This is a genomic window from Paenibacillus sinopodophylli, assembly GCF_005930355.1.
In the GTDB taxonomy this organism is placed as follows: Bacteria; Bacillota; Bacilli; order Paenibacillales; family Paenibacillaceae; genus Pristimantibacillus; species Pristimantibacillus sinopodophylli.
The window spans coordinates 1,267,453-1,324,031 of sequence record NZ_VDBO01000001.1 but is presented as its reverse complement, the minus strand read 5'-3'; the positions used below and the strand labels follow the sequence as shown (position 1 = coordinate 1,324,031).

Annotated in this window: 72 protein-coding genes (1 of these 72 running past the window's edge); 61 read left to right on the top strand and 11 right to left on the bottom strand. The window is 44.2% G+C overall.

All coding sequences use genetic code 11. The features are described 5' to 3' along the window. Positions 1–364 precede the first annotated feature (364 nt). From FGT79_RS06075 to FGT79_RS06015, 13 genes are all read left to right on the top strand, one after another. A complete protein-coding gene (locus tag FGT79_RS06075; RefSeq protein ID WP_138751841.1) occupies positions 365–790 on the top strand; it encodes a macro domain-containing protein in 426 nt (141 codons plus the stop codon). Between the two features lie 364 nt (positions 791–1,154). Further along, positions 1,155–1,541 carry a hypothetical protein gene (locus tag FGT79_RS06070; RefSeq protein WP_246096171.1) on the top strand — a complete coding sequence of 129 codons (387 nt, stop codon included), beginning with the start codon at positions 1,155–1,157 and terminating at the stop codon, positions 1,539–1,541. A 73-nt stretch (positions 1,542–1,614) separates the two neighbouring features. Next, positions 1,615–1,890 carry a hypothetical protein gene (locus tag FGT79_RS06065; protein WP_138751840.1) on the top strand — a complete coding sequence of 92 codons (276 nt, stop codon included), beginning with the start codon at positions 1,615–1,617 and terminating at the stop codon, positions 1,888–1,890. Between the two features lie 229 nt (positions 1,891–2,119). After that, positions 2,120–2,515: an RDD family protein gene (locus FGT79_RS06060; RefSeq protein WP_138751839.1), complete on the top strand. Its 396-nt coding sequence runs from the start codon at positions 2,120–2,122 to the stop codon at positions 2,513–2,515. A gap of 109 nt (positions 2,516–2,624) precedes the next feature. Then, positions 2,625–3,140: a hypothetical protein gene (locus FGT79_RS06055; RefSeq protein ID WP_138751838.1), complete on the top strand. Its 516-nt coding sequence runs from the start codon at positions 2,625–2,627 to the stop codon at positions 3,138–3,140. Positions 3,141–3,362: 222 nt separating this feature from the next. Next, a complete protein-coding gene (locus tag FGT79_RS06050) occupies positions 3,363–5,618 on the top strand; it encodes a helix-turn-helix transcriptional regulator (protein WP_138751837.1) in 2,256 nt (751 codons plus the stop codon). A 215-nt stretch (positions 5,619–5,833) separates the two neighbouring features. Continuing rightward, entirely contained in the window at positions 5,834–7,459 is a 1,626-nt protein-coding gene (locus FGT79_RS06045) for an extracellular solute-binding protein (protein WP_138751836.1), read from the top strand. An 83-nt stretch (positions 7,460–7,542) separates the two neighbouring features. Further along, positions 7,543–8,445 (top strand): ABC transporter permease, encoded by a 903-nt coding sequence (locus FGT79_RS06040; protein ID WP_138751835.1) that lies wholly within the window; start codon positions 7,543–7,545, stop codon positions 8,443–8,445. A 56-nt stretch (positions 8,446–8,501) separates the two neighbouring features. Continuing rightward, positions 8,502–9,374: a carbohydrate ABC transporter permease gene (locus FGT79_RS06035; RefSeq protein WP_138751834.1), complete on the top strand. Its 873-nt coding sequence runs from the start codon at positions 8,502–8,504 to the stop codon at positions 9,372–9,374. A gap of 46 nt (positions 9,375–9,420) precedes the next feature. Beyond that, the gene (locus FGT79_RS06030) at positions 9,421–11,211 is read left to right on the top strand and encodes a hypothetical protein (RefSeq protein WP_138751833.1); all 1,791 of its coding nucleotides are present in this window, start codon (positions 9,421–9,423) and stop codon (positions 11,209–11,211) included. After that, entirely contained in the window at positions 11,208–13,442 is a 2,235-nt protein-coding gene (locus FGT79_RS06025) for a glycoside hydrolase family 88/105 protein (protein WP_138751832.1), read from the top strand. The genes FGT79_RS06030 and FGT79_RS06025 overlap by 4 nt, the downstream gene beginning before the upstream one ends. Positions 13,443–13,531: 89 nt before the next feature. Next, the gene (locus FGT79_RS06020) at positions 13,532–14,548 is read left to right on the top strand and encodes a LacI family DNA-binding transcriptional regulator (RefSeq protein ID WP_138751831.1); all 1,017 of its coding nucleotides are present in this window, start codon (positions 13,532–13,534) and stop codon (positions 14,546–14,548) included. A gap of 146 nt (positions 14,549–14,694) precedes the next feature. Next, the gene (locus FGT79_RS06015) at positions 14,695–15,390 is read left to right on the top strand and encodes a uracil-DNA glycosylase (RefSeq protein ID WP_138751830.1); all 696 of its coding nucleotides are present in this window, start codon (positions 14,695–14,697) and stop codon (positions 15,388–15,390) included. Between the two features lie 66 nt (positions 15,391–15,456). Here the strand turns inward: FGT79_RS06015 and FGT79_RS06010 are convergent, their stop codons facing one another. Both FGT79_RS06010 and FGT79_RS06005 read right to left on the bottom strand, forming a co-directional pair. Beyond that, positions 15,457–16,419 (bottom strand): S-layer homology domain-containing protein, encoded by a 963-nt coding sequence (locus tag FGT79_RS06010; protein WP_138751829.1) that lies wholly within the window; start codon positions 16,417–16,419, stop codon positions 15,457–15,459. A gap of 153 nt (positions 16,420–16,572) precedes the next feature. Then, complete coding sequence (locus tag FGT79_RS06005; RefSeq protein ID WP_171056095.1) at positions 16,573–17,481, bottom strand: LysR family transcriptional regulator; 909 nt, start codon at positions 17,479–17,481, stop codon at positions 16,573–16,575. A 119-nt stretch (positions 17,482–17,600) separates the two neighbouring features. Between FGT79_RS06005 and FGT79_RS06000 the strand changes: the two genes are divergently transcribed. The 5 genes from FGT79_RS06000 to FGT79_RS05975 all read left to right on the top strand — a co-directional run bounded on the left by FGT79_RS06000 (position 17,601) and on the right by FGT79_RS05975 (position 21,822). Continuing rightward, positions 17,601–18,641: a 2,3-butanediol dehydrogenase gene (locus FGT79_RS06000; protein ID WP_138751827.1), complete on the top strand. Its 1,041-nt coding sequence runs from the start codon at positions 17,601–17,603 to the stop codon at positions 18,639–18,641. 381 nt (positions 18,642–19,022) lie between these two features. Then, on the top strand, positions 19,023–19,217 hold the full coding sequence (locus FGT79_RS05995; RefSeq protein ID WP_246096168.1) for a DNA-binding protein: 195 nt from the start codon (positions 19,023–19,025) through the stop codon (positions 19,215–19,217). A gap of 48 nt (positions 19,218–19,265) precedes the next feature. After that, positions 19,266–19,448: a hypothetical protein gene (locus FGT79_RS05990; RefSeq protein WP_138751825.1), complete on the top strand. Its 183-nt coding sequence runs from the start codon at positions 19,266–19,268 to the stop codon at positions 19,446–19,448. Between the two features lie 676 nt (positions 19,449–20,124). After that, the gene (locus FGT79_RS05980) at positions 20,125–21,126 is read left to right on the top strand and encodes a fibronectin type III domain-containing protein (protein WP_138751823.1); all 1,002 of its coding nucleotides are present in this window, start codon (positions 20,125–20,127) and stop codon (positions 21,124–21,126) included. A gap of 357 nt (positions 21,127–21,483) precedes the next feature. Next, positions 21,484–21,822 carry a tyrosine-type recombinase/integrase gene (locus FGT79_RS05975; protein WP_138751822.1) on the top strand — a complete coding sequence of 113 codons (339 nt, stop codon included), beginning with the start codon at positions 21,484–21,486 and terminating at the stop codon, positions 21,820–21,822. A gap of 282 nt (positions 21,823–22,104) precedes the next feature. Here the strand turns inward: FGT79_RS05975 and FGT79_RS05970 are convergent, their stop codons facing one another. Beyond that, positions 22,105–23,265, bottom strand: a complete 1,161-nt coding sequence (locus FGT79_RS05970; protein WP_138751821.1) for a site-specific integrase — start codon at positions 23,263–23,265, stop codon at positions 22,105–22,107. Positions 23,266–23,267: 2 nt separating this feature from the next. Further along, complete coding sequence (locus FGT79_RS05965) at positions 23,268–23,477, bottom strand: helix-turn-helix domain-containing protein (RefSeq protein ID WP_138751820.1); 210 nt, start codon at positions 23,475–23,477, stop codon at positions 23,268–23,270. Positions 23,478–23,608: 131 nt separating this feature from the next. Between FGT79_RS05965 and FGT79_RS32215 the strand changes: the two genes are divergently transcribed. The 4 genes from FGT79_RS32215 to FGT79_RS05950 all read left to right on the top strand — a co-directional run bounded on the left by FGT79_RS32215 (position 23,609) and on the right by FGT79_RS05950 (position 25,951). Next, complete coding sequence (locus FGT79_RS32215; RefSeq protein ID WP_281285900.1) at positions 23,609–23,731, top strand: hypothetical protein; 123 nt, start codon at positions 23,609–23,611, stop codon at positions 23,729–23,731. Positions 23,732–24,101: 370 nt separating this feature from the next. Beyond that, positions 24,102–24,347, top strand: a complete 246-nt coding sequence (locus FGT79_RS05960; protein ID WP_138751819.1) for a hypothetical protein — start codon at positions 24,102–24,104, stop codon at positions 24,345–24,347. A gap of 1,069 nt (positions 24,348–25,416) precedes the next feature. Next, positions 25,417–25,755 carry a YolD-like family protein gene (locus FGT79_RS05955; RefSeq protein ID WP_138751818.1) on the top strand — a complete coding sequence of 113 codons (339 nt, stop codon included), beginning with the start codon at positions 25,417–25,419 and terminating at the stop codon, positions 25,753–25,755. After that, positions 25,745–25,951 (top strand): hypothetical protein, encoded by a 207-nt coding sequence (locus FGT79_RS05950; RefSeq protein WP_138751817.1) that lies wholly within the window; start codon positions 25,745–25,747, stop codon positions 25,949–25,951. Before FGT79_RS05955 ends, FGT79_RS05950 begins: the two co-directional genes overlap by 11 nt. Positions 25,952–25,994: 43 nt before the next feature. Here the strand turns inward: FGT79_RS05950 and FGT79_RS05945 are convergent, their stop codons facing one another. After that, complete coding sequence (locus FGT79_RS05945) at positions 25,995–26,228, bottom strand: DUF2188 domain-containing protein (protein ID WP_138751816.1); 234 nt, start codon at positions 26,226–26,228, stop codon at positions 25,995–25,997. Positions 26,229–26,676: 448 nt separating this feature from the next. Here FGT79_RS05945 and FGT79_RS30980 point away from each other — a divergent pair, with 448 nt between their 5' ends. The 32 genes from FGT79_RS30980 (at position 26,677) to FGT79_RS05790 (ending at position 49,370) form a co-directional block, all read left to right on the top strand. Beyond that, complete coding sequence (locus FGT79_RS30980) at positions 26,677–26,826, top strand: hypothetical protein (RefSeq protein WP_171056093.1); 150 nt, start codon at positions 26,677–26,679, stop codon at positions 26,824–26,826. A gap of 171 nt (positions 26,827–26,997) precedes the next feature. Next, positions 26,998–27,189 carry a hypothetical protein gene (locus tag FGT79_RS05940; RefSeq protein ID WP_138751815.1) on the top strand — a complete coding sequence of 64 codons (192 nt, stop codon included), beginning with the start codon at positions 26,998–27,000 and terminating at the stop codon, positions 27,187–27,189. 140 nt (positions 27,190–27,329) lie between these two features. Next, positions 27,330–28,157 (top strand): terminase small subunit, encoded by an 828-nt coding sequence (locus FGT79_RS05935; protein ID WP_138751814.1) that lies wholly within the window; start codon positions 27,330–27,332, stop codon positions 28,155–28,157. Beyond that, complete coding sequence (locus tag FGT79_RS05930; RefSeq protein WP_138751813.1) at positions 28,147–29,415, top strand: PBSX family phage terminase large subunit; 1,269 nt, start codon at positions 28,147–28,149, stop codon at positions 29,413–29,415. Before FGT79_RS05935 ends, FGT79_RS05930 begins: the two co-directional genes overlap by 11 nt. Before the next feature lie 13 nt (positions 29,416–29,428). Beyond that, positions 29,429–30,889, top strand: coding sequence for a phage portal protein (locus tag FGT79_RS05925; protein ID WP_138751812.1), 1,461 nt, complete (start codon positions 29,429–29,431; stop codon positions 30,887–30,889). Continuing rightward, positions 30,889–31,917 carry a minor capsid protein gene (locus FGT79_RS05920; RefSeq protein ID WP_138751811.1) on the top strand — a complete coding sequence of 343 codons (1,029 nt, stop codon included), beginning with the start codon at positions 30,889–30,891 and terminating at the stop codon, positions 31,915–31,917. The genes FGT79_RS05925 and FGT79_RS05920 overlap by 1 nt, the downstream gene beginning before the upstream one ends. 76 nt (positions 31,918–31,993) lie before the next feature. Continuing rightward, positions 31,994–32,617: a phage scaffolding protein gene (locus FGT79_RS05915; protein WP_138751810.1), complete on the top strand. Its 624-nt coding sequence runs from the start codon at positions 31,994–31,996 to the stop codon at positions 32,615–32,617. A gap of 13 nt (positions 32,618–32,630) precedes the next feature. Further along, complete coding sequence (locus FGT79_RS05910) at positions 32,631–32,999, top strand: hypothetical protein (protein ID WP_246096167.1); 369 nt, start codon at positions 32,631–32,633, stop codon at positions 32,997–32,999. Between the two features lie 15 nt (positions 33,000–33,014). Continuing rightward, positions 33,015–34,058: a major capsid protein gene (locus tag FGT79_RS05905; RefSeq protein WP_138751809.1), complete on the top strand. Its 1,044-nt coding sequence runs from the start codon at positions 33,015–33,017 to the stop codon at positions 34,056–34,058. Positions 34,059–34,102: 44 nt separating this feature from the next. Further along, entirely contained in the window at positions 34,103–34,336 is a 234-nt protein-coding gene (locus FGT79_RS05900) for a hypothetical protein (RefSeq protein WP_138751808.1), read from the top strand. Beyond that, positions 34,336–34,716: a phage head-tail connector protein gene (locus tag FGT79_RS05895; protein WP_138751807.1), complete on the top strand. Its 381-nt coding sequence runs from the start codon at positions 34,336–34,338 to the stop codon at positions 34,714–34,716. The genes FGT79_RS05900 and FGT79_RS05895 overlap by 1 nt, the downstream gene beginning before the upstream one ends. Before the next feature lie 2 nt (positions 34,717–34,718). Further along, a complete protein-coding gene (locus FGT79_RS05890; RefSeq protein ID WP_138751806.1) occupies positions 34,719–35,081 on the top strand; it encodes an ABC transporter ATP-binding protein in 363 nt (120 codons plus the stop codon). Further along, a complete protein-coding gene (locus FGT79_RS05885) occupies positions 35,078–35,563 on the top strand; it encodes an HK97 gp10 family phage protein (protein ID WP_138751805.1) in 486 nt (161 codons plus the stop codon). Before FGT79_RS05890 ends, FGT79_RS05885 begins: the two co-directional genes overlap by 4 nt. A 4-nt stretch (positions 35,564–35,567) precedes the next feature. After that, positions 35,568–36,020 carry a phage tail terminator family protein gene (locus tag FGT79_RS05880; protein ID WP_138751804.1) on the top strand — a complete coding sequence of 151 codons (453 nt, stop codon included), beginning with the start codon at positions 35,568–35,570 and terminating at the stop codon, positions 36,018–36,020. Continuing rightward, positions 36,010–36,213, top strand: a complete 204-nt coding sequence (locus tag FGT79_RS05875; RefSeq protein ID WP_138751803.1) for a hypothetical protein — start codon at positions 36,010–36,012, stop codon at positions 36,211–36,213. The genes FGT79_RS05880 and FGT79_RS05875 overlap by 11 nt, the downstream gene beginning before the upstream one ends. Then, on the top strand, positions 36,214–37,545 hold the full coding sequence (locus FGT79_RS05870; RefSeq protein ID WP_138751802.1) for a phage tail sheath family protein: 1,332 nt from the start codon (positions 36,214–36,216) through the stop codon (positions 37,543–37,545). Then, positions 37,545–38,009 (top strand): phage tail tube protein, encoded by a 465-nt coding sequence (locus FGT79_RS05865; protein WP_138751801.1) that lies wholly within the window; start codon positions 37,545–37,547, stop codon positions 38,007–38,009. The genes FGT79_RS05870 and FGT79_RS05865 overlap by 1 nt, the downstream gene beginning before the upstream one ends. A gap of 17 nt (positions 38,010–38,026) precedes the next feature. Continuing rightward, the gene (locus tag FGT79_RS05860) at positions 38,027–38,434 is read left to right on the top strand and encodes a phage tail assembly chaperone (RefSeq protein WP_138751800.1); all 408 of its coding nucleotides are present in this window, start codon (positions 38,027–38,029) and stop codon (positions 38,432–38,434) included. Between the two features lie 217 nt (positions 38,435–38,651). Then, on the top strand, positions 38,652–39,179 hold the full coding sequence (locus FGT79_RS05855) for a hypothetical protein (RefSeq protein ID WP_138751799.1): 528 nt from the start codon (positions 38,652–38,654) through the stop codon (positions 39,177–39,179). Between the two features lie 125 nt (positions 39,180–39,304). Then, positions 39,305–41,713 (top strand): hypothetical protein, encoded by a 2,409-nt coding sequence (locus FGT79_RS05850; protein ID WP_138751798.1) that lies wholly within the window; start codon positions 39,305–39,307, stop codon positions 41,711–41,713. Further along, complete coding sequence (locus tag FGT79_RS05845) at positions 41,710–42,438, top strand: LysM peptidoglycan-binding domain-containing protein (protein WP_212758517.1); 729 nt, start codon at positions 41,710–41,712, stop codon at positions 42,436–42,438. The genes FGT79_RS05850 and FGT79_RS05845 overlap by 4 nt, the downstream gene beginning before the upstream one ends. After that, positions 42,431–43,393, top strand: coding sequence for an XkdQ/YqbQ family protein (locus FGT79_RS05840; protein ID WP_138751797.1), 963 nt, complete (start codon positions 42,431–42,433; stop codon positions 43,391–43,393). The genes FGT79_RS05845 and FGT79_RS05840 overlap by 8 nt, the downstream gene beginning before the upstream one ends. Beyond that, on the top strand, positions 43,394–43,693 hold the full coding sequence (locus FGT79_RS05835; RefSeq protein WP_138751796.1) for a DUF2577 domain-containing protein: 300 nt from the start codon (positions 43,394–43,396) through the stop codon (positions 43,691–43,693). It abuts the gene before it with no gap. After that, on the top strand, positions 43,690–44,088 hold the full coding sequence (locus FGT79_RS05830; protein WP_138751795.1) for a DUF2634 domain-containing protein: 399 nt from the start codon (positions 43,690–43,692) through the stop codon (positions 44,086–44,088). Before FGT79_RS05835 ends, FGT79_RS05830 begins: the two co-directional genes overlap by 4 nt. Further along, complete coding sequence (locus FGT79_RS05825) at positions 44,089–45,153, top strand: baseplate J/gp47 family protein (RefSeq protein ID WP_138751794.1); 1,065 nt, start codon at positions 44,089–44,091, stop codon at positions 45,151–45,153. Next, the gene (locus tag FGT79_RS05820; protein ID WP_138751793.1) at positions 45,146–46,114 is read left to right on the top strand and encodes a putative phage tail protein; all 969 of its coding nucleotides are present in this window, start codon (positions 45,146–45,148) and stop codon (positions 46,112–46,114) included. The genes FGT79_RS05825 and FGT79_RS05820 overlap by 8 nt, the downstream gene beginning before the upstream one ends. Further along, positions 46,115–47,425, top strand: a complete 1,311-nt coding sequence (locus FGT79_RS05815; protein ID WP_138751792.1) for a pyocin knob domain-containing protein — start codon at positions 46,115–46,117, stop codon at positions 47,423–47,425. A 14-nt stretch (positions 47,426–47,439) separates the two neighbouring features. Further along, positions 47,440–47,823 carry a hypothetical protein gene (locus FGT79_RS05810; protein ID WP_138751791.1) on the top strand — a complete coding sequence of 128 codons (384 nt, stop codon included), beginning with the start codon at positions 47,440–47,442 and terminating at the stop codon, positions 47,821–47,823. Continuing rightward, on the top strand, positions 47,820–47,963 hold the full coding sequence (locus tag FGT79_RS05805; protein ID WP_212758515.1) for a CD1375 family protein: 144 nt from the start codon (positions 47,820–47,822) through the stop codon (positions 47,961–47,963). The genes FGT79_RS05810 and FGT79_RS05805 overlap by 4 nt, the downstream gene beginning before the upstream one ends. 56 nt (positions 47,964–48,019) lie before the next feature. Next, the gene (locus FGT79_RS05800; protein ID WP_212758513.1) at positions 48,020–48,163 is read left to right on the top strand and encodes a CD1375 family protein; all 144 of its coding nucleotides are present in this window, start codon (positions 48,020–48,022) and stop codon (positions 48,161–48,163) included. A gap of 63 nt (positions 48,164–48,226) precedes the next feature. After that, positions 48,227–48,691 (top strand): phage holin family protein, encoded by a 465-nt coding sequence (locus tag FGT79_RS05795; RefSeq protein WP_138751790.1) that lies wholly within the window; start codon positions 48,227–48,229, stop codon positions 48,689–48,691. After that, on the top strand, positions 48,684–49,370 hold the full coding sequence (locus FGT79_RS05790; protein WP_246096165.1) for a peptidoglycan recognition protein family protein: 687 nt from the start codon (positions 48,684–48,686) through the stop codon (positions 49,368–49,370). The genes FGT79_RS05795 and FGT79_RS05790 overlap by 8 nt, the downstream gene beginning before the upstream one ends. A 44-nt stretch (positions 49,371–49,414) precedes the next feature. Here the strand turns inward: FGT79_RS05790 and FGT79_RS05785 are convergent, their stop codons facing one another. The 5 genes from FGT79_RS05785 to ku all read right to left on the bottom strand — a co-directional run bounded on the left by FGT79_RS05785 (position 49,415) and on the right by ku (position 52,610). Continuing rightward, the gene (locus FGT79_RS05785) at positions 49,415–49,933 is read right to left on the bottom strand and encodes a DUF3231 family protein (protein ID WP_138751789.1); all 519 of its coding nucleotides are present in this window, start codon (positions 49,931–49,933) and stop codon (positions 49,415–49,417) included. Positions 49,934–50,067: 134 nt separating this feature from the next. Next, positions 50,068–50,310, bottom strand: a complete 243-nt coding sequence (locus FGT79_RS05780) for a WGxxGxxG family protein (RefSeq protein ID WP_138751788.1) — start codon at positions 50,308–50,310, stop codon at positions 50,068–50,070. A gap of 68 nt (positions 50,311–50,378) precedes the next feature. Further along, on the bottom strand, positions 50,379–50,708 hold the full coding sequence (locus FGT79_RS05775) for a hypothetical protein (RefSeq protein WP_138751787.1): 330 nt from the start codon (positions 50,706–50,708) through the stop codon (positions 50,379–50,381). A 169-nt stretch (positions 50,709–50,877) separates the two neighbouring features. Continuing rightward, positions 50,878–51,768 (bottom strand): ATP-dependent DNA ligase, encoded by an 891-nt coding sequence (locus tag FGT79_RS05770; RefSeq protein ID WP_138751786.1) that lies wholly within the window; start codon positions 51,766–51,768, stop codon positions 50,878–50,880. Further along, positions 51,765–52,610, bottom strand: a complete 846-nt coding sequence (gene ku / locus FGT79_RS05765; protein ID WP_138751785.1) for a non-homologous end joining protein Ku — start codon at positions 52,608–52,610, stop codon at positions 51,765–51,767. Before ku ends, FGT79_RS05770 begins: the two co-directional genes overlap by 4 nt. Before the next feature lie 195 nt (positions 52,611–52,805). On the opposite strand from ku, the gene FGT79_RS05760 reads away from it, so the two are divergent. From FGT79_RS05760 to FGT79_RS05735, 6 genes are all read left to right on the top strand, one after another. Continuing rightward, positions 52,806–53,573 (top strand): collagen-like protein, encoded by a 768-nt coding sequence (locus FGT79_RS05760; RefSeq protein ID WP_138751784.1) that lies wholly within the window; start codon positions 52,806–52,808, stop codon positions 53,571–53,573. 384 nt (positions 53,574–53,957) lie between these two features. After that, on the top strand, positions 53,958–54,173 hold the full coding sequence (locus FGT79_RS05755) for a helix-turn-helix domain-containing protein (protein ID WP_138751783.1): 216 nt from the start codon (positions 53,958–53,960) through the stop codon (positions 54,171–54,173). 5 nt (positions 54,174–54,178) lie between these two features. Then, positions 54,179–54,790 (top strand): hypothetical protein, encoded by a 612-nt coding sequence (locus FGT79_RS05750; RefSeq protein WP_138751782.1) that lies wholly within the window; start codon positions 54,179–54,181, stop codon positions 54,788–54,790. Next, positions 54,787–55,302: an accessory gene regulator ArgB-like protein gene (locus FGT79_RS05745; protein ID WP_138751781.1), complete on the top strand. Its 516-nt coding sequence runs from the start codon at positions 54,787–54,789 to the stop codon at positions 55,300–55,302. The genes FGT79_RS05750 and FGT79_RS05745 overlap by 4 nt, the downstream gene beginning before the upstream one ends. A gap of 4 nt (positions 55,303–55,306) precedes the next feature. Continuing rightward, positions 55,307–55,438, top strand: coding sequence for a cyclic lactone autoinducer peptide (locus tag FGT79_RS05740; RefSeq protein WP_138751780.1), 132 nt, complete (start codon positions 55,307–55,309; stop codon positions 55,436–55,438). 13 nt (positions 55,439–55,451) lie between these two features. Next, positions 55,452–55,832, top strand: a complete 381-nt coding sequence (locus FGT79_RS05735; RefSeq protein WP_138751779.1) for a LytTR family transcriptional regulator DNA-binding domain-containing protein — start codon at positions 55,452–55,454, stop codon at positions 55,830–55,832. 252 nt (positions 55,833–56,084) lie between these two features. Here the strand turns inward: FGT79_RS05735 and FGT79_RS32510 are convergent, their stop codons facing one another. After that, a complete protein-coding gene (locus tag FGT79_RS32510; RefSeq protein ID WP_138751778.1) occupies positions 56,085–56,315 on the bottom strand; it encodes a helix-turn-helix domain-containing protein in 231 nt (76 codons plus the stop codon). 60 nt (positions 56,316–56,375) lie between these two features. Here FGT79_RS32510 and FGT79_RS05725 point away from each other — a divergent pair, with 60 nt between their 5' ends. Further along, on the top strand, positions 56,376–56,579 hold the 5' portion of the coding sequence (locus FGT79_RS05725; protein ID WP_138751777.1) for a LexA family transcriptional regulator. Its footprint extends 30 nt past the window's final position; 204 of the gene's 234 nt are visible here — the first part of the coding sequence; it begins with the start codon at positions 56,376–56,378; its stop codon lies off the right edge, out of view.

The window sequence follows — 56,579 nt, the reverse complement described above, 5'->3', positions numbered from 1 at the left end:
GTGTAACTGGATAAGAGGAAAAACCCTTATGTATCAAGGGTTTTCACATATTTACTTCTATTGATAAGTGGTCAAAACCATGTCTTAAAATCCTGCGGTGGGTGACCACCGTACGGGTTCGATTCCCGTCCTCGGCATACCTCGAAAGCCTTGAGCTTTCACGAAGTACATAATGCCTCAATAAGTTTTTATTGAACGGTATTACGAGAAATACTTAATCCTGTGAGGTCTTAATTGATTAACAGGAGGAATTAGCACCTCATAAGCGCGCTTATCTCGTTGAAAAACGAATAAAACGTGAAGGGGTGCTTTTTTCTATGTTCGGAAAATTAAAGATATCCCATAGAAAAGGATGACATGTGAAATGATGTATACTGAAATTATAAAAGACCTTTTTTCAGCTGATCCTTCCTATTATCTCGCTCACTGTATTTCTTCTGATGCGAAGATGGGAGCAGGAATTGCTGTTGATTTTAAAAAGAGATTCAAACTCGGACATATGACCGAAAATGCAAAGAAACAGCCATATCCAGTTGGTTCTTGTATTCAAGTTGGAAGAGTTTTAAATCTCATAACTAAAAAGTTTTTTTACGGAAAGCCTACCTATGATTCGCTTGAATTGACTTTAAATAGCATGAAGAAAGTTGCGCTTCAGGGAGGCATCTTAAAGATTGCAATGCCGCAAATTGGTGCAGGATTAGATAGACTCAGCTGGGCAAAAAACAGAGAGATTATTAATAGGTTTTTTGAAGATACAAACATTGAAATTCTGGTGTGCATTAAAGTATAGAAAAGAGGAGATTCATCCTTGCTATCGTGGCTGTTTGGAACAAAATGTGCGGTGTGTGGCAAGAAAGCTAAAGATGCAAGGAACTATGTTGATGATATGGGGAAAGCGATAAAAGTATGTGAAAAGTGCGTCCCGTATGCAGAGAGAAGAGCGTTTAGAAAGCGATGAACTCTGTCAAATACTACATCAACGGTAATATCGTAATGAAAACGTTCATGTGTCAAACATCAAACTATAGTTAGAAGGAAATTTAATGAAGTACATACATCTATACTGGGATGGTCCTTATAGGCTAGAGTAATTACCGGAGTTAGAGGATCTATCAAGAGACTATGGCATTTACCAAATATACGGGGGCCATCCTGTGTATGGGTTGAACGTGCTTCTGTATATAGGGAAGGCGGATCGGCAAACGTTCGGGACAAGAATTGCTCAAGAGAGTTGGTATTCCAACCGGAATGCAAGAGAAATTGGTATCTATGTTGGAAGGCTGGCTGGTGAGGTTCAACCTACAGACGATGAGTGGTCGGAAAATATTTCTCAAGCGGAGAAACTTCTAATTTATTCGCATGTGCCTGCCTGCAATAGCCAGTTTATTAATTTGAAGAACGATCAATCAATTGAAGACCTGCATGTGTTGAATTGGGGAAGTTTCGGTGATCTAATGTCTGAAGTGTCTGGCCGCAGATGGGCGGGCAAATTCCAAAACGAATGGCATAACGAATATAACTACCAGCCTCCAAAAGCATAAAGTAACCGATTCTCGTGCATCATAAACATTGGTCTTTGTATGACAAATGCTGATGATTGGGAGGCTTACGGGAATGGTGAACAGAAACCTGCAGCAAATCGCTGCTGATCTCAAAGAAAATGTGCAGCTGCAGCAAGCTCAGCAAGAAGTATTGGCGGCACATCGACAGCTTCAAGAGGAGAATCAGGAGCTTCTTGAAGCAGAACAGCTCCTGCAGGCTGAGACGCAGCATGTGCTGCAAGCTCAGCACTTCGTTAAGCAAGAGCATCAAGACGTTCAGAAAGCGCAAGAAAAGCTGCAGCAAGCGCAGGCAGCAGCAACTTCCCTGCAAAACAATCCGCTTCAATAGCATCATTGTTTACCGAAAGAGCCTTCGGATTGATCCGAAGGCTCTTTGTGTTTGTCTTATCATTAATTATGAATCAATAAGTAGATACACGATCATCCAAATATGGGATAATGAGCATATTGATCTGCGGAGCAAAGTATAAGTCGCAGGTCATGAGGCAGTCTCCTTTATCATATATCTGAAAAGGCGGGCTAATGTCATTATCATATATGCAGGAGGGGTTGTACGCATGAATGCAGGCTTTTGGGTTCGAATAGGCGGATCCGTGTTAGATGGTTTAATTGTTGGTGTACCGCTCTTTATTATTTCCTTGATTCTTACAGGAGCGCTCGAAAGAGAAGAATATGTCACCGATATTATATCCTTCCTCTATGCGCTGCTGTTGCCTGTGTTTTGGAGAGGATATACGATTGGCAAAAGGATATGTGGCATCCAGATTCGAAGACTTAACGGCGAACCTCCTGGGATCGGAACGATGCTGCTGCGAAATGTAGTAAGTGGCTTATTTTATGGGATAACACTTGGTATTGGGCTTATTGTCAGTGCATTTATGGTGGGCCTGCGTGATGATAAACGGGCAATCCATGATTTTATTGCAGGAACAGAAGTGGTTTTTGCAGATTAGGCGCTCAGAGGGCTTGCAGCAAGCAATTGCAGCAGGCTCTTTTATTGTCCCACACGCTATAGTTTTGCTTTCTTGAAATGGAATGAAGTAAACTAGAGAAGGTGTAACGATGCCGAACATATGGAAAGCGGGGAATAATATGATCGAGCACAATAACGGTGAGTCTGCGCTTAGACAAAGCTCGCGTCGCTTGTATGCGGAGATTTTTTCCTTGAAAGATACGCTTTATCATGACCTTCTGGAACGGTTCAAAGAGGACGACTCCATTAAAGAGTATGAAGAGAAGTGGAAAGCCGGCATTATGATTGCTGCGGCTTCGACAGCCCTGTTCAGTACTGCTTTGTCAGGAAGCAAGGAGTACCCCTTTATTTATTCTTTCCACGCGATCAAGCTGCAAGCTCTTTTTCCAGGAGGAGAAGCTGCTTTAGAGGATTGCATGGCTGCAATTTCCAAATTGTTGAATGGGACAAGCTATCATTCGGGAGCATTCGCGGAAGGACTAGCCTTGTGGCTGTATTTCAACATCAAGGGCAAGGAATCATTTCGTGAGGAAGAAACGCTTCCGTTCCTGCTTGCGGGACAATATATTAATCAATATTACTACAATTGGTTCGATAAGCTGTAAGCGAATGGATGAGCTTGAATAAAGAGAGGGACCGAAAGCCGGACACTTGCAAGAGGTGTCCGGCTTTGTATTTTTAATACGTGGTATTCGCATAATACAGATTGCTTTGATGAGATGATTCTTTTAGAATGAAATAGAGAAAGCGCTTACCTTACTTTTGTGATGTGAGGATTCAAAAAGGTTTGCCATATAAACGGAATTTCTAGAAGAGGAGAGATGGATATGAAAAAGAGCTGGTACCGCCGCATGCTGCTTTCGTATTTTCCAATTTTTATGGTTACGATAATGATTTTGACCGTGCTGGCCTTCTTGATGGTAAATGAAATTTCACATAATGAAACGGTTAAAGCTGACCAAATCTCAACGGGTTACATGATAGATACGTTATCTCGATCCTTGAATGGGGTTGAGTCGGATGTACTGGATGAAATCGAGAAGAACGATCAATTCCGAAAACTGTTGGAGGAAGGACAAACTTCGAATAGCCTTGATGTGGTTTATGAGGTAGTTGACAGTATGCGGGATTTGATAGCCAACGACAGCTTGATTCAGTCCATGTATGTGTACCGGATAGAGGACAAGCAGGTATTTACACAAATCGGTCTTGTCCCATGGAAGGATTTTGCTGACAAAGCATTTATTGAGCAAGCACTTGAACATACCGGCTACCAAGGCTGGTCCGCGATCCGCAATTATCACGAACTCAGTTTGGAGAAAGACAAAAGAGTTATATCTATGTACAAACGAGGGCCGCTTCCTTTCGGTACAGAGGGACTAATAGTCATTAATGTCGATATGTATGCCATTGAACGTATGATTCAATCAATGAAGGATGATTCGGTTTCGTTTTTGCATATTCGCGACAAGGCAGGGCAGTTGCTATTCTCAACTACGACCGGGAACGAGAATGAAGGTAAGATTCTCAATACTGTTGAGATGAATATGCTCGGATGGACCTTCGAGAGCGGTATTGAAGCGGGGCAGCTGTTCATGTGGGTGTCTGTCATTTCATACGTTTGGGTTGTCATCGGTGTACTGACGGTATTATTTGCTATCGGTTATATTTTGTATATCACACGTAAAAACTATAAACCGATCCGATTGATGATGAATCGTATTGAATCCATTCAGCTTCGCAATGAAGGCAATGGGGGGCTGAAGCTGGATGAACTCTCACTTATTGACCACACATTAGAAAACTTAATTCAGCAAGCCTCAGATTTCGAAAAAGAGCAGCATGATCATATGCTCGCTGGCAGAAGACAGCTTTTTTATGATCTGATTCAAGGGGAGGGAGCAGCAAACGCTGAAGAGAGGCTTATGAAGCTGAAGATGCTGCCAGAAGGTAAAAAGCTGGAGCAATTTGCCTTCATCGTCGTTGAAATCGGCCAATACGGTCATTTCAGCACGGGTTTCTCTGTAAGGGATCAGCATACGCTGAAATTTGCAGTATCCAATGTACTGCAGGAGCTAGCTCTAGATGAGGGAATGTTTGCTTGGGCTGAATGGATAGGCGAGAGCCGTATGGGCATTATGATTGGGACGGATATGGAGAAGCAGCTGGCAAAGGAGCGTATAAGACATTTTGCAGAAAAAGGCGGAGTATGGGTACAAGCTAATTTGAGAATGGCCTTAACCTTTGGTATTGGTCCAATTGTCGAGGGCTTGGTTCCAATTAGTACTTCATACAAGGTTGCAATGGATGCGATGCTTCATAAATTGTCGCTCAATAAAGAAGCCATTGTGATGAGCGATGATATGCCAGGCCATGCTGGCAACAAATCCTACAAATATTTGCAGCTTGCAGCTGACTTAGTTAGAGAGTTCCGATTGTCGACAGGCAATTGGCGGGAGCAGCTCGAGCAGCTGTTTGAGTCGTTAGAGGCCGATTGTTTGAAGGATGAGGATATTAGAATGCTCTTGCAGACCATGATGGACATGCTCGGAAGCGAGCTTGGCCATATATCAGAGGTTTTGCATGAGTATTTTACAGGAGAGAAAGCGGAGAATTGGAAACATACGATGGAAAACACGTCATCATTAGCTGAATTGCACAGTTTGATTCTCGCTAATTTAACGGAGCTCTATCATCATTACGTTGCGTTCTGCGAAACCAAAAATCATCATGCGATGGTTAGTGAGATGCGCACATATATCGAACAGCATTTTGCAAATCCAGATTTATCGTTGAAGCATTTGAGCGATCGATTTCATATTTCGGGCAAGTATGCGAGCTATTTGTTCAAAGAAGAGTTCGATATGAAATTCGTTGATTTCATTGTCAAACTTAGAATGGAGCATGCGGAGGTTCTGCTTTCTGAAACGGAGGATTCGGTGCAAAGTATTGCGCTTCAGGTTGGTTACGCGAATTCGATTACGTTCGGACGTGTATTTAAGAAAGTTAGCGGTGTAACGCCTGGAGACTATCGCAGATTGAAGCTGAAGCCGGGAAAACCCAGTCACAGCACGGGTTTATGAAAAATGTTTAGCTTACGAGTAAAGTTGAATGTTCCAAAATATGTATATTTAGTGCAGGGTTTATCGATCAGAAACTAGTTTATTGCAGCAATATCGAATGCCGTGGCATACTTTGGTCATTCGATACGAGCTGCACAAACGACAATGTAAGCGCTACCCGAAGAATGGTGAAGCTCGGGTCGAATACTACTCGATACGAAGAAGGGGTTGGAACGATGACTGCAAACACGACAAAAAAACGGTTCATTGCTTCGAAAACATCAATGCTTGCTTTATTGGTAGTAAGTACTATGGTATTTACGGCTTGTTCATCCAAATCAGAGACTTCTACAAACGGCGGTGACAATGGTAAACCGGCAGATGGCAAACAGGTTACGCTTAAAGTAGAAATTTTTGATCGGGGTAACGCACCTGCTGGTTCTACAATTACAGATAACTACTTATCGAAATTCGTGCAAGAGAAATTCGGTAACAACAATAATGTGAAAGTCGAATATGTACCGGTACCGCGTTCTGAGGAAGTAGCGAAGCTGAATGTATTGATGGCTAGCGGTAGTGACGTTCCAGATATCGTTTTTACTTACGATCCTAATACCTTTAATCGTTACGCCAAACAAGGCGGACTTACTGACCTTGGTCCACTGCTTGAAGAGCATGGAAAAACGTTGAAAACATTTTTAGGTGATGAAGTACTTGAGTACGGTAAGTTTGAAGGTACACAATTCGCGATTCCAGCTAAACGTTCTATTACAGGAAAATATGCTTCCTTTATTCGTCAGGATTGGTTGACTAAGCTTAACTTGCCAGTTCCACAAACGACAGATGAGCTTTATACAACGTTGAAAGCATTCAAAGAAAAAGATCCTGGTCAAACAGGTGGACAAGTGATTCCACTTGGTATGACGATCGCATCTGCGCAATATGAGCCATTGCTATGGTCATTCATTCAGTCGATGACAGAAGAGCAGCAATATACGCTTACGCAACAGCTTGGATCGAATGATTATCCAGTGCTGCTGCCAGGCTTCAAAGATGGACTTCAATTCATGAATAAGCTTTACAATGAAGGCCTAATCAGCAAAGACTTTGGATTGGATAAAGACAAAAAGAAAATGAGCGAAGATATCCAAACGGGTAAAGTCGGTTTCTTCAGTGAAGATGACATTAACATCTACTATAAAGACGGAACGTATGATTTGCTGGAAAAAACAGTAGAAGGTGCTGTGCTATCGGCAGTCGATGTTTACACGAATGACCAAGGCAAGCATGCTAAGCCGCAATATGCACCAAATGGTCTTTACATTATGGTTCCGAAATCAAGCAAGAATGCAGTAGAAGCGGTTAAGTATCTCGATTGGATGGCTTCTGATGACAATTTGTTTAATCTTCAAAACGGTATTGTAGATGAAAACTACACGTTAGTGGACGGTATTCCAGTGACAAACGAGAACCCGACTGAAGAAGCTAAAAACCGTTTATTCAATTCCGGTGACTTGGCGATTATTTCTAACGGCAAACAGCTTGGCAGCCTTGAGGACAACCTGAAAGCAAGAGTTCTATCTATGCCTGCACAATTCCATGAGCAGCTTGCGATTGCACAAGAGATCGCATATGCGGATAATATCCCTCTTGTTGTGCTGGACAGACCCATTGAAGCACAAACCAAATATGCAACAACTTTGCTCGATAAGTTCAATGAGATTATTGTAAAAACAACAATGTCGAAGCCGGATCAATTCGAAAGCACGTACACAGCGATGCTTAAAGATTACATGGCAAGCGGCGGTCAAGCGATCTTAGATGAAAGAACTGCAGCTTACAAAGAAATGAAATCGAAGTAAAGCGAACAAGTTGGAACATGTGCAGGAATCGGCTTAGGCTGCATTCCTGCACAGGCTCCTAATAGATAGAGGAGGCGACCGCTGTGAGCATGGGTGTTTATTTCCGCAGATATTGGCAGCTGTATGCGCTGCTTGTATTGCCGTTGTCCTATTTTCTTATTTTCAAATATGGACCAATCTACGGTATACAAATTGCATTTAAGGATTTCAATTTATTTCAGGGTATTAATGGCAGTGAATGGATAGGGTTTGACGCGTTTAAAGAAGTATTCGGCATGCGTGATTTCTATATAACGCTGCGCAATACGCTAATGTTGAATTTCCTTGATTTGCTCGTATCATTTCCTGCTCCTCTTATACTGGCAATCATGCTTTATGAATTGAAAACGGCTTGGTTCAAAAAATTGTCTCAAACGATTCTTTATATTCCACATTTTATTTCTTGGGTTATTATTGGCGGGATCGTCTACCAAGTATTTGGTACACAGTCCGGTATGATTAACAATTTGTTGACTTCAGTCGGTTTAGAGGCTATTCCTTTTCTAACAGATAAAAACGATTGGCTTGTAACCTATTTGCTTGTTGGTGTTTGGCAAAGCGCCGGCTGGGGAACCATCATTTATTTGGCCGCCCTCACAGGTATTAATAAGGAGCTGTTCGAAGCAGCAGGTATTGATGGTGCGGGAAGGCTGAAACGAATTTGGCATATTACGCTGCCAGGTCTCAAACCAACCATTATTGTCTTACTCATAATAAATCTCGGTCATATGATATCGATTGGCTTTGAACGGCCGTATGTCATCGGGAACTTGGCAGTTCGGGAGTATTCGGATGTGTTAAGTACGTTTGTCTATCGAATTGGAATACAATCCGGGCAGTACACGCTCGCAACGGTAATTGGATTATTCCAAGCTGTCGTAGGCCTCGTGTTCGTACTCGGTTCCAATTATGTTTCTAAGAAATTAACGGATGAAAGCATCCTGTAATCTTTCGCAATATGCCATCTACACTTGCATGCGACTATTTGAAAGGAGCGGACTTTATGAAAGAACAAACCGCTAACCGTGTATTCGATACAATAAATTTTATCGTGTTACTCTTGTGCACGCTGCTATGTCTGGCTCCATTTCTTCATATATTGGCAATCTCGTTAAGTTCAGTCAAACCAATTCAGGCGGGTCTGGTAAGCTTAATTCCAATTGATTTGAATTTTGAAGCCTATTCGAAAGTTTTTATGGACCCCGCGATGATTCGCTCTCTTTTCTTTACGATCCTGCTAACTGTGATTTTTACCGTCATGTGTATGGTTTTGACAATCGCGATGGGATATCCACTGGCGAAAAAGAAACTAAGAGGACGTAAACTTTTTATGTTTGTCGTTGTTATTACGATGTTTTTCAGCGGCGGTATCATCCCAGAATATATTTTGATCAAAAATTTAGGATTGCTTGACTCGATGTGGGCGCTCATATTGCCGGGACTTATTAATCCATTTTATCTGATTATTCTGATTTCTTTCTTCAATAACATTCCCGAGAGCTTGGAAGAATCGGCCGAAATTGATGGCAGCAGCCATTTCCGGACTTTAATTAGCATTATGATCCCATTGTCACTGCCTGTCATTACGACTCTCAGCTTATTCTATGCGGTTGGCCGCTGGAATGGGTTTACGGATACTCTGATGTATATCAACAGTCCGTCGCTTTATCCGCTGCAGCTCAAGCTGTACCAGCTCATTCAGAACAATATGGTCAGTGAGCTCATTCAGATGGAGGGGTCGCAAATGGCTACTGTCGTACCTGAAAGCTTGAAAGCCGCAAGCGTTATATTCGCAACAGTACCTATTCTTATCGTATATCCGTGGCTGCAGCGTTACTTTGTAAGCGGAGTTATGTTAGGCGCGGTTAAAGGTTAGCTTTATGTTGAAATGAGAATGAGAAGCAAGGGAAGGACTGAAGCGGATGTACGGAAAGCTGATAAACATAAATGACAGCTGGGTAAAGGAAGGGACAGATCGGCAGGTCTTGGATTCCTCGAACCGCTATTACGGCGGTGTTGCCGATGTAGAGAATGGGATTGCTTGGCCTAGCCATGGCGGGACACCGATGGTGATGGCACTCTGGATCACTGCTTTAATTAACAAGGAATCTATCTATTATCATGATGAAGAGCTGGCACATAAGCTGGAGCTTAGCACGGAATTCATGCTGCGCATGCAGCATGCAGACGGGACGATATCCCCTGGCTGGACGAATATGCATTCACCTCCAGATACCGCTTTTGTAGTAGTAGGCTTAGCTCAGGCTTATGAATTACTTAGATCAGACGAATGGGGACCGTTGCGGAAAGCAGCGGACAATACGCAGCTCTTTCTAGAGCGGACGATACCAGCATTGTTGACTGGCGGATGTCATACTCCTAATCATCGCTGGGTACTGACTGCGGCACTTGCTTTTATGTTCAAACTGACAGGTCGTTCAGAGCTAAAAGCGAGAGCAGAGCAATGGCTAGCTGAAGGAATGGACGCTACGGAGGATGGAGAGTGGACCGAACGCAGCAACGGTATCTATAATAGCGTCAGCGATATTATGCTGTTCCATGCAGCGGAGCTGCTTGATAAGCCGGAGCTGCTAGAGCCCGTTCGCCGCAATCTGAAAATGATGACCTATTTGATTCATCCGAATGGAGAAGTTGTCACCGATTATTCAGGGCGGCAGGATTTCGGCCATAGCATTACGATGGATGGTTATTTCCTTATCAGCAGACTAATGGCGGTTAAGGATCAGGATCCGGTTTTCGAGGCGATTGCTGAGCTTGCAAGTCAGACGCTCAACCATCCGGGCTGGCTGCCTAACAACGCTTTAATAAGCTATATGCTGCGGCCTGAATTGCGTGAACAACCGATTTCCCCTGCCAAGCTGCCGACTAGCTACCAGGTTATGATCAATCAAGATTTTGAGCGCGAGCGGTATTTGAGTCAGATGGACGAAGCTGGTCATCACGGCATCATTTATCATAGCCGACTGCACCCTGATTTCGGGGCACCGGTTGCTCGTGAACGAGCAGGGCAAACAAGCTTGACGGTTATGGCCGAATCGAACTCAATGTTTGCACTAAGGCACGGAGAAGCAAGCCTGCTCGCTGTTCAAGTCGCGACCTCCTTCGAACCGGGATATGTCAAAATGAATGAGCTGCATAAGCTGGAAAACGGTTACAAGTTGTCGGGCGTCGAATCCAAAGGGTATTACGGACCGGTAAAAGAGCAAGATCTGCCCAAATCAGCTGGAGATGCGATAAGCCCTTGGTATTTGCTCCCGCACCATTTGAGAGAATCGACTCATTTGCAATCCAACCGGATTGAGGCGGAGCTCAGGAGAAGCGAGCATGGCTGGCAGCTTGAGCTTACTTGTGCAGAGCCGGATAGCCTGATGACACAGGTTGTGTTCGTCTTTGGCGGTGGAGGACAATTAGCTGGCGATGGAGTCGTTGCTGTAGAGGACGCATTCTTCTGGAAACAAGGGAAGGCCGTGTACACGGCAGGGGATGACTGGATAGAAATTGATGGCGGAGCTCATGAGCATCTTGTCAAATCGCTGAGAAATACAGCCATACCGGCAGGCTGCCAAACGTTAATCGTTAATCTGATGACACCTTTTCATAAAACCTTTGATATTAAGCTCTCGGGAGCCAATGAGTCAGACGATTCGTCGCTCGGCCTTGCGGTCACCGAAAAAGGGGAGCTGGCGAAATGAGCGTATACTTTGAAGAGCGGGAAGGTGGCCGGTATTGGTACGGGGACGATGACAAACGAATGCTAGAGGTGCTGGCAGGCCGTTATGTTGGGGCGAACCCTGCTGTGCCGCATGCGCTGCGTACGTTCTCCAAATCGAGTTTTATGCAAACGGATGAAGGACTATATGTCATGAATTTGTCTGAAAAGCTTCCGAACGCGGCAAATGGCCAATACTCCTATGTGTATGGGCTTGTGTGGAGTGACGATGATCGTTCAATTGATGGTGTTATAGAGCCGTTCGGACCGATAAAGCTGCTTTTAAATGAGGAGCTGCTTTATCAATCGACTGTTGTGGATGAGCTGAAGCTTGATGCATGGGCAGTCGTTCCACTGTCATTTCGTAAAGGGTGGAATCGTATTGTCATTGAAGCACGCTATACAGTTGCCGGGTTTGGTTGTCGATTTGGCGCTGACGAGGCGAAGGTACGTGTTCTACAAGTGCTGTCGCCGTTTGTAGAACGCTCTGGTAGTGCAGGGTGGGTTTATTCTGAGCCAGTGAATGAATCGTTAATGAGCGAATATGGCAGCGTCAATTTTATAGGAGAATCCGAAGAAGCAAGCCCGCTCACTTGGTATCCACGTACGAAATGGTCGGATGAGGAGCGAGCGCGTCCGAACTGCGAGCGCTTATTCGGACGTCCATCCAGCCCTTCTGCCGCATTTGGCTGGTCAAAGCTTTCGCTGCCTGCTAGTGCAGCGGAGATTGTCCTCGAAGGGGTTGCTTATGGTGCTACGAAAGTATGGCTTGGCGGCCAGTTAGTCGCAACACTAGCTGAGGCTGGAAAATTCCGAGTTGTAAGTAAAGCCCCAGCAGGCAACAGTGAATTGCTTGTGCATACGGTAAGCGGACTAAGTGGCTGGGGGTTTGAGCTGCGTGTGCTAACAGATGGAAGTGTTGTGGAGCTAGAATCTCCAGCAGCTGTTCATGGCTATGATGGAAAATGGTTATTTGCAGGACCGCTTGATCCGGAAGAACGATTTGATCCGGCATCTGTATGCTCGACAGCCGCTCTATTTCGAACAAACGTGAACATAGAGCATTCAACTTGCTTCACCTATTGGACGGTAGATGCTCCGCATACGCGCGTACGACCATACTATGAGAATGCTATGCTAAGCAACAAATGGACGACAGGCAGTGCAACGAATTATGGCCGCTGGGATTATCCGCTCGGTGTTACGATGTATGGGCTATTAAAAACGGCAAGCGAGCTTGAGCGACAGGATTTGCTCGATTATGCTCTAGGACATATCCGCAGCTGTACGAATATGTATGATTATTCGATGTGGGACAAAGAAGAGTACGGGTTTCCTTCTCTCAATCATCAGCTCGTATTAATCCGCATGCTTGATAATTGTGGTTCTTTCGGCTCAGCCATGCTGGAAGCGTACTCGTATACACAGGATCAAACTTTTTTGCGCATCGCCGATCGAATCGCCGAGTTTATGCTCCAAAAGCTGGAACGGAAAGAGGACGGCGCTTTCTACCGGCAATGTGAAGGCGATTATTCTGCCAATACGATGTGGGCAGATGATTTGTATATGAGCGCGCCTTTCCTAATCCGCTACGCACAGGCAACAGGAGATCAGCGACCTCTTAATGAGGCGGCTCAGCAATTCTTATTGTTCAAAAACTATTTGTTTATGAAAGACGAAGCATTAATGTCCCATGTGTTTGACTTCAAATATGGAAAAGCGACGCTAGTGCCTTGGGGACGCGGAAATGGCTGGTGCTTATTTTCATTATCCGAGCTGTTAGAGAAGCTCCCGCTGGATCATAGCGATAGGCCGCTGCTAGAATCGTTTTTTGCTGAGATGTGTGCTGGCGTTGCTGCTCTGCAGTGTGAGTCAGGTCTTTGGAGGCAGGTGCTGAATCAGAATGAAGCCTACGAGGAAGCATCCTGCACGGCAATGTTTGCGTACGCAATAGCCCGCGGTGTTCGTTTCGGCTGGTTGAAGCAGACGGAGTATTATACAAACGTAGCAATGCTGGCATGGCGGGGATTAACGAGCAAAGCCATTGATAAGAAAGGCAACGTATTCGGTGTGTGCAGCGGCTCGCGATACTCCTTCTCTCCCGATTATTACATGTATGATCTGAGAACGGTCCTTAATGATAATCATGGCATTGGCATTATGATGCTGGCAGGAGTCGAGATTGGCCGTTTGAAATCACATATACGGATATGAAGATTTAAGCTGATTAAGAAAAGATTGCCATTTCATAACCGCTCTGAGCATAATAGAATATAAGCTAATTTTGCGAGCGAGGAATGAGAATGAAAGCGACCATTTATGATGTAGCTAGAGAAGCTGGTGTTTCAATCGCAACCGTATCGAAGGTCATCAATGCCAAAGGCAAAATAAGTGCGGAGCGGCGCAATCAAATTTTTGCCATTATGCAGCGGCTGCAATATCAGCCTAGTGCAATTGCAACTGCGCTGACCAGCAAGCAAACATACACGCTAGGGCTTCTAATTCCCGATATAGCCAATCCATTTTTCGCTGAAGTTGCACGAGCAGTAGAGGATCGCGGTCATCAATTCGGCTATAGCGTGATCATTTGCAGCACGGATAATAAGGATGAGCGTGTCGAGAGATATATGAACGTGCTGAAGCAGAAACGTGTGGACGGCATTATTATCGGAACTGGATTTGATAATCAAACGATGCTGGAGGATATGAGCTCAAGCCTTCCTATCGTCGTTATTGGACGCGAGGTTTCTTCCTTGCAAGTTGCTACGGTAGTCGCGGACGACTATATGGGCGGGTGCCTTGCAGCTGAGCATCTGCTGACACTTGGACATAAACAGATTGCAGTGTTGACCGAGAGTCTGCTTATTAGCAGCAGCCGGGAACGACTTCGCGGCTTCAGAGAGACACTCGGCAGAGCAGGACTTACTCTCCTCGAATCGAATATAGTCTCTTGCCGGAATGGGCTTGAAGACGGGAAAGCACGAATGATAGAGCTGTTTAGAGGCGAGGAGCGGCCTTCAGCGCTATTTTGTTTCAATGATTTGTTAGCGGTTGGTGCGCTGCAGGCCGCGAAGGAATCCAGTATTGAGGTTCCCTCAGCGCTTTCAATTGTTAGCTTCGACAATACGTTATTAGCTTCGGTCACAAGCCCGTCGCTTACTTCTATTGCACAGCCAATGGATCAATTGGGTGAGTCTGCCGTTGATTTGCTTCTAGGACAGATTACACATGGACATGATGCCAAGCAGCGAATATTGCTGCGTACAGAACTTATTGTGCGACAGTCTACGGCTGCTGTACAATCGACTTCGACATTGTAGGATCATGCCGAGATATGTTAGAATAAGGATTAAATGATGGTTAAGACAAGGCTATTCGAAGCTCCTTCGCATCGATCTGAGCGATCAGGCATATGCGAAGGAGCTTTTTTGTTCCACACCATGAGGCAAAGAAGGGAAGCGATGTAATGACGATAGAGCTAGGAGCAGGCTGGTCTCAGCAGTTGAACAATGAGCTTGATGCCCCTTATATGCGCGAGCTTCTGGGGAAGCTTGACGGACTTTATGAGAGCACAACGATCTACCCGGATAAATCTGATATATTTAATGCACTTGATTATACATCCTATGAACAAACGAAAGTGGTTATTTTAGGACAAGATCCGTACCATGGGCCGCAGCAAGCACACGGACTTAGCTTCTCCGTCCAGCCGGGCATGAAGGTGCCGCCCTCGCTCAAAAACATCTATAAAGAGTTGGAGTCGGATATAGGCGTTCCAGCGCCAGACCATGGTAGCCTTGAAGCATGGGCGCGGCAAGGCGTCCTGCTGCTGAATACGGTGCTTACTGTGGAAGCCGGCAAACCGAATACCCATCAGGGAATGGGGTGGGAGCTGTTTACCGATGCCATCATTGCCGCTCTGAATAAGAGAGAGCATCCAGTCGTCTTTATGCTATGGGGAAAGAATGCTGAAGCCAAAGCAAGTGCCATCCATACGGACAAGCATTTGATTATTTCTTCTCCACACCCAAGTCCATTTGCGGCACGCAAAGGTTTTTTCGGAAGCAGGCCATTTTCGAGGGCAAATGCCTTTCTCACTCAAGTTGGGAGCAAGCCTGTCAATTGGTCAATACCTATGCTAGCTGATCTCGTCAGCCAATAAAGAAAAGGCTTCTCTATATCTTTGAACGAAAAGGTTCGAAGATGAAGAGAAGCCTCTTTAATTGGTTTATTGCGCGATTATACCAGTGCTGTCCGAGCCAGCAGATCCAGGGCTGGAAACGGCAGCATCAGCCAGTACCGGTTTAAGCTTTGCATCCACATATGTCGAAATGGATACTTCTGTTATGACTTGAGGATACATGCTTTCAGGATCGGGAAGGATCGTCTCGAGATGGATAACGGCCTGATCACCTTCGAATCCGATGGAAGAAATTCGAAGGCCATACCCTGGATGCGGCATTTGAGCAGTGATCGTTACTTTGTTGATATCTGCATTCACTGCGGAAACCGTAAGCTTCGTTTCGAAATTAGGCTGTTCAGGCTGGTTAGGGATAGGCGCGTTGTCCTTTGTGAATTGGATAGCGTCATAGAGCCAACCAGCCGCTTCGCTGCGCGTGATGGCTTTCTTTGGATAGAACTTATTGGTTTTGTCCAATGTTACGACCTTACTAATAATTAGCTTCTGAATGCTGTCCATATAATCTTTGTTGACGTCAGCTTCATCCGCAAGCAGCATGAAGATCTCGATGAAAGCATAATCGCCTTTTTTCAGGATTGCTTTGAATAGATGATGTGCAAATTGCTCACGACTCATGACGTCATTGGCTTTAATTGTTTTTGGAATCTCCAGGCCGTTCAGGCTAGCGATAATGAAGGCATCTGAGTACCAAGCATCATTTTTGAGATTTGTGAAATAGTCACTTGTTTCAGGTGCTCTGATGAAACGGATGTTGTCGATGTTCAGGTCCAAGCCTTTGACAATCAAGGAAACACCTTGTGCGTAAGTAAGGTTACCCTTTGGATTGAAGTTATCCTGTTTGTCTCCGCTAATGATGCCCAATTTTTTAAGCTCCGCGATCTTTTGCTCGTTTGAATCAGACTTTACGTCCTTGAATGCCCAAACGCTTTGTCCCAGTGTGAATAACATCATTGCAACTAGTGTTACGATTAATAGAGAACGTTTTTTCATGTGGTCACCTCATCTTGTTATTTGCTATAGCTAATTATTCGACGGTAAGAGGGAGGGAATTGTTGCACTTGTTGTAAAAAAGAATAATAAATTTAAGCTTAATAAGCAAGAATGAAAGCTATTGATTATGCACTTTAACGAGATGCGTTACAATCATATCCGGACATTGTCTAGCTCATGCTTGAACTTCTGAATGCAATGCTCATACAGCAAAGACATTTGTTTTTTGTAAGTTTTGATCCAGCCCACAACCATCTTGCGCTGGGGGAAAGGCGCTATCTCGACCAGAGAGAGTCCCTCCGCCAAGTATTCATGCTGGCCCTTAAAGGAAAAGTCGTGGCCGATCGTAATCGCAAAATCTTCATGCAGCGATGTTCGGATCGCTTCCGCGTTATTCGTCGTAAATAAGATCGGCAGTTCACCGTATTCCAATGTCAAATCCGCTACAAAGTCCTCGACAAATTTATCGTGATACAAGACCAAATTGTAATTGCACAGATCCTTGGGATGAATCGTTTTGTTTTTCGCGGCCCTCGAATTTCGGTTTGCGCATACAACCAGCTTGCCTTGAACGATTGGATCGAACATTACCCCTGCGGCTTGCTCCACTTCATCCTCATACATGGCGACAAGGCCAAGCCCGATCCTGCCGGCACGAATGTCTTTCACAATAGCGGTCGAGACGTTTTCTTCAATGTTAATTCGCAATAACGGATACTCTTTTTTGAGCGCGGCAAGCATTTTGACCATGATGGGCATCAGACCAGGAAACGTTGCGATATCCAACTCACTGTTACCTATATGCTGCTCATGTTCGGCAAGTTTCTCCATCTCGTCGATTGCTTGAAGCGCTTTCAACGCTTTAGCAATTACTTTTTTTCCTTCTGGCGTCGCTGCTGCTCCAGCCTTGGAACGTTTAAAGATGATTAAGCCAAGCTCCTTCTCCAGTCTTGACACCGATTGGGATAATGCCGATTGCGTAACGTGCAACTCGTTGGATGCAAGGGACATAGATCCCGTGTGAGCTATCTTTACGATGTGTTTCAACTGCTCAATATTCATTCTTACAACTCCATCCATTAGTTAAGCTAATATATATATTATAAACAATAATTATTACTTAACAATAAAGAGGAGTATACTTTTTGTAAGAATACATACAAAAAGGAGATGTACGCGATATGAAAGCGGCTGTATATTACGCAGCGAAGGACGTTAGACTCGAACAACTCGAAATTCCTGACGCTGCTGAAGGCAAAGTTAGGGTTAAAGTTCAATATGCAGGAATTTGCGGCAGTGATCTGCATGCTTACCATCACGGCATTGGTGTTCAAACCGGAGAGCCTCATGCTGTTTCTGGAAAGATGGCTCCGTTGACGTTAGGACATGAGTTCTCAGGCATAATCGACGAAATCGGAACTGGCGTCAAAGGATTCGAACTCGGTGATCGAGTAACGATTGAGCCCCTTATTTATTGCGGAGTATGTGCTAGCTGCCGGTCAGGGAACTATAACCAATGCGATCATGTTGGTTTTGTAGGTCTTAACGATAATGGCGGATTCGCTGAATATGTGGTCGTTGAGCCTTATATGATCCATAAACTTCCTGAGCAAGTTTCCTTTGAAGAAGGAGCTTTAGTGGAACCTTCCGCTGTAGCTTTGCATGCGGTTCGTCAAAGCAAATTAAAGGTCGGCAATCAGGTCGCAGTATTCGGAGCAGGCCCGATCGGATTGTTGACGATACTGGCGGCAAAATCTGCAGGCGCAGCTAACATTTTTGCGATAGACGTATCGGAGGAAAGGCTTGAGCTGGCTAAAAGTCTTGGCGCAATCGTCATTAACAGCGCAAAGGAGGATGCAGTTTCCACTATTCTGGGAGCATCAGGCGGCGTAGATGTCGCATATGAAGCGGCCGGCGTTCAGCCTACTTTGAGCAGTGCCATTTCCGTCCTGCGCAAAGGCGGGGAAGTTATGGTCATTGCCGCATTCGCTGAACCGCCTAAAGTGGATTTGTTCCAGCTAATGATCAAGGAAGCAAATTTGACGTCGATTCTTGCTTATCGTCATATTTTCCCGGAAGTGTTGTCGCTTATAGCGGCAGGCAAGCTGGATGTTAAACAAGTCATCACCAAAAAAATTATGCTGGACAATATCGTCGAGAACGGTCTCGAACTGCTCATTAAAGATAAGAGCCAGGCGAAAATCCTGGTTCAGATCGGCTAGAAACATACTAATGCACCCCGTGCTCTATATGAGCTAGGGGTGTATTTGATGTGTGTTAGGAGATACGAAAAGCCCCGCAACCCTTATGAGATAAAGGATTGCGGGGGCTTTTAATCGTATGATCTGAACAGGGTTCGAACCTGTGCCCTACCCTTTCAAGACTCTCGGACGGTAATCAGGATTGTTGTTAAAGTGTCGAAACCCTTGTTATTATTGAGTTTTTGCGAGTTCCTTTGTTGCTGGATATTGTTTGAATCTGGTGCCGATTTTCAACTTTCGGCACCAGAATCGGCACCAGATTTATTTCCTTAAAGAACTCTTAATATTTATCATTGTCCATTATTCCGATGAATAAAACATAACCGAAGAGGAGGCATAGAGTTGTATAAATCAAAGGAAGATTTTCCACTAGCGCTGGAGCCTACTCATATTCAAGAGATATTACGGATAGGGAGACGAGGTACATACGAACTTTTAAACAATCCTCTTTTTCATGTAAATCGCATTGGTAAGAATAGAATGATTAGACTTCCTAGAGATGTCTTCTTTAGCTGGCTTGAAGGCTACTCTAAATAATTTTGAGCAGGGGGAAGAACAATTTATGAAGTGAACAGGAGAGTTTCCATGTCAAAGAAGCGAGAAGTTACAGTTACATTTATTCCTGTTGAAGGAGATGTTCTTGAAACAATAATTGACGCGATCGCCCCTAATATTCAAAGAGTATTAGACAAACACGGGGCCACAATAAAATGTGGAGTGCGCAATATGCTTAGAAAACATGCCAAACCACATCCTAGTGATGATTAGAGACCGACATTAAAATAATGACGGTGTCCTGCTTGCGTAGAAGTAGCTGCTCTAAACTGATATACACGATAGGATATATATTTTCTGAAGCAGGTACAATTTGCTATCAATGCCTCTTCTAGCGTTGCTTCCATCGTTGCTCTTGCCATTACCTTAAAACCAAGCAACAGCCTACGCTGCTCGTTACAGCTGGCGTTGCTCTCGTTGTCGCTCACATCGTTTGTAGTGCCTCCTGTGCTCGATACTTCCGACATAAATGAACATCAGTTTGAAAAACAGCAGCCTCCTCTTAAATCCGCTATGACGCACCTTTATAAACCTAATAGGTTCACCCCTGCAACAGATTTAACACCCAATGAACATTACTCCAGACGTATTTAGGAATACATACAGCCTTGCTAGGCGCGAGCAGCAGCTGTTACCTTATTGTTACTCGAGTCATGCAGATACATCTATTCATGATGCAAGCGCATGTTAGTATACTTGCTGATCTACTTAGAAGGAATTAGCGCTCAGCCCCTCGAATTAAATTTCTTTGTTGAATGGAGCTTATTCGATTTGTTTAGTCCATGTAATTATTACATAACTAAGAATATTATATTTACTATTAAAAATGATTACATATTTTCCGATAAGACTTTAGTGGAAATAATAATTTAAAAAGGGGATATTAGATATGAAAAGAAAATTTAGTTTTATATTTGGATTTTTAATTATTTTGATGGCATTTACGTATTCAACTGTATTTGCAGAGGTTAATCCAGGACTCGTAAATGGAGCATCATTGAAATTGGGTTCCGCATATCAAGTCCCAACGACTACATCATCTACAAGTTTACTAACAGATAAAGATTTGAATACGTTTTATGAAATCGGGACTCATAGCTCCACATCAGCTATTGATACTGTTTTTTATACATTTTCTTCGGGGAAATCTATTGGCTCTATTTCCTTTAAATCAGATGTACCTATAGAAATAACACTATACAATGAATCCAAAGCTCAAATAGCAACTAGTTTTCTAACAAATCCTAATAATCTTGGGAATGAAGTAAACGTTGTTAATTTTAATACAACCATTAATAATGTATTTGGATTTGCAATCATCAATACAGGTCCAGTTGCTGGTAAAATATATGAAGTTGATATTTATTCCACTAGAGATTCTGTAGCACCATCAATTCCAGTTGATCTAAATGCAGTTGTTGAAACGGAAACTGATAGTGTCACTGTTTCTTGGCAACCATCAATTGGAACTGATTTGGTGGGCTATAACTTCTATGTAAATGGAATAAAAAAGAATTCATCATTAATTCCAGTAAATCATTTTGTTTTGAATGATTTTATCTATGGGAATGAATATGTTTATCAAGTAACTTCAGTGGATCTTAATGGTAATGAATCTTTAAAAAGTGCCCCATTATCATTCACTCCTCTATTAAATAATTACGCAATTTTAACAATAACATTAACAAATGGATTAGAAAAAGAATATGATATTTCAATGACTGAAGTTAATAAGTTTATAAATTGGTATGATTCCAAAGATGCAGGTGTTGGCCTAGCAAAGTATGCCTTCGTAAAAACTTGGAATAAAGGACCTTTCAAATCTCGAACGGAATATGTGATTTTTGATAAAATACTAACTTTTGAAGTCAGTGAATATGAAGTAAATTAGTGCTTTTTAAAGAGTCACTCTCATTGAGTGGCTTTTTTCTTTTCTCCAAAAACGGCATAAACGGTGGAGAGAGCAAGTGCGAACGCATGTTCTGTGTTTTGTTTGCGAAAATAGGCTCGAAGCTGTTTTACTCCAAAATATGGATACGATATAATGACCTTGTTCTTCCTTTTTACTAACTAACTAAGTGCGTATATCTATAAAAGATATTGATCTAAGTAATCTACTGTAGCAGTCCGGCAGATTCTGAACCATAACGGGAAGACATTTGATGTTGGAGCTAAGACGGTTTCAGGTGTACGTTCTATTGGGATAGACAAGACAACTGCATCCGTATTGGACAAGTTACGCAGGAGAATGATTAGAGAGAAGATGGGGCACAGGGATATTTACGAGGACTTAGATCTTGTTATTTCTACTCAGCTTGGTACGTCGCTCTCACCGCGTAATCTTAATCGATCATTCTACCGATTAATTGAACAAGCGGAAGTCCTGAAAATTAGATTTCACGATATGCGCCATATCCATGTAGTATTGTTGTTGAAGATGAGAGAGAATAATAAAAGAATAGCAGAGCGGCTTGGATGGTCAAGCGTTAAGATGCTTAATCGTTACGCACATGTGACACCACATATGCAGAGGGAGACAGCGGATGCTTTTGGAGAGATGTTTTACAACAAGAAAGCAACCGTTTGATTACTAAAAAACGATCTGCACCAAATTCATAAAAGACAGTTAGAGAACGGACTTAACAAAAACGAAAAAACCCGCAATCCCTTATGGTACATAGGATTACGGGTTTTCATTCGTATGATCTGAACAGGGTTCGAACCTGTGACCCCTACCCTGTCAAGATAGATAGGTGTTCGGTGTTATACCGTATTTAGCAGTAATAGCGGCAGTTAAGGGTGTTCGCACGAACGTTTGTTCTGTATGTTTCAGAACCTTTAAAAATCTATTTTCGTATCAAAAATCGTATCATTTAGTACCATAGAATGCTTTACCGAATGTATCAGCAACATCTTCTTGAATATCGGGGCGAATATGCGCATAATTGTCGATCATTCTCGTGTCCGACCATCCAAGGCGTTCTGCAATTGCCTGTGGTGTTTCTCTATTTTTAATTAGGAATGTAACATGTGAATGTCTCATGTCATGAAATCGAATCTTCTTCAAATCTTCGCCAGTGTATCCCCATTTAGCTCGAGCTTCAACCAGCTTCTCATTGAGTGTTTCGACAATCCTATCAAACGTCCTATTAAGGTTACGGGGAGAAACTGGACTGCCGAAACGCGTGCATACTACAAGTCCGTTATCTTCGAAAACATCGGCATACTTCATACGTCCCTCGCGTTGCTTAATCCGGTGTTTATTTAAAGCGTTCATTGTTTCGGTATCGACTTTTATAGGCCTTTGTCCTGACAATGTCTTTGCTCCCACATCAAATCCTTTGCCATCATGGTTCAATATCTGCGTGATGCTGATAATACGGTTATCAAAGTCAACGTCTTTCCAACGAAGCCCCAGTATTTCCCCTTGTCTCATTCCTGTGGTAAGAGCAAGGACGAAAACAATCGCTAACGGATCTTCTGCAGCAGCTTCGAGGAATTGCTTTGATTCTTCCAATGACCACACCTGCATTTCTTTCTTACGCGCTTTAGGTCTTGGCACAATTGATGTGGGATTCTTCTGAATCATATCCCACGTAACTGCTTTTTTCATTGCTGCGTTTATGAGTGTATGGCATTTTTGGATATTCTCATCCGACAGTTCTCCATTTTCGAAGAGGCGATTGTACAAGTTCTGTATAAGTCTAGGAGTTAATTCGGAGAGTTTGAACTCACCTAAGAACGGCAAAATGTGATTGTTTATCAATGCTGTGTATGTTGTAAGGGTTTGAGGCTTTACTTGTAGTTTCTTGTCATTTAAAAAATCACGCATAAAGTCGTTGAAGGAAGTCTTTGAAGGCTCGAAGAATGTGTTTTTATTCAGGTCATTTTCCATTTCTGCCATAGCAGCTTTTGCTTCTTTTTGAGTTCTGAATCCTCTTCGCATCTTTTGTTTATACTCGCCGTTTTTGTCTTTGTAATTAATTTTAAAATCCCAATTTCCTGTTGCGTCATTCTTCATAACTGGCATTGTTACTCACCAGCCTTGTATTCAATTAGTTCGTTGATATCCTTAATATCAAGGGCGACCATAATCTTATTCAGTGTTTCTGGTGACCAGTTCTTAGCCCTGTTCTTCACCAAGTCGTCAACAGTGTTCCAACGAATGCCGATCTCTTCACTAAGTTGCTTGGTATTGTATTTCTTTTCAAACATGATCCTATCCAGCTTTAGCCTTAACATGTTTTATCACCTCAAAATGATAATACAACGAATATCGTTTTAAATCAACAATATAAGTTATAGATAAACTAAATATGTTGACAATCAACGAAAATAGTTGTATAATAAGAATATAAGGAGGTGAGAACAAGATGGCCAAAAAGAAAAAGAAACAGCAAGTAGATAATCGAGTGGCAGTAATCATCACGCTAGTGAGTGCAATCATTAGCCTGATAAACTCGACAATCGCCCTCATCATCACACTCAGCCACTAAGCAGAACCCGAAAGCCTTGGCTCCGAAAGGAGCCTTGGTCTAGGGGATGGTGAAATATAAGGGTGCTGTTTCTTTCTCTGAAATTATATCACAAAGGGGATGGATATATGAAGACGTCCAAACTGTTGACGGCTGCAGTTATTATCAGCATCGCCGCTTTGGTCATTAGTATGGTGGCTCTTACAATCACATTAGTTAAATAAACGCCTGAAGAGTCTGCTGCGGAAGCGGACGAAACCATTTCGAGTTAACCCTCGGAGTGGTCGCGGATCTCCGCTACGAGTTAGCCGTGCATGGCTGGCCTTTACATATATTGTTCTTTGAAATATTTAATAAACATAGATTTATGATTAAGGGAGAGTGTGTTTGCGTGAAAAGTAATTTTGAGAGAATTATCAATAATTTACAGACAACTTTTGCTGAAGACGAAACGATGCAAGAACAGTTAGAACGCATTGATATGAAAAGCCAATTTCGTTCGCCAGAGATGCTTCACGAAAGTTGGAATGACCTAGCTCGATTTATTAAGACTATTCCAATGGATGCGCTAGTAAAATTACTAATTGTTTTTTCGGATTCCATTATTTTTAGTGAAGGAGAAAAGGCGGAAATCTAAACATCTCTTTATAAACATAATAATAATATAAACAATCTAATATCATCCGAAAAAACGAATGATGAAGACAAAGCATTTGCGAAGGAATGGTTAGCAAATAGCTTGAGTGTAGTCTATAAAATTCAGGATAATGATTTCTGATTAACGAACTACTACTTTTTCCTAACTATGGTACATAAATGGTAATTATATGTTAAAAGCGCTATTTCTTGTCATGCAGTCGCCACCAATAGATAAGAGAGCAAACATGAGCAGCACCCGACACAACAAACATACCCATTCTGGCAGTAGGCCGGCTTTGAGCCGTAAGGCACCTAAAATCCACAAGGGTACAATAGCGGGCATGCTGCTCTTTTGCTTCCTAGCTCGACATTGATTACATCTTTGTCGGAGGTGATCGCGTTATCTCTTCACTGGGCGCACTCAGTTGGCATGAGAACGTATGTTAGGTGTTTTGCCTCGTAACTGAACGCCGAATATACAAAGTCTCTTAAAATGGCAATGCGAGCGTCTGGTGATGTCCGTTCTTTTTCGCTAAATCAACCAGCGTGGATTCAGCGACTACTCTAGCCAGCTCCGCAGGATCGGTTGGCTACCGAATACAGTTTGAGGGGGAACACCTTCATTCTGGTAACACAACTGCGGGGCATCATATGTCGGGTTTACTCATTGGATGAGGATAGACACGGAAAAGAGGGTTCAATCCCCTCCGCGTTTTAGCAACTCGGTAAGCGCACTGGTGGTTTGTTAACATCCGAGATAAGTATCCAGTGTAAAACGTTTTGGTATGCGACACGGTTCGAATCCGTGACCTGACAACTAATAAATTCACTATTCCCAAGGGAGCTTGACGGCTCTCTTTTTCGTTACGCTGATCCTGCAAGGCGGCATGGTTTTGTCATTCTCCAGCCGCAATGTTTGCATCCTCACTCCTTGCCACTGACTGCAGGTGTAAGGATCGGCTCGCAGCGGCTTATGACATGCCGCAGTAAATGTCGTTCTTCACCCCTTGAATAACGAACGTTTGTTCGCATATAATAAGAGCATCGAAAATGAGGATGGTGTTCTTATGGAGACAGGATCACGCAAAAAACTCGAAGGAAATGGATTGTGGGAAAGCAGTCGAATAATCCTACCTGAGCACAAAGCAGCTCTTAATAAATTGTTTGCCGATGATAAAAAGCGGAAGCGCATTGAGTTGGATGAGCAAGAATGGGCAATCATTTCGCAATTGGTTGAGGCATCGCTTAAAAGCCGGCAGGAGATTAAACTGCAGATGTTTCACGCTACAGAGAAGCTGGAGGTTATCGGCATCGTTGATCGCGTGGATCAGCTTAATGAGCGCTTTATGGTGGACGGCGAATGGTTCAAGATTCGTGATATTGAGGGTGCAAGCATTGAGCATTGATCGGCAAAAGCTGGTCGCTCACCTTGAAGGCAAGACTGAGGAGCTGCGGCTGAAGATTGAAGGGTTCGACGACTCAAAAGGGATCGACAGCGGCATGGTGCTTATGTGGCTTGCAAAGAAAATCGTCCTGACTCATCTGTTAGATGATTTGTATAAGGGTGAGTTTGATAAAGAAAAACCGCTTAGCGAACCTTGAATTCGCAGGCGGTTTTTACGTAGTGCATGTAACATACTCGCTCCTATTTCTTGTCTTTTGGTGGGAACGGATCATTACCATAGCTATTCGAATTTGCTATTTTACCATCTTTATTATGGATTCGATGCTCTGTTTGATCTTTTTTAGCTTGTTCTTTCCCAAGCTTTTGTGCTTCAACTTTAGTGTCTGCATGACTTTTTACTTTTCCGCCCTGTTTGTTGTTCCAACCCCCATCTGGGTCAGGCACGGTATGAACTGGTGGTTTTTTATCGGACATATTAGAACCTCCTCTCTAGTTATATTTTACTAGGAAGCAGATTACAGCAGCAAGATATATAAACCGAGCAATAACGACATAATCTCCTATAACAATTCGACAATTTGTCGATTTAGTCACTCATCCAAGTGGCTTTTTATTTTCTCCACAAAACGGCATAAACGAGAGTATAAACGAATACGAACGTATGTTAGGTGTTTTTATTGGCGAAAACGGGCTAAATCTCGTTTGACTCCAAAATGTGGCAGTTGTAAAATGATCTTGTTCTTACTCCAAAGTTACAAAGTACGTATATCTTTAAATACAATCGCCGTACTACGGCGCACCTTGCCCTTAGTGGGTAGCGTAGCGATCCCATGCTTTTATATCTGCTCTAACATATATCGTTTTTCAGAGTCGCCCTTAAATGGAGCGGCTTTTTTTATTGCCAAGAAAGGAGTTGAGACGATTGAAACTGCAACGATTATCCATATTCTCTATATTCCTGACACTGTTCTTGTACATCAACGTGGTGCCGATCAGAGACGTTCCTAGCAATTACGTGCTGGCAGATCGCACTGAGCCTAAGAGCAAAGACGATGTAGCTGCTCATGGCTAAAACTGCACCCAAGGACAAGAAGCCTACAACCAGTAGACCTGAGATGCAGACGCTCACTGTCACATATAAGTGCGGGCATGAGGGGCAGCGACCTGAGATCGTTTATCCTCATGTTGGCATTTCTCATACGCTTAGCTGGATCAAAAATAATGTGAGGTGTGGTGAATGCAAATGAGTCTTATAACGCTCATCTGTTATGTGATTGTTGCCATGTTCGTGCTATCCGTTGTGGTTGCAACGATTGTATTTGTGAGAATGAATAAAACGCTCAAGGACTTCAATAGTGAATACAACGCTGCTGAAGAGCACATAGAGCTGACCACTAAGCACATGAGGAATAGGCCTTGGAAGATACCGCGATGACAGAGTATCAGTGCGGGTCGTGTGAAGCGATAGACATATACGAGCATATGAAGCAGGCATGTAGGCATTGTGATAGTAAGTCGTTGTGGCCTGTTCAAAAGCTCGGTGTTGAAGAGACAGTCGGGGGTGGTGATATGTAGATGGCTAGAGCAAGGGACCCTAATCGAGACAGGGCAAAGGACATATGGAATGAGCACGGCGGGAATATCACAAACCGACTCATTGCTGATCAGCTTGGGATTGACGAGAAGAAGGTTGCAGTTTGGAAACAACGCGATAAATGGAATGTTGTACAACAAACCAGTAAAACTGTTGTACAACAAAAACAGAGCCGTCCTGAGCCTGCGAAAAAGCAGAGAACTTCTTCGGGAGATTTCGATAATGAATCCATAGGTAAACTCTCAGACAAGCATAAGATTTTTGTCGAAGAATACTTAGTCGACCTAAACGGGACGCAGGCTGCTATAAGGGCTGGTTACAGTGAAAGAACGGCGAATGAGCAAGCGTCTCAACTCTTAGCTAAACTTAGTATCCAAGCTGCAATAAGAGTGGCGAAAGCGAGAAGAGAGCAACGGCTTCATTTCACGCAGGATGACGTGGTCAATCAGCTCGCTAAAATAGCATTTGCTGATATCAAGGACGTCATCGATTGGGACAGCGGTAAGCTGGCACTCAGGCCGTCTGAAGAGGTTGATGGTACGATACTTTCGGAGATTAGCGAGACAGTTTCGGAGCATGGCCGGAGTAAAAAGGTGAAGCTAAATGACCGTATGCGGGCTCTGCTGAAGCTTTATGAACACATGAGCGATGAACAGCGACTTCGAATTGATAAATTGCGGTCGGATGCCGAGGCGAAAAAAGCCGAAGAAGACAATGATCCGCATGCTCAGGGAGCTGGCTATGAAGAAGCTTTGAACGCTCATGTTAAAGATGTCTTTGCAGATGAGGATATCGACGATGAAGCGTAAACGGAAGACCTCATTTCGCTTTCAACCATTCAGTCGCAAGCAAAAGAAACTCATGATGTGGTGGACCGATAAGAGCCCGTACAAGGACTTTGACATGGTTATAGCTGAGGGCGCAATCAGGGCGGGCAAGACAATAGCCTGTATCGATTCGTTTATTACCTGGTCGCTTGCAAAGCATCGAGATCAAAACTTTATCATAGCCGGTAAGTCAATGGGTGCGCTCAAACGTAACGTGCTTGAACCAATGTTTCAGATTCTCACGGCTAAAGGTATTCATTATGAATATCACATGTCACAGAATCCGAATGTTACTATCGGGACCAATACCTATTATCTGTTTGGAGCCGGCAACGAAGCTAGTCAAGACACGCTTCAAGGCTTGACTGCTGCGGGCGCGTATCTGGACGAGGTTGCGTTGTTTCCTCAGTCCTTTGTAGATCAAGCAATAGGTCGTTGCTCCGCTGAGACAGGCGATCAAGGCGCTAAACTGTTCTTCAACTGTAACCCGGGAGGACCATATCACTGGTTCAAGCTTGAATTTATCGATAAGGCCAAAGAGAAAAAGATTCTCGTCCTGCATTTCACGATGGACGATAATTTGTCGTTGTCGGAGAAGGTTAAAAGCCGCTTCCGCCGCATGTTCTCGGGCGTGTTCTTCAAACGATACATTCTCGGTTTATGGGTGATGGCCGAAGGCGTTATATATGATATGTTTGGCGATCAGCACAAGGCTGAGACCGTCGATAGAGCTTACAAAAAGTATTATGTAAGCTGTGACTACGGGACGCAGAACCCAATGACATACGGCCTGTGGGGGCTTTGTGATGGCGTTTGGTACAAAGTGAAAGAGTACCATTATGACGGCCGAGCTTTGGGTAAGCAGAAGACTGATGAAGAGTATTGCGATGATCTAATTGAGTTTGTTGGCAAGCGAACGCTTCAAGGCGTGATTATCGATCCGTCGGCAGCTTCGTTCATAGCAGCCCTCAAGAAACGCGGTTTATACCATGTAATTAAGGCGGCCAATGAAGTGGCGGATGGCATACGCAATGTTTCATCAGCACTTGCTGAGGGAGTGATCAAATACAACGATTGCTGCGTAGAGACCTTTCGTGAATTCGCATCATACTCATGGGACGCTAAGGCGGCTGCTCGCGGTGAGGACAAGCCACTGAAAGAAAATGATCACCAAATGGATGGAGATCGTTATTTCGTGAACACGATCATCAAAAAGCAATCCGGTGTTTGGTTCGGATAGAAGGGAGAGCAAAATGTCAATTATGGGCGAGTACATCGCAATCATTGAGCAGGGTGCTAAGTCAGGCATGAGTATGGAACAAATCATCTTGAACGAAATATCATTGTGGGACCGATCGCCTGAAAAGAAACAAATGCTTCAGGGTGAAGCTTATTATAATGCTGAGCAGGATATTCTCAAGTCTGACAGAAAAGTCGTGGCGGCTGGTGGGGGAATGGAGCCAGCAGCCAACATAGCTAACCGCAAGCTCGTACACAGCTTTTTACGTAAGTTGGTGGATCAAAAGGTTGGTTATGCACTAGCAAAGCCAATGAATGTGCAGACAGACAATGACGCATATCAGAAAGACCTAAAGGAAAGGTTCAATAAATCCATGCTCCGTCTATTGCAGAGGATCGGAGTTGAGTCTATCAATAAAGGGCGCTCTTGGATGCATGTCTATTATTCACCTCTTGGGAAACTCTCATATAAGCGCATTCCAGCTGAGGAAATCATCCCTATCTGGAATGACGATGACCATACAGAGCTTCATGCTATTATTCGCGTTTACAAGGTAGAGTCATACGAAGGAACCACGCAGCTTAACGTAACAAAGGTTGAATACTGGGACGCTAACGGCGTGAAACGTTATGTGCTGCAAGGTAATCTCATTCCTGATGTCGACGCTCCTGGTGAAGCGCATTTTAATGTGGTCGAAGGTGGTAAAGAGAGTCCACTGAACTGGGAACGAGTGCCGTTCATATGTTTCAAGTACAATCCAAGTGAGTTGCCGCTGCTTCAATTCTTGAAATCCTTAGTGGACGATTACGACAAGATGAAGTCGGACAATGCAAGCAATCTAGAAGATTTGCCGAACAGTATCTATAAGGTCAAAAACTTCAGCGGAACGAGCGGAGATGAATTCCGAGCAGGCATCGCAAAGAATAGAGTCGTGTTCACAGGGGATGATGGCGATGTAGACACTATCAGCCTTGATATAGACACAGAAGCTTATAAGAACCATATGGAAATGAACCGCAAAGATATCTACGAGTTCGGTCGTGGTGTTGATACGCAGTCCGAGAAGCTCGGAGGAGACAAGAGCGGTGTTGCTTTACGCTTCTTATATGCTGACCTCGATATGGATTGCAACATGTGGGAAAACGAGTTTCAGGCAGCTCTCGAGCAGCTAGTGTGGTTTATGAACACTGACCTCTATAATTCAAGCGACAAAGACTATTTCGATGAGCCAGTTGATTTCATCTTCAATCGTGACATTTTGATAAACGAAGCGGAAACAATTAAGAGCATTCAGGAGAGCGTTGGCGTGCTTTCTCAAGAAACTCTAGTCGCAAATCATCCTTATGTGACTGACACCAATGAGGAACTCAAGCGAATCGAGGAAGAGGAGAAGAAGGCGATGGAAACCATAGACAACTTCCCCGCCCTCCCGAATGAGGACGGAACAGGCGGAGCTGGCGGCGGTGGAGCCTAATGAAACCTGAGGCTTACTGGAATAAGCGAACTGAGCAAATAGCCAACGGAGCCCACCTGCAGGCGGATGCTTATGCAGCCAAGCTAAAGGATGAATATCGGAAAGCGCAGATCGCAATACAACGGGACCTAGATGCGTTTTATGCTCGCTTCGCAAATAACAACGCCATTTCTTTTGCTGAAGCTCAAACCGTTCTAACAAAGGGGCAACTCAAGGATTTCAAACTGACATTACGAGAGTTTCAAGCGCTCGCCGTCAATAATCCTGATGGTCGTTGGACAACTAAGCTCAACAACGCTTATTTCAAGCAGCGCGTCACTCGGCTGGAGTCATTATACCTGCAAATCGAGAATGCACTAAGAGTACTAAGTGCCAGGGAAACAGAAGGGCTTAAAGCGGCCATGAGTAATGCTTATGTCAGTACGTATTACCAGACGCAGTTTATGATCAATCAAGGCTTAGGCGTGGCTGTGTCGCTGGTTAAGATCGATACAAAGACGCTTGAGAGTATTGTTGCTCGTCCGTGGATTGGCTCTAATTACAGTAAACGGATATGGGGCAACACAGACAAGCTGGTTGTACGGCTGCAGACTGATTTCACACAAGCTATCATAAGAGGCGAGAGTAATACGAAACTCGCTCGGCAGCTCGAAGTGGACATGGGAGTTAGCTTCCGACAGGCAGAACGCTTAGTAAGGACTGAATCGAGCTTTATTCAGAACGAAGCCAGTTACGACAGCTACAAGCAAAGCGAAGTCGTTGGCAAGTATCGCTATTTAGCAACGCTAGATAGCCGCACAAGCACTGCATGCCGCGGGATGGACAATAAGGTCTTTGATTTGAAAGACAAGCAAATAGGCGTAACTTGGCCGCCGTTGCACGCGAATTGTCGTTCCACTACAGTCCCTCAATTCGATGATAATTTTGATATAGGCGAGCGGATCGCCAAGGACGAAGAAGGCAAGACGATATATGTTCCTGCATCAATGAATTACAAGGAATATCACGAAAGCTTTATCGGAGTTTAATCCGAGCCCTGTCGTATGGCTCTAAACTAGGCAAATCGACCGGACACAACCGGGATAACAAGTGAGGATGATATAGATGGATTGGTTGAAGGATTTGTTGAAGGCGCAAGGGCTTACAGATGCACAGATTACAGCAATTGTGGGAGGTGTGGAGACGAATTACAAGGGGTTTGTCCCTGAACATCGCTTCAAGGAAGTGAACGATGCGAAGAAAGTGGCAGAGGACGGCTTGAAGGATCGTGATAAGCAGCTTGAGGACCTCAAGAAGTCTTCTGGTGACAGTAAAGCGCTGCAGGAACAAATCACGCAGCTGCAAACAGATAATAAGGCTGCGGCAGATAAATACGCTGCTGATGTGAAAGAGATTCGATTGAGCTCCGCTATCAAGCAAGCGTTGCAGGGTAACGTTCACGATCCTGATATCGTGGCAACGCTTCTCGACAAATCAAAAATCGAATTGGACGATGCCGGCGCGGTTAAAGGCGGTCTCGATGATCAAGTGAAGGCCCTGCAAACGAGCAAGGGCTTTTTGTTTGTCGATAAAGACGCGAATAAGCCTGGCTTCAAAGGATTCAAGCCTGCTGAAAGCGGTGGAGGCGGCGGTAAGGATGATGGTGAGGACTATTTTGGCAAGATGGCTGCTGAAGCTGCAAAGGCTAACGAGGGAGCTGCTAAAGCTCAACAAAACTATTTTGAGTAAGGAGATGATTTGAGTGAAATTTGTTCAAACGAATATGACGAATAAGAAAGAAATCTTGAAATTTCCCGATCATTACGTCAATTTGGCGATAACGGTTGATGATACAGGCGTCACAGCAAATGCCGATGGTAAAAAGATTGTTCCTGCTGGCACGATTATGGGTGGTAACTTACTAGCCGATAAGACGATCAAAGCAGTAAAGGCGACAACTACATCTACCGTTTCAAACGCTAAAGGTGTTCTGTTTAATGACGTCGATGTTACCTATGGGCCTGCTGCAGGCGCGTTGATCATTCATGGATTCGTTGATCTGGCGAAGATCCCGACAGCGCCGACAACCGAAGAAGTTACAGCGTTAAAACAAATCACATTCTTGTTATAAGAAAGGGGACACGACATGCCTACTATTTTCGATATTGTAACAGCAAAAAACATCGCAACCTATTACCTTGCCAATCCTTCAAACACGATTCCTTACCTTGGGGCAACATTGTTCCCACCTAAGAAGCAGCTCGGCCTTGATCTATCCTGGATCAAAGGTTCTCGCGGACTTCCAGTGGCTCTGATGCCATCTGCATTTGATGCCAGGGCAACGCTTCGTGACCGCATCGGATTTAGCAAGATTGAAACAGAAATGCCGTTCTTTCGTGAGGCTATGCGCGTAGGAGAGAAGGATCGTCAAGAGCTCAATCGTATTGCCGATTCGGCTAACGCGGCGCTCTATTTGCCTTTGATTAACGCGATCTACGATGATGTCACGACTCTGGTAAACGGCGCAAACGTGCAGCCGGAGCGAATGATTATGCAACTCCTCTCCACTGGTAAGATTGCTATCACGGCTAACCGACTGAACTTCGACTATGACTACAAGATGCCTGTAGGTCACAAAGTCACGCTTACGGGTTCTGATCTATGGAGCAGCCCCGATGCCTCTATTGTCGAGGACATTCAAACATGGATGGATCTTGTAGAGGCGGATACAGGCGTGCGTCCTCCTAAAGGTATTTGCACGCGTAAAACATGGAATTACATCATGCAGAACAAAGGCATTCGTCTTGATATGAACCCGTTGGGCGGTCAAAACATCATCATGACTGATTCGATGATGAAACAGTACTTGTTGTCCAAGCTGGGTCTTACGGTTGCTGTGTACAACAAGAAGTACGCTCTTCAAGAAGGGTCGACTGCTCTGTTCTATCCGGATGAGTATTTCACGTTGATTCCAGATGGCAGCCTTGGAAACACATACTACGGAACAACGCCTGAGGAGTCCGATCTCCTGACAGGCGTTAGCAATGCCGCTGTGCAGGTTGTTAATACTGGCGTGGCTGTCACGACCATCAAAGAGCCGCATCCGGTTAACGTTGAAACAATCGTCTCTGAAATCGTGTTGCCATCATTCGAAACTATCGACAACATCTTTATTGCAAAAGTAGGTTAAGAGGGGCTGCGGCCTCTCTATTTTTCTTGAAGGGGATGATTTAATTGAAAGCAAAGACTGAGGAAGAAAAGTTGAAGGAAGCCGAAGCTGCTGCCGAATTACAGGCTGCTAAGGAAAAAGAAGAACAAGAGGAAGCTGCTGGACTGGCCGTAAAGGAACCTGAAACACAGCTTGTCACGTTTACCGAGAATGTGAAATATCGCAAACAATTCTATTCGGCAGGACAGGAGATTGAAGTCCCCGTAGCTGATCTGCCGTTGCTCAAAGGACTTATCTAATGGCGGCCGCCGATCCGGTTGAAGTCCTCGAGATTGTGAAGCTGAGGTTCAAGCTTTCAACTGATAACCATGACGATATAGTCAATTCATATATTCGTGAAATCGGTCGGCGTATCCGGCATTACTGTAATATCAGCACCGTGCCGGAGGCGCTGACAGACGTTTGGGCCTCCATGGTAATGGATGCACTCCTTGTAGAGCAAACAGGCATTCCAGAGATTGCTGAAAACTTACCTGTTGAGTTGAGCGTGAAGATCGGAGATACGTCTGTTGCTCCTGCAAAGTCGACTGGTTTGACCAGCACGACAAAAACGTCCATCGACTCCATTGTGCTCAGCTATGCTGCTGATCTTAATCGATACCGAAAGCTGGGGTTTTAGTCATGATCAATTATCAGCGTCACAGAGCAGCTTTAGAGCGGTTGTATGAGGATAAGTGTACAATCAGCCGCTATTCATCGGCAAAGGACCCAGTGAGCAAGGAAACGGTTCAGACGGCGGTAATAGTGGTGATAGATCAACCTTGCCGAATCTCTCAGAAAGCGCTTGGATCAAATAGTCAGACTGAAGCGCAAAATGATATCCGCTATGAGACGAAACTGTTTATTTCGCCGGATATTGAGATTAAGCAGGGTGATGAGATAGCCGTCATCCGAGGAGCAACTACTCATAAGTACCAAGCCGGAGAGCCTTTTCCGTATCCCACACATCAAGAGATAAGCATACAACGCAAGGATAGGGCATGAGTGCGGGCGGCTTGTTTGATATAAGTGCGCTGGAGAAAATGGTTAAGGACCTGCAACAGGATATTGATTCCGGTGTAGTTGATCGCTTTGTTCGAGATTTGATAAGCGAGCTTGGCATGAGGACATTAGCAAGAATCAAGCAGCGAACACCTGTAGGGAATGGTCAACTCCGAAACTCGTTTCAGATTGGCAGTGTAGTCAAGACATCGACAGGGTATGAGGTCGAAGTCTTTACCAATCTTGAATATGCAAGCTTTGTAGAGAATGGATTCCGAGCTCACTGGGTGCCTGGTCATTGGGTGGGTAACACCTTCGTTTACGAATCAGGCGCGAAGACAGGGATGCAAGTGGGTAAAAAGGGCGGTTGGGTGCCGGGTCGCTTCATGGTTAAGATTTCTGTCAACGAGATTGAGGAAATGCTACCTGATTTCTTAGCCCGCAAGCAGAAACGGTTTTTAGAACGCTTAATGAACGGGCGGTGAAGATGTGGTAACCGTTACAGTAAACAGTATAAGAGACGGCCTAATTGCCGCACTTGATACGCATTTTCCCGATATACCAATATTGGGCGAGGAGATAAAACAAGGCTTAGACGGTGGATTCGACATCGAGGAGCCTTGTTTTTTTGTTAAGCAGATCATCATGCAACAAAACGCCCTACTTGGACCGCGAAGTCAACGTTCACAAACGTTCGATATCCATTTTTTTGCTGACGACAATAAAAACCGCAGCATGCATAACATGGCCGAACATTTATATGAGCACTTGGAGTGGATTGTTGTAGATGGCGTTAAATATCGCGGCACAGGAATGAATCACGAAATCGTGAATGAGATCATGCATTTCAATATCGATTACAAATTACATGTAGTGCGACAGCAGGCGCAAGATCCAACAATGCAGACAATGAAACAGGAGGTACGCATACATGGCGAATAAAGATCCAAAAGAAGAAAATTTGGAAGTTGTTGAAGCTCCCAGCAGCTTCCCTAAGCGGCGTTGGCTCATTTCGGCACGCTTTATACCACAAGAGCAGGACGTGTTGTCTGTGGCTCTTTTAGACGGCAAGGAGTACACATTTGATGAAGCTAAGGCTGCTGTTAATAAATTCTTGAAAGCGGAGGTGCTGTAAGTGGCTGGAGGAACGTGGGTAACACAGAACAAAGTAAGGCCAGGCGTATTCATTAATTTTACTTCAGAGCCGCAATCTACCAGCGTGCTTGGTGATCGCGGCGTTGTAACGATTCCGCTCGCATTAGCTTGGGGAGAACCTAAGAAGATTCTGGCTGTTAATGCCGGAGATGATGTTTCGAAGTTGCTCGGCTATCAGATTTCAGAATCGCAAATGCTGCTGATAAGAGAGGCGCTGAAGCGAGCGCGGACGTTGCTGTTGTATCGCCTTAATACAGGCACCAAGGCGGCGGTGACTGTTGGAACGTTAGTGGCTACGGCAAAGTGGGGCGGCGTCAGAGGTAACAGTTTGAGCGTTGTGATTGAAACGAACATTGATAACACATCGTTGAAGGACGTTAAGACTTTACTTAATGGCGATGTAGTTGACAAACAGGTAGTAGCGAACGTTGCCGGCTTAGTTTCAAATGATTATGTCGTGTTTAGTGGCAGTGCAACGCTCACAAACACTGCAGGAGCACCTCTTATATCGGGAGCTGATGGAACGGTGACTAATCAAGACTATGTTGATTACCTTGCAGCGGTAGAGGTATTTGACTTTAATGCAATGGCAATTCCGTCCGCCGACTCCGCTGTCAAAGGACTGGCTTTAGCTTTTGTTCGGAGGCTTCGCGAAGATGAGGGCAAGAAGATCCAAGCCGTGCTCGAGAATTATCCTGTCGCTAATTACGAGGGGATTATTAGTGTTAAAAACGGCGTGGTACTAGAGGATGGTACAACGCTCACAGCGGCGCAATCTACTGCGTGGGTAGCTGGAGCAACGGCAGGCGCTAACGTCAATCAGTCGCTTACCTACGAAGCCTATGACGGTGCGATTGATGTCGCCACACGGTATACGAATGCGCAAATCATTGCAGCGTTGCAGGCGGGTGAGTTTGTTTTCACGCCAAACAATGGAATAGCGGTTGTTGAACAGGACATTAACACGCTTATCACGTATACCCCGACTCACGGAAAACATTTCTCGAAGAACCGCGTTATCCGTGTATTGGATGGAATTGCGATTGATTTCTTGAAAACGTTCAGCTCTTTCTATATCGGTAAAGTGAACAACAATGATACTGGCCGCAATTTGCTTAAGGGCGAATGCATTAAATATTTGGAGCGTATGCAGTCAATCGAGGCGATTCAGGAATTTAGCTCGCAGACTGATATTTCCGTCTCTGCTGGTGAAGGTGCTGATTCGGTACTTATCGTTGCATACGTTCAGCCGGTAGACAGCATTGAAAAAATCTATGTGGCCGTTACGGTTAGACAGGAGGTTGTTGGTTAATGTCATTTATGAATCCGGTTGATACAATTTCAGGTAAGCAGGCTAAAGCATTTGCCACCATTACAGGCCGCGTCGAAGAACTCTTTTACGCAAAATCGCTAGAGTCCACAATCGAGAAGAATAAATCTGATGTGCCTGTACTCGGAAAGACAAATACAGGCAAGAAAGCTGCTGGATGGTCGGGTTCCGGAACCCTAACAGTTTATTACATGACTAGCGTGTTTCGCGATCTGATGCTCACTTATGTGAAAACGGGACGCGATTTCTATTTCGATATCCAAGTCGAGAACGACGATCCCTCTTCTTCAGTTGGTAAGCAGACAATAATTCTGAAGAACTGCAATCTTGATAGCATTATCGCCGCTAAGTTCGATATTACGAGCGACGACTCACTTGAAGAAGAACTCGCGTTTACGTTTGATGATTACGATATTTTGGGACGCTTCAATGCGCCTGCACAATAAGAGGAGGAAGAATAAATATGAGCTTACAAGACTTTCTAAACCAGAATGTAGTAGATGGCGTTACCGATGAGGTTGCTATTTCAGATCGCTTTAAAGACAACGAGGGCAATCTCTACAAATTCAAAATCAAGGCAATGAGTGGAGACGATTTCAACTCTATCCAAAAGCGTTCAACAACCGTCGGCAAAAGAAACAAAGTCGATTTCGATTCACGGCGCTTCAACGCAGCGGTTATTATTGAGAATACAATCGTGCCTGATTTCAAGGATGCAGAAAGCATCAAGAAACTAGGTGTGGCTACTCCTGAGCAATACCTTAACAAAGTGCTTCTTGCAGGCGAACAGGCGGAGCTATCCATCCAGATCCAACGTCTGAGCGGATTCGACAAGGATATGAATGATTTGGTTGAAGAGGCAAAAAACTAATAGAGGAGGGCGATCCGGACGCTAATTACGCGTACTATGCCCTCCACAAACTGAGGCTATTGCCCGGTCAGTTCATGGCCCTCCCGCGTGAAGAGAGGGCCTTTATAATGGCATCCATCGACATCAGAGCTAAAAAAGAGGCAAAAAAATAATTGTCTCTTCTTGGGTTAATTTGGTAGAGTATAGGTAAATTGATCTAAGAAGGGATGAATACCAAATGACTAAAGCTATTGTCAGCCTTATAGATGGACTGCCTTTGAAGAATCCAGACGCACAACTAGAATTGACTTATGATAAAGAATTTCTAGTTATTGTGGAAAAAGAATTTGTTGGCTTTAAAACGAACGCAGTAAATACTTTTAAAATACCTTTATCTAACTTCTTGGAATCAACCGTGACAACTGAGCAGGAGTTGGTAGAAGAGAGCAAAAGCGTTATAGGTCGCGGCGTTGTTGGCGGCTTGTTGTTCGGACCAGCTGGTTTGATATTAGGCGGAATGTCTGGCATTGGAACAAAGCAGGCAAAGAAAACCAATCAGGTGTATTTGGTATCATACCTTTCTTCCAGTGGTGAAATTAAAAATATAACTTTCGTCATGCCGTCCTTGATGGTAAGCGTGACAAAGAAGTTCGATAAGGATCTCAAAAAGAGTTTAACTAAAGTGCAGAGAAGCGCTGAGGTATTAAGGATTCTTGCAAATGCGAATAACGTGAGCGCTGAAGTGAAAACCGAAACAATTCTATAGCAGATACAAGGGAAAACGTCCGTGATGGGCGTTTTTTTTATTTGCTCAGAAGGGAGGTAATTAATATAGCTACAGTGAGCTCCACACTAGGCATATACGATAGATTTACGCAACCTTTGCAACGTATGGTCAACAAGCTAACGGCGGCTACAGTGACGGCTGAGCGGCTTAAACGCGTTGTAGAAGCTCCGATTATCATGTCTTTGAATACAGCGCGAGTAGAGAGCGGACTAACGGCCTTGCGTGCCCGCATAGCAAGTAGCGGTGGTTCATCGGCTATGAACGTGGTCATAAACGTAGATGACGTAACGCAGAAGATTGCACAGATACAGCAGCGTATCCGATCAGGACTCACATCGGCTGCAATCGACGTTACGATTAACGGCGCAAACGCGATAGCACAGGCATCTAGTATACGTGCTAGGTTAATGGGGATTTTGGCGGTGCCGATTAATGTAACTTTGAATGCTGCAACGGTGCTGGGAGATATCTCCACGCTAAGATCAAGAATCATTGCTCAAATTGGCGTTATTGAAGCTGAACTAAGGATATCTTTGCCGGCAACGCTGACTGACATGTTGACCAATCTTAGAGCATTGGTACTGCGTCTAACAAGGGCGGTTTCATTGCTACGAAGATCTCTTAACCCGCCACCAATACCACCTATTCCACCACCGCCACCAATACCGCCATTGCCTCCGAGTGGTGGGGCAGGAGGTACAGGAGGGCTACTCAGTAACCTTAAAGGCATAGCCGCTGCATACTTGTCTATCGCTGGAGCGCAAAAGCTCTTAGGCGCCACAATCGGCGGTGCGATGCAACAACAAAAAATGATGGATATGTTTGTTGCTCGTACGGGAGATGCCGAAGTTGGAACTGCGATGTTCGACAAGTTTAAAAAAGAAGCGCTAGCTGCCGGCCAAGATGTAAACGAATCCTTAAAGGGGACCTTATCGTTCTTTTCCACGACACAGAACACAGACCAGTTGAGCCAATTGAATGGATTGGCTGCTAGGATGGCAGCATTTGATTCTGCTGGTAATGGGATAGAAGGAGCTGCATTCGCTCTTAAAGAAGCGATGTCAGGTGATATCGTGTCACTGGCAGAACGATTCAACATGAGTAAGACAGATATTCGCGCCTTTAATATTGATGAGTTGGGTAAGGCTGGCGACATGGATGGATTTATTAAAGCGTTCAACCAATTGCTCGAAAAACAGAAGATGGGCGAAGATGCATTTAATACGATGTTGAAGAGCCCAGCCAAACAAGCCGAGGTCTTAGGAAACAACATTAAGTCTGCGATGGCTGATGCTGGCGGGTCTGCGGTAGCGGCCTTGTTGCCTTTAATCACATTGCTTAACACAGCATTTCAAGAAGGTAAGTTCCAACCGTTTTTCGACGCCCTAAGTACTGGGCTTGCATGGGCAACATCATTGGTTGTCGGTTTGGTCAAGGCGGCTATGTGGCTGTCGGAGACTATTCAAACTTACTGGCCTGAGATTAGCGCGGTACTTGCTGGTATAGGCGCTGTGATAGCTATGATCGTAATACCAGGGCTTTGGGCGATGATCCCGCCATTATGGGCTGCATTGCCACCGCTTTATGCTCAGGCTGCTGCGTGGCTCGCTATTAATTGGCCTATATTATTAATCGGACTTGCGATCATCGGGTTGATATTGATACTGCAAAAATGCGGCGTATCCTTCGAGCAAGTTTTAGGGTTTATCGGCGGATTATTTATGACGCTTTATGGAGTTATCTACAACCAAATCGCTCTCATATGGAATATATTCGCAAGCTTGGCTGAGTTTTTAATCAATGTGTTCATTGACCCGACTTATGCGGTTCAGAAGCTTGTGTATGATTTAGCTAAGACCTTTGGGAATCACATGGTTAATATGTTGCGATCTGCCGAGGAATTCGCCGGCGGATTTATGAAGACTATCTTGGATGGGATAAACGGTGTCCTAAAAGGGTTCAACTGGCTGAGTAAAAAGATTGAAAGCATGACAGGAGTAAGTTTAGGTGAAGTTGATCCGTTTGAGACTGATAATCTCAACATTATGAGTGACAGTTTACAAAGCATGATCGATAAGTTGGAAGAACCAGTAAGCACTAAGAACGTGGTCAAGATTGACCGAATGCAGGAAAAGAACCTAAAAGACCAATTTGATATTGGTTATAAAGGGGGGGCTTCCGTTGCGAAAGCATTAGACGTGTCTGCTCTAAGCAAAGCGATCAACCCGGACTCATTAAATAAATGGAACTCAGGCTTAACGCCGAATGTCGGATCTGTCGATGAAGTGAAAAAGGTTAAAGGAAAAGTCGACATCTCCAACGAGGACCTCAAGGTAATGCGGGAGCTCGCCGAGATGAAGAACATTCAAAACTTCGTTACACTGACTCCGAGCGTCAACCTGACGCATAACGGCGATATCCGCAATGAAGCAGACATTCGTAAAATTATAACCGGAGTCAAGGTGTATATGGAAGAAGAGATGTCATCGTCTGCGAAGGGGTTGTACGCATGATCAAATATGAGATTTGGCTAAGCTACAACAATAAAGAAGACGAATTTCAACTGCCTGTTAACCCGGGGAAAATAGAAATAGCAGACGGAACAAATAGCAAAACGTTTGACGTTATAGGGCTGGGCGAGGTGAGCACGCTTCTGGGCAGGAAACTATCCGAAGTGTCGTTTAGCGGCTTCTTCCCTTCCTTGTCCGCTCGCGCTTACAAAGTGGGCGCCGTGACTGCTGACCCGTTCGTTTCAGCGGATACGCAGCTCGAGCCAAAGGCATACGTTGAATATATCGAAAAGTGGATGGTGACTAGACGCCCGATCCGCTTTATCTTTAATGGGGGCAGCTTTGGAATTAACATGGCTGCATCAATCGAGTCGTTTGATTGGAGTGAGGTCGCTGGTGGTGGCGGCGACATTGAGTATTCAATTAAGCTGAAACAATATATTTTTTACGGACCGAAGAAATATAAGGTTGTTACTGCCGAAGCAACAAAGGTGGCGACTCTGGTAGACAACGGGAAAGAACGACCTAATGAAAAACAAACTCCAAAGACATACACCTTACGATCGGGTGACAGTCTCTGGAAAGTGGCTAAAACGCAACTTGGAGATGGAGCTCGCTGGAAGGAGATACAAACGCTGAACAAGATTCCTGATGCCAAACTGAAGAGTTTGTCTATCGGCACGGTATTACAATTGCCGACAGTGAAGGGGGCAGCATCAAGTGCTTGAATTGCAGCTCGATAATAAGAATGGAAACGTGTGGGATATAGAAAGTATCGTAACCACTTTTTCGTGGTCAACTTATCGTATTGGTAAATCTTCAAAACTGGAGTTTAAATATTTAAGGTCTGCTGTGTCGAAGTTCGAAGTTAATAACGGGGATATTGTCAGATGCGTAGTTAACGGAGTTAAGATTTTTCTCGGCTATGTTTTCAGTTGTGACGGAGGTTCGGACGAAGAGTATACAATTACTTGTTACGACCAAACCAGATATTTAATGAATAAAGACAGTTATGTTTTAGTGAACGTGACCGCTACTGATGTAATCAAGAGGATAGCAAAGGACTTCGAGCTCAAAACAGGGCAATTACAAAATACGGAGTACATCATCCCTAAGTTGCTTGCTGATGATCAGAGCCTAATGGACATCATCTGGAAGGCGCTCACCTTAACGCTAAATATTACGGGTCGTAATTACATGTTTTTTGATGATTTCGGAGAGCTTGTCATAAGGGATATCGAAACCATGCTCGTAGATTTCTACATTGGTGCCGGTAGCTTGTTGACATCGTATAGCCATAAACAGTCTATTGATTCAGACACATATAACGTAATCAAGTTGTATAAGGATAATGAAAAAGCAGGAACGCGCGAAATCTATCTTGCTAAAGACAGCAATAACATCGCGAAGTGGGGGAAGCTTCAGCTTTATCAAAGTGTTGACGAGGGAATGAATGAGGCTCAGATAAAGGAGTTGCTTAGCTCATTGTCGACAATCAAAAACAGAGAAACAAAATCACTGAAGGTTGATGCCGTTGGGGATTTCCGTTTACGTGCAGGCAATTACATTCGTCTCGTGATAATTGAGCGCGATATCAATCAGCTATTTTTGATTGATGAATGCACACATGATTATGACGGATCAGGCGAACATACCATGACTCTTGAATTGAAGGTGGTTTAGGTGACGTTAGTAGACACGATAAAAAGAGCCGCCCTCGATGCATTGGATGCAAGTCGTCCTGTGCATTTTTTATTTGGAGAGATTGCGACTGTGAGCCCGTTAAGCGTAAGAATAGACCAGCGATTAACATTACCCTCTGAATTCCTGATTACAACAGCTGCTACGGAGGAGCTGAAGACTGAAATCGGCGGGGTTGAATACGTCATCCGTCCAGGTCTACAGCCGGGAGATAAGGTCCTGCTTGCGCGAGTGCAGGGCGGGCAACAATACATCGTGATTAATAGGATGGTGGACTCATGATTCCGACAGGCGGAGAGCTCGCGAATACGCCCATAGATTTTGATCAGCAACCTTCAACGACTTACAGGTTAGACTTGGAAAACGGTCGCGTGATAGGCGTTGTGGACGGCTTAGAAGCAGTCAAACAAGCAGTCTATAAGATATTACAATCACCTCGCTATGAGCATGATATCTACTCGTTTGACTACGGGCACGAATTAACCCGTTTATTAGGTCGTAGCCCGCAGTATGTGCAATCCGAAGTGACGCGCCTTATAACTGAGGGGTTAACGCAAGACGACCGCATACAAACCGTTGAAGGTGTTAGAATCAGCACCGCAGAGGACAACATGCTGGTGGTTTTTAATGTTGTCAGCTCATTTGGCAGCTTTGAAGTTACGCAGGAGGTGAGCTAGTTGTATGAGAGTTATACGTATGAATTTTTGTTAGGCCGAATGCTAGAGCGCGTGCCAAATAATATCGACAAACGCGAAGGTAGTATTATATACGACGCGTGTGCTCCTGCAGCTGCGGAGCTCGCCCAGATGTACATTGAGCTGAATTTAAACAGCAATTTGTCTTTTGCAGATACGGCAACTGATGAATATCTATCTCGCAAGACAAGCGAGTTTGGAATTGATAGAGAACCAGCAACATATGCGCTCAGACGTGGAGAATTCCGGAATGCCAGCGACTCGTTAATGGACGTTCCTCTTAACAGCCGTTTCGGTATTGATGATCTCACATATATCGTAACTAGCAAAATATCACTAGGGGTATTCGTTCTGACTTGTGAATCTACGGGAATAGTCGGTAATCAGAGTTTTGGAACATTGCTGCCGATAACCTTTGTTGCTGGTCTAGTCTCGGCGAATCTACTTGATGTTCTCATCCCGGGGGAAGACGTTGAGAGCGACGGTGCTTTAAGATCACGGTTCTACTCTCAAGTACAGAGCCCGGGATTGAGCGGAAATATCGCAGACTATGAAGCATGGGCATTGTCTGTCGAGGGCGTGGGAAATGTACAGGTGCAGCCGTTATGGAGCGGAGCTGGAACGGTTAAGGTGGTCATCGTGAATAGCGAAGGGCTTCCAGCGAGTGGCTTGCTTGTAAGTAATGTTCAGGATTTCATCAGCCCGATACCTAGCAGCACGGGCGAAGGTGTAGCTCCTATCGGAGCACATGTAACAGTTATTTCTGCTACAGGGGTGGCAATATCCGTTAGCGCGACTGTAGTGTTGTCCGGATCTGCTACCATTGCTGAGATTAATGCAGTATTTTCAGATTCTTTGAAAGCGTATTTGAGGAGCATTGCATTCGCTTCTGACCCTTCGCCAAAGTATGCTCGCATCGGCTCTCTGCTGCTAGACACGCCGGGAGTACTGGACTTCTCCGTATTACGTGTTAACGGCGGCACGACTAACATAGCTATTGCACTGGGACAAGTGGCGATCGGCGGGACGGTGACCTTGAGTGGATGATATCACAAGCCCTATGGGTCTTAAGCTTATCGATCACCTTCCAGATTTCTATGAAGAAATTAAAGATTTTCGTTTAATATCCCAGACGGAAGGGGAAGAGTTCGATGCGTTATTAAGTATAGTTGGAGATTCTTTTAATCAACGATTTATAGAAACTGCAACATGGGAGCTAGCGCGTTGGGAACAACTGCTGGGTATTACGACAGACGTTTTAAAACCATATGATCAACGCCGCAGCGTAATCAAATCCAAGCTGATAGGTTCGGGGACTGTCACGAAAGCGATGATCAAGGCAATTGCCCAAGCGTACTCAAACGGAGACGCCGAGGTAACGGAGTGGGGAACAAACCTATCTAGCGCGGCGGATATCGGACTAATAACTGCTACGACGGTACCTGTTGTTATAAGTGGTGCGGCGATAAACATAACTGCAGAGAACGATTACGTTTTGACATTCGATCGTAGCGCGACAAATTACAGTTTTGGCGTGCGACTACGTTTTAAAAACGCAAGTAACGTCGTCATCACTACGGTTGTAACGGGATGGACGTATTTTGCAGGCTATACTGCACATTATCGCCTTGCAACTGCAGGTAATAACACACATCGTTTTACAGCACCTACAGGCGCGGTAACGGTCGAGGTACTGCATGCGATTGAAGCAAATAACACCCTGTATTATGTAAAGAAAATACAACTCGAACGAGGCTCTGTTGCAACTTCGTATGAAAATTTACCTGACTACACGATCGGTATCAAATTTGTATCATCATTGGGCATCCCGCCGAATATCGAGGATCTCGAAGCCGCAATACGCGCAGCGCTGCCGGCACACCTCGCGGTGCAGTATGAGTACACATATACAACCTTTGGTGAGATCGCAGGCTACGGAGTCACCTTTGGTGCCATAGAATCAGCTGGCTTAACAATGGGCGCATTAGAAACGTGGGAGGGACCGTAAATGATAACGAAGCCAAGTGGCATTAGGAAGGTTGAAGCGTCCGATAATGCCACTGTTGCAAATCAAAACCGCAATGAGGATTTACTAGACGCGAGAATAACGAAGCTTGACGGTATGGCTGCCGGCGCAGGAACAGCGAACAGCGCAACAGACACCGTAATTGGTACACGAACAATTGACGATACCGTTGTGGCTGCGACCGGATCCGACACGCCTACAAGATTATGGAGCAAGCTGGCGTACATGATCAAAGCGATTACAGGTAAAGGATTTTGGTTTACACCGCCTGCAACCACGCTGGAAGCAACGAGTTTACACCTTGCAGCTACAACGGGGATTCACGGCGCAGTTAGTACAGCTACTGCCAACCGTCTCATGCAACGTGACGCAGCAGGAAGGGCAAAGGTAGCGGCACCGGCTGCTGCGGACGATATAGCGAGGCTGGATACGGTGACGACTGCAACTAATACAACTACAGTGACGACTAATACGAATCCGAACACGTTAATCACGAATGGCAAATACGACGTAAGTAGCAACAGCATCAACATGCCGCCAACCACTTACGGGCGCGTTTATATCGATGTTACAACGTATCAATTCGATACGACATACGTGGCGCAGACCGCTTATGACTTCGCTGCTAATCGAATATGGACAAGACGTAATATTAATGGCACATGGACAGCTTGGACGCAAATTAGTAAAGAGATGATTAACATCTCCCCAGTTGTTGATGTGAACACATTGATCGTAGATGGTGTCTATCACCAAGTGGGCGGCACTAACGCTCCTATAGTAGGGACGGGAATATATTATCAAGTTATTACCTACCCAGTCTCTGCGGGGTATATAGCTCAAACAGCTTATGATACATCAACTAACAGAGTTTGGACGCGAAGGATGTACGCAAGTGTCTGGACAACATGGACTCCGCTCCATAAATCGTATGTCACGCCGAGTGATAACGTTTTGCTATCCCTTCCTACAGAGCGAGCAGGGACGGGTCAGATGAAGAGAATACAGGTTAATAAACCTGGTCGTTACAGGTTGAAAGGTGAATATCATTCTTCAACGAGCGGCGTTACTGCTTCCGCTGAATTCGTCTCAGGGAGCAACCCTGTAGCCACTCAGATTAGCTCTAACACGGTGACCTATGCGGCATTTAATGTAGATTTAGGTTACATTGCAGAAAACTCGTACATTTACATCAATGTATATTCTTCGGGAGCTATGTACCTCAGAAACATAACACTGTGTGGTACAGAGGTTTATGACAACCCTAATACGTCAATCACAGGCACGGATTAAAGGAGGGTTATTGCATGTTGTTGATTGAATACGAAGTTTCGACGGGGATTATGCTAGGCGGTGCTATGAACGCTGTTGATTTTGTGGAGCTTCCCGAAAATTCCGCAAGCTGCATCGTAGATGACGAAGAAATGGCTGCTGCGATATGGTTTTCTCATGTTAATGGTGGAGAGGTTGTCATTGCGGTCGATGAAGTGGGACAGTTTCTTTCAGCGGATATCGAGGTCGTTACGCCAATCGAGCCCGAAACACCAAAGACACCAGAGCAATTGCGAATCGAGCAACTTGAAGCGAAGCTTGCATTAAGTGAACAAACAAATTTGGATACGATGGATGCTCTATTTGATGTATATCTTATGGTTCTCGATCTACAAGCTGCAGGAGGTGAGCAGTCTTGACACTAGATATACGTATGGCAGCCTTGACCGTCCAATTAATCCAATCTGGACGGCGCACGATAGAAGACGTTCCCGAACATTTACGAGAAGCGGTGCAAAGTAATTTAAACGCAGATCAGCAGCCCAAGGGGGAAGCATGATGCTGCGTTTTTTGTTATGGCTGACGTTCATCGTGTTAAGGAGAGGAGGTGATATCATGCCACTCGTTACCGTTACAGTAACACTCATTATTGCTGGTCGCCGCACATTTGCTCAAGTTCCTGCAAGCATCCGCGATGCTGTTGAAGCTGATTTGCTTGCACTTGGATTTGGCACAGACGGCAAACCGCTTGAGGTTTAATACATCAGCTCCGCTTCGGCGGGGCTTTTTTCATGCCCATACAAAGAGAGGGGTTTATCCCATATGAACCAAGCGAAAGACTACGTATCAACCATTTACACAGCAGCAACAGCAGCAACTGGCAAGGAGGCTTTCTTGGGCGGCACTGTAGCGGCTGTTGGTCTTGTCATATCTGAATGGTTAGGCGGGTGGGACAAAGCCCTACAAGTCATCCTAGTGCTTATGGTGGCTGATTATATTTCTGGCGTACTCGGCGCAATCAAAAATAAAAACGTAAATAGCGACATTATGTTTTGGGGCGGTATCCGTAAGATTACGGTTTTGTTTGTTATCGGTCTCGCTGCTCTATTGGACGATTGGGTGCAGCCCGGCGCTCCGATTTTCAGAACAGCAGCTATTTACTTTTATGCAGGTCGCGAGGGATTGAGCGTTGTAGAGAACCTAGGGACGTTCGGCGTTCCGCTGCCTGGTTGGTTAAGCGGGTTTCTGACGCAGCTTAAAGAGAAAGGGGATAATAAGCGTGGTTAGCTACATCGAGGACCATATCCCCAAGACGACACCGTTTAACCGCCGTCCCGCTTTGCCTATGACTGCTACAACAATCACGATCCACAACACTGGAAATCCGTCCAGTAGCGCTAAGAACGAACGTACTTGGCTAACCAATCAGACTAACAACCGTCAGGCGTCTTTTCATATCGTAGTGGACGAGCACGGAGCTATCGAGTGTTTACCGCTAAACGAAAATGCTTGGCATTCTGGCGATGGTAACGGCTCTACGAGCGGAAACAGAACATCGATCGGTATTGAGATATGCGAGAGTGGTGACTACGCCAAAACGTTGGAAAACGCCGCTCAATTAGTTGCCAACATGCTTAATCAGCGTGGGTGGGGTGTTGATCGGCTTCGGAGGCACTATGACTGGAACGGCAAGGTATGCCCGCGCCTTATGCATAGTGGCGGTACATGGGAAGGTTGGGTGACATTCAAAGCGATGGTTGCCGCTAAGCTACAGCCACCAAAAGAGGAGGTAGAGGATAAATTGGTACTGACAAATAATCAATGGGAGCAGCTCGGCGCTGCGGTACAAAGCCTGCTTGATAAAGGTGTAATCAATGATAAGACGTGGGTAGATAAGATCAAAAGCAAGAAGCTCACTTTGTCAGAAATCTCATTTCTTAATACGATCGTTCTGTCCCGCAAGTAAAACGAAAGCCCCTGACCTTAGTTGGTTAGGGGCTTTTTGTGTATTTAAGCGTTAACTGACTCGGGTCTCTTAACTTGCAATGGAGGTGGGATAAGCCAACCTTTTTCTTTGTTCATCTCTAGTATTTTAAGTCCTATTGCTGTTTTTGTAATATGGTATTTAGCAAATAATGCACCAATATCTTCTCTAATTGATTGTCCTATAACTTGACTACAAGCAACTAATCCTAATGAAGTATCAGCAGCAATCTTAGCCGCAATTTCAGGATCAGTAAATCGTGCACCAACAGGGATATCTTCAAGTTTAACTGGGGACCTTTCAGGCATTACAGGTACGGTAGCAATCCCGTTATCAATGAGTATAGTATCTAATTCTTTAATTTCAAGTTTAGCCTGATCAATAAGAGCGTCAAGTACTTTTTTAAGATCTTTGTCACCAGAATGGTTTAAATATGCCTGATAACACGAAACAGCACCTTTTGCGACTATGGAAGCTTGCCATACGCTGAAGATTTCTCCATAGTGCATTGGTTCATCTTTTGGATTGCCGCTTAAAATTCCCATTTAGGTAAGCTCCTTTTTATTTCAATTTAGACTTGATTAATATACCCATGAGCAAGGAATTAATGTATTTAAAGTGTTTTATGGTGAGTGATCGTAACATCCCCCTAATGAATAGGGGGAATAGAATTTAAGCATTAAGCACGTTTATGGTCACGATCATGAGCACGGTTTCTGGCACCAGCTAAACCAAGGAGACCTAAAAGACCAAGCCAGCCCCAATCAAAACCGTCATCATCAGTTGTGGCATTTGTTCTGTAATTGTTTGCATTCATACTTGTTTCGTTGGTGTTTCGATTCATGTTTTCTGCTGATGCCGGTATTGCTGAGAACAACAACATACATGAGACGATTGTGATCGCGAAAACAATTCTTTTCATGCTAATTCTCCAATCGTTGTTATATTTGAAATCGAGATTATATTTTGCTGTTTAGAATTTTTTATACATTATATCTCGGATTTAATATGAGTTTTATTTTCATTAATGTATTCTCGAGCTTTATCCAATGTATCAGCGATTTGATTTGATTCGTGTTCAAGCCAATCCGCTGCCATCTCCGGGTCCATACTGCCATGTACTACATTGCCAACAACGCGATCTAACTCATTGGATGCTGCGTCTATCTCCTTAACCAATGTTTCTTCTTCGGTTTCTTTTACCTGTAGTAGTGATGTACCGCATGTGATGCAGGAGTAATCTAATAAATCATCTATCGAAATACGGTTCTCATTATTGCAACCTATGCATGTGACCATTAACGTTTTTTCCTTCAGCATGTGTGTTAAACTCCTTCCAAATCATCGATTTCATATTCCACGATGTGTGTAAAATTGCCGCGACTCATGATTTTTCTAAATACCCATTCAACTTCCACATTTCTGCCCTTTATACTTCGGACTGTCCCGACTTTTTTTGCCCCTCGCACACGTACATGGTCGCCTTCTCTCACCCTTTATCCCCAAATCCTAAAAGCTTGGGCTGCCTCAAAATTCCCGAATCGCTAAACTCAAGAGCAGTAACTCGGCACAGAAACGGTACGGACAGCCACCTAACGTCTGACTTCTTCATACCAACGGAAAGCGAAGGGAAGGGGCATTCTCCTGGGTGCTGCTCCATAAATTGCCCCAATACTTTTTTAGATGCTGCATCTAACCCCGATACATGACCGACGTATCTATCCTCATACCGAAGGACAAGACTCGAAACATAACCAGCCTTTAGTTTAATTCCCACAACGTCTGCCACGATTCGGACTTCTTTTCTTTTCTTAAACATATACCGATGCTTTTTTGCTTCGACATATGGGCTATCCAGCTTGCGAGAGATAATGCCTTCCCACTCACGAGTATTAACCCATTCCCAGAGTGCTGGACCATCGTAAACCAGATCAGTCACAAATACCCGAGGTTGCTTCTCTGGGAATTTAGCTGCAAGCCGAGCATAGCGCTCTTTGAAGGGAAGGGTGCGGATATCTGTGCCCTTGTCATACAACATATCGAACGCAACAAATATAAGATTGTCATCATATTTTTTTCGATTAACACCGACAAGCACGCGCTGAAAGTTTGGCCGGCTGCCGTCAAAGTAAGCTATCTCTCCGTCCAGCACGCAAGCACCAATCCTAAGCGGGCTAAGTAGTTCGACAATCTCGGGAAAACGATCGTTCCTTGGCTCGACACGCTTCGAAAATATCTCCACGCCGCCTTTACCATCAAGCCTAACCAGCGTACGCACTCCATCCCATTTGATTTGATAACCCCATTCAGGACCAGTTGGGATATCCGGTGATGTAACAGGGGCCATTGGTACGCCAGGCAGATCCATTACAGCACTCATGATACGTTATCCTTTGTTTTAGCCGTGCCTTTCCTTTTCCTTTTAGTAGTTGCGGCATCTGGCAACGGTTTTGTTGCATCTAAGCTCGCTTGTAATGCTGCCATAAGATCAACTACATTTGATCTTCCTGCACCTGTAGGTGCGGTAACGATATCTACGCTCTCACCAGCGACCTTCTGCTCAATTAGTTCAAGCAAGGCAATACGGTAATTGTCCGTATATTTGCTAGGTTCAAATTTTTCACTGAGCTGCTCGACAAGGGCCTTCGCCATCCCGAGTTCTTTTTCATTAACAACAGTGACAGCCGGGAGATTTGGGATCTGTGAGAGTGAGCGGATTTCATCCGGAAAGAACATCGTCTCCATACATATACAATTGTCGACCACCCGGATGGCCGCTAGGCTGCTCTTGCTCCGTATGGAAATTTTGGCTATGCCTATCTTGCCTGTCTGCTTGATCGCCTCTAGCAGCAAACTGTAAGCTCCAGCGCCTGCCATATCGGGGGATAGGTAATATGCTTTTTGGAAATACAACGGGTCAATGTCCTGCAGATCAACAAAATCTAAAATCTTTATTGTTTTCTCTGCTTCATCCTGGATGCTTTCAAGCTCATCCTCTTTGATAATGACAAATTTATCTTTTTCATATTCGAAGCCCTTAACAATTTCGTCAGGCCCAATCTCTCTGTCGCAATGTCGGCATGTCTTCATATAGTTAATCGGTAACCCGCATTCCTTATGAAGGCTGCGGAAATGGATATCCTTGTCTTCAGTAGCTGTGAACATTTTAACTGGGACATGTACCAAACCAAAGCTGATTGCACCTTTCCAAACCGTATGCATATGTACACCACCAAGTTGATTATTTTCAAATATGGTGTGCGAAAAATGGTAAATTATACTGCAATAAAAAAAGCCCTTAACCCCATTAACCCATTTTTACTACAAATAGTTTCTAGTCTATTTATAATTAGCTATTAGTCCATGCTGAAGAAAAAAACTAACGTACACTGTACAATCTATATAGGAGGTGTCGTATTGAGTTATTCTGCTATAAAAAAACGGTGCAAAAGGAAACCAATTATTGTATGCCATCCAAACGAAAAAAAAAAGAAACGTCATTCACGAATCATTAAAAAGAAAGTTTGTTTGAAGTGTCCCCCGCTTAACGGACAGCAATTACTAAGTCGACTTGCGGGGGCAATTGCAGAGGTTGGACCTCAAGGACTTGCAGGAGCACTTGGACCCCAAGGACTAACAGGACTTGTGGGAGCAATCGGCTCACTTGGACCCCAAGGATTAGCAGGGCTTGCAGGAGCACTTGGCGCAGCTGGATTGACGGGGTTAACAGGACCAGCGGGACCTGTAGGACCAGCAGGTGGAGTATTAGCTTTTGCAGATTTCTTTGCTTTAATGCCCCTTGATAACGCAGCAACTGTTGCTCCCAATACGGACGTGAGTTTTCCGCAAGATGGTCCATTTAATGGGACTGCGATAACCCGTATAAATGCAAGCTCATTTAACTTGGCTTCAATTGGCACATATCAGGTTTCGTTTCAGGTAAATGTAAATGAAGCTGGTCAATTGATTTTAACCCTAAATGGTACTAACCTAGCTTATACGGTAGTTGGGCGTGCAACAGGAACTTCTCAAATAGTAGGAATAGCGCTTGTGCAAACAACAGTCATTAATTCAGTACTCACAGTTCGGAATCCTGCAGGTAATTCGACGGCACTCACGATCACTCCATTAGCTGGAGGAACCTGGTCGGATTCCGCACATCTTGTTATTATGCAGATCGCATAATGGGTAAAAACTTTATACGGAATTTTTTTACACCTACGACACAAATATAGTGGCTAGTAGATTCGAAACTCTCGGCACATACACCTTATGCACTTTGGAATAAAAAACAGTGAAGCTCTCTAGCTATCTGACAAAGTTCAATTATTAAAGCGGCAGACCAAATTCTGGTCTGCCGCTTTGTCATATTTTAATCCAAGGGTACTATATACTTCCAAGATTGGACGAGGGTTTCGATAAAATTCTACGACTCTATTTTAAATTCGCGGTTATAATGAAGAAAGATTAGGGGAGAAAATAGTTTCAAAAATGTCTTGCAAACAAGACAGTATGCATGTTATATTTGTCTTGCAAACAAGACAGCCTAGTCGGTAAAGGAGACGTGATATGAGTAATGTCAAAAAGAATAAAGCTCCACTCTTCGCGGTCTACACATCGCGAGAAGCTGCCGAACTGTGGGGGCTGTCCGAGAACACGGTGACTAAGTGGTGTAACAGGGGAAAGTTCAATTCAGATGAGGCCAGAAAGTCTGGCAAGGTATGGCTGGTGACGCATGATGGAATGGTTCGTCTAGCGGAAAAAGAGCCACATGAAGAGGAGTGACTGGGTTGAGCGATGTATTGGGATTCTTCTTATTTTCAACAATCGAGGGTATCGGGATTTTCATAATGATGATGGCTATCTTTCGACTAAAGCCGTACAAGCATTTGCTAGGATTCTTGCCAGTGTTGCTGGTCATGGTGTTCCAGAGCTTCATACTTCGTGAGGAGCTGTCCTATCCGTTCTTGGTTCCTGTGGTGAGCATCTTACTGTTCGTTCTATATCAGACAATCATACTCAAACTGCCGCTTGTATGGTCGTTTATCATCACTCTAACCGGATACACTGCTTTTGGATTGATACAAGCGACAATCCTCGTTGTGGGTTATGGGGGAGTTGATGGGGTTCCGCCACATTCAATCGATGCAAACATAGCACAAGTAATTACAGGTGTTGTTCAAGTGCTAATCGCATCAGTGCTTTTGAAATACAGGATCGGCTTCACAGCTGATTTTGAAAAGCTTAGGTTCAGAGCCGAAAGAATCATTGTTGTTACTATGATCGCGTTGACTATTGCGGGGCTGGCATTGGTAGCTATATCGATTAAAGCGATGATCTTTGTGGTTCTTTCATTCTTGTTCTTCTTATATTTCAGTATCAGAAAGGAGAGGGAGGGTTGATAGAGGCAATAGCAAGCAGCATCGCGGTCGGAATTAAAAAGGTAGTACCTGAACACCCTTCATCGGTGGCAGTGCTCCAGTACTCACTTGCTCTAATTTTGAACGGGGCATTCATTATCGGATTGTCGCTATTACTTTCTATTATCACTGGAAAGACGGCTGAGGTCGCGATTATCTTAATAAGTTTTGCATTACTTCGACAAGTGAGCGGGGGGTTGCATCTCAAATCCGGAATGTCCTGTGTCTTGGTATCAACTGGTGTAGCTACAGTTCTTTCACTAGTGAATCTTGGACAAACAATCACTTTAACTATTACAGCAATTTCGATGTTGCTTATGTTGCTGTTAGCTCCCTCTAATATTGAAAAGCAATCACGAATACCCAAAAGATACTATCCGATATTGAAGGCAGTGTCAGTGGTGATTGTAGCAGTAAACCTATTAATTCAATCAGACGTAATCGCATTGGCGTTCATCGCACAAGGCATAACGTTAATTCTAACAAGGAGGTGATCACATGTTCAAGAGAGCTACTTATGGTTTTGCTTCTGCATTGAGTTTGTTCGCGGTTGCTGTTGTTTCTACTGCAAGTTTCTTATTTATCTATCAAGACGAGACTCCAGCCGAACTGCTGAAGTCCGCAGAGTAGGGTGTGATAAATTGTGCATATATTGGGTGTAACCAGCTGTCCCGATGGATTGTCAGGCATTTATAATTTAAGCATTGATGCCATTAATTATATGGAAGGCGATTCCGCTCAAAGAAGAGTCGTCATCTACACGCTCACCGATGTGTTTTATATGCCTGGCAGTATTAAGTTCTGGCAGACAGCTTTAAATAATAGCGGCTATGCATTCGCGGATATTGACCGTAGCACTTTAATTAATGCGGCGAATGTGAGATTACTCGACAGCGATAAGAAAGAGGCTTACTTCGATTATGAGGTAAAGAAGCAATCTCAAAAATGCGGAATTGCTTGGCACAAGTATAAAGCACATGAATTATTCATTAAGACCTTTAATCCAGATGTTGTCGTAATATAAAAAAACAGCCCTGTCCGTAAATGGATGGGGCTGATTTTTTGCTAATAACAAATATGTCAAGGGGTAATTTGTCGCAGCTTGTCGAATGGCTAGGAAAATTCGCGGATTTGAATTTTTGTTTACATATTTATTGATCTACACAATAATAAAGACATAAGGTATTCATTGGTATTTCAGGTAATTCAACTCATCTTTAGACCTACAAATATGTAGGGTTAAGATCAGTGGAGGGCGAGTACTAACGCCGACCGACTACGTGTTGGGCCAAACATAGAATTTTTCCATAGGAACTTTAAGCACGACTGACATTGCTCGAAGTGTCAAGCTGCTCATTGGTCTTCGATTATTTTCGATGTGAGCAATCTCTGCAACAGAAACGTCGAGGCCGCACTTTTTTCTAATCTTAGTGGATAATTCTAGTTGAGTTAACTTGGCTTTAATCCGATATTCTTGTAGCCGGCACTCTCCATGATCAAGTGCCATACCAGAATCCTTTCAAATGAATTCACATTGAGATTATATCACCAAAGGAGCTGTAGTGGTATGAAGCAATTCACTTACATGGTAAATGATGATAATATGTCGGGCGTTGGAATACGTTGTGGCGACATTGTCACTATACAACAAACACAAATTTATGAAGAGACGGACATTGTTGCGATTGCTAGCGAAGAGGATATTTCCAAGCTAGTACTAACTAGGGGGTTCGTTATCAAAAACTCGAGTGAAGAAGTATTAGTTGTCGGA

Coding starts and splice junctions, on each gene's coding strand:
- FGT79_RS05935 (WP_138751814.1), top strand. CDS start 27,330: ATGGCTAGAGCAAGGGACCCTAATCGAGACAGGGCAAAGGACATATGG.
- FGT79_RS05815 (WP_138751792.1), top strand. CDS start 46,115: ATGATAACGAAGCCAAGTGGCATTAGGAAGGTTGAAGCGTCCGATAAT.
- FGT79_RS05945 (WP_138751816.1), bottom strand. CDS start 26,228: ATGTCCGATAAAAAACCACCAGTTCATACCGTGCCTGACCCAGATGGG.
- FGT79_RS06025 (WP_138751832.1), top strand. CDS start 11,208: ATGAGCGTATACTTTGAAGAGCGGGAAGGTGGCCGGTATTGGTACGGG.
- FGT79_RS06055 (WP_138751838.1), top strand. CDS start 2,625: ATGCCGAACATATGGAAAGCGGGGAATAATATGATCGAGCACAATAAC.
- FGT79_RS05845 (WP_212758517.1), top strand. CDS start 41,710: ATGATCAAATATGAGATTTGGCTAAGCTACAACAATAAAGAAGACGAA.
- FGT79_RS05990 (WP_138751825.1), top strand. CDS start 19,266: ATGTCAAAGAAGCGAGAAGTTACAGTTACATTTATTCCTGTTGAAGGA.
- FGT79_RS05885 (WP_138751805.1), top strand. CDS start 35,078: ATGAGTGCGGGCGGCTTGTTTGATATAAGTGCGCTGGAGAAAATGGTT.
- FGT79_RS05770 (WP_138751786.1), bottom strand. CDS start 51,768: ATGAGTGCTGTAATGGATCTGCCTGGCGTACCAATGGCCCCTGTTACA.
- FGT79_RS05775 (WP_138751787.1), bottom strand. CDS start 50,708: ATGCTGAAGGAAAAAACGTTAATGGTCACATGCATAGGTTGCAATAAT.
- FGT79_RS05875 (WP_138751803.1), top strand. CDS start 36,010: ATGGCGAATAAAGATCCAAAAGAAGAAAATTTGGAAGTTGTTGAAGCT.
- FGT79_RS05740 (WP_138751780.1), top strand. CDS start 55,307: ATGTTCAAGAGAGCTACTTATGGTTTTGCTTCTGCATTGAGTTTGTTC.
- FGT79_RS06015 (WP_138751830.1), top strand. CDS start 14,695: ATGACGATAGAGCTAGGAGCAGGCTGGTCTCAGCAGTTGAACAATGAG.
- FGT79_RS32510 (WP_138751778.1), bottom strand. CDS start 56,315: ATGGCACTTGATCATGGAGAGTGCCGGCTACAAGAATATCGGATTAAA.
- FGT79_RS05980 (WP_138751823.1), top strand. CDS start 20,125: ATGAAAAGAAAATTTAGTTTTATATTTGGATTTTTAATTATTTTGATG.
- FGT79_RS06045 (WP_138751836.1), top strand. CDS start 5,834: ATGACTGCAAACACGACAAAAAAACGGTTCATTGCTTCGAAAACATCA.
- FGT79_RS05940 (WP_138751815.1), top strand. CDS start 26,998: ATGAGTCTTATAACGCTCATCTGTTATGTGATTGTTGCCATGTTCGTG.
- FGT79_RS06005 (WP_171056095.1), bottom strand. CDS start 17,481: ATGAATATTGAGCAGTTGAAACACATCGTAAAGATAGCTCACACGGGA.
- FGT79_RS05865 (WP_138751801.1), top strand. CDS start 37,545: ATGTCATTTATGAATCCGGTTGATACAATTTCAGGTAAGCAGGCTAAA.
- FGT79_RS06060 (WP_138751839.1), top strand. CDS start 2,120: ATGAATGCAGGCTTTTGGGTTCGAATAGGCGGATCCGTGTTAGATGGT.
- FGT79_RS05855 (WP_138751799.1), top strand. CDS start 38,652: ATGACTAAAGCTATTGTCAGCCTTATAGATGGACTGCCTTTGAAGAAT.
- FGT79_RS06050 (WP_138751837.1), top strand. CDS start 3,363: ATGAAAAAGAGCTGGTACCGCCGCATGCTGCTTTCGTATTTTCCAATT.
- FGT79_RS32215 (WP_281285900.1), top strand. CDS start 23,609: ATGGCCAAAAAGAAAAAGAAACAGCAAGTAGATAATCGAGTGGCAGTA.
- FGT79_RS05830 (WP_138751795.1), top strand. CDS start 43,690: ATGATTCCGACAGGCGGAGAGCTCGCGAATACGCCCATAGATTTTGAT.
- FGT79_RS05905 (WP_138751809.1), top strand. CDS start 33,015: ATGCCTACTATTTTCGATATTGTAACAGCAAAAAACATCGCAACCTAT.
- FGT79_RS05890 (WP_138751806.1), top strand. CDS start 34,719: ATGATCAATTATCAGCGTCACAGAGCAGCTTTAGAGCGGTTGTATGAG.
- FGT79_RS05755 (WP_138751783.1), top strand. CDS start 53,958: ATGAGTAATGTCAAAAAGAATAAAGCTCCACTCTTCGCGGTCTACACA.
- FGT79_RS05975 (WP_138751822.1), top strand. CDS start 21,484: ATGATTAGAGAGAAGATGGGGCACAGGGATATTTACGAGGACTTAGAT.
- FGT79_RS05850 (WP_138751798.1), top strand. CDS start 39,305: ATGGTCAACAAGCTAACGGCGGCTACAGTGACGGCTGAGCGGCTTAAA.
- FGT79_RS05810 (WP_138751791.1), top strand. CDS start 47,440: ATGTTGTTGATTGAATACGAAGTTTCGACGGGGATTATGCTAGGCGGT.
- FGT79_RS05860 (WP_138751800.1), top strand. CDS start 38,027: ATGAGCTTACAAGACTTTCTAAACCAGAATGTAGTAGATGGCGTTACC.
- FGT79_RS06035 (WP_138751834.1), top strand. CDS start 8,502: ATGAAAGAACAAACCGCTAACCGTGTATTCGATACAATAAATTTTATC.
- FGT79_RS05915 (WP_138751810.1), top strand. CDS start 31,994: ATGGATTGGTTGAAGGATTTGTTGAAGGCGCAAGGGCTTACAGATGCA.
- FGT79_RS06020 (WP_138751831.1), top strand. CDS start 13,532: ATGAAAGCGACCATTTATGATGTAGCTAGAGAAGCTGGTGTTTCAATC.
- FGT79_RS05920 (WP_138751811.1), top strand. CDS start 30,889: ATGAAACCTGAGGCTTACTGGAATAAGCGAACTGAGCAAATAGCCAAC.
- FGT79_RS05795 (WP_138751790.1), top strand. CDS start 48,227: ATGAACCAAGCGAAAGACTACGTATCAACCATTTACACAGCAGCAACA.
- FGT79_RS05970 (WP_138751821.1), bottom strand. CDS start 23,265: ATGCCAGTTATGAAGAATGACGCAACAGGAAATTGGGATTTTAAAATT.
- FGT79_RS06000 (WP_138751827.1), top strand. CDS start 17,601: ATGAAAGCGGCTGTATATTACGCAGCGAAGGACGTTAGACTCGAACAA.
- FGT79_RS05930 (WP_138751813.1), top strand. CDS start 28,147: ATGAAGCGTAAACGGAAGACCTCATTTCGCTTTCAACCATTCAGTCGC.
- FGT79_RS05800 (WP_212758513.1), top strand. CDS start 48,020: ATGCCACTCGTTACCGTTACAGTAACACTCATTATTGCTGGTCGCCGC.
- FGT79_RS05925 (WP_138751812.1), top strand. CDS start 29,429: ATGTCAATTATGGGCGAGTACATCGCAATCATTGAGCAGGGTGCTAAG.
- FGT79_RS06030 (WP_138751833.1), top strand. CDS start 9,421: ATGTACGGAAAGCTGATAAACATAAATGACAGCTGGGTAAAGGAAGGG.
- FGT79_RS05955 (WP_138751818.1), top strand. CDS start 25,417: ATGGAGACAGGATCACGCAAAAAACTCGAAGGAAATGGATTGTGGGAA.
- FGT79_RS05895 (WP_138751807.1), top strand. CDS start 34,336: ATGGCGGCCGCCGATCCGGTTGAAGTCCTCGAGATTGTGAAGCTGAGG.
- ku (WP_138751785.1), bottom strand. CDS start 52,610: ATGCATACGGTTTGGAAAGGTGCAATCAGCTTTGGTTTGGTACATGTC.
- FGT79_RS06065 (WP_138751840.1), top strand. CDS start 1,615: ATGGTGAACAGAAACCTGCAGCAAATCGCTGCTGATCTCAAAGAAAAT.
- FGT79_RS05780 (WP_138751788.1), bottom strand. CDS start 50,310: ATGAAAAGAATTGTTTTCGCGATCACAATCGTCTCATGTATGTTGTTG.
- FGT79_RS06075 (WP_138751841.1), top strand. CDS start 365: ATGATGTATACTGAAATTATAAAAGACCTTTTTTCAGCTGATCCTTCC.
- FGT79_RS06010 (WP_138751829.1), bottom strand. CDS start 16,419: ATGAAAAAACGTTCTCTATTAATCGTAACACTAGTTGCAATGATGTTA.
- FGT79_RS05785 (WP_138751789.1), bottom strand. CDS start 49,933: ATGGGAATTTTAAGCGGCAATCCAAAAGATGAACCAATGCACTATGGA.
- FGT79_RS05965 (WP_138751820.1), bottom strand. CDS start 23,477: ATGTTAAGGCTAAAGCTGGATAGGATCATGTTTGAAAAGAAATACAAT.